We start from the raw sequence: 55,191 nt of genomic DNA, 5'->3' as shown, positions 1-55,191 counted from the left end.
AGCGTACAGAACGCAAGGGAAACAAAGTAGACACTTAGTCATGGCATCAGCGTTGCGACCCGGTCGCCGCGCAATGACAAGAACCGATGACGGCGCCACGCGCCAGTGCCTGCAAGGGCAAGGCAGTCGCCGTCATCCACACATTACTCTCGGAGGACACATCATGCTGTATACAATCGCCGTCGTACTCATCATTCTTTGGCTGCTGGGCCTGGTAACTTCCTATACCATTGGCGGCTTCATCCACATACTGCTGGTGGTCGCCGTGATCATGGTGCTGCTGCGCCTGATCAGCGGGCGCGGTTTATAGAGGCCAATTTAGTGGCCAGACGGGGCGGCGCGCGTGCGAACGGGCGCCGCCCTTTTGCCTGTAGTGCGCGCACACTGGCACGCCGCGCCATTTTGCAGTAACGTGTGCAGGTAATTCCTGGGTATGTCCCAATAACAAAACAAGGAGAAAATCCATGAAAGAAGCATTCAAAAAAGGCCCTGGCGCCAAATCCCTGATCGGCATGCTGGTGATCGCATTGGCCGCCAGTGGCTGCGCGGACATGTCCGCCACGCAACGTGGCACGGCCACGGGCGCCGGCGTCGGCGCGGGCCTGGGCGCCTTGATCGGTGGCACCACCGGTGGCGGCAGCAGCGGCCGCACGGCCGGCGGCGCCCTGATCGGCGCGGCGGCAGGCGCCGTGATCGGCAATATCTGGTCGAACCGCATGGAAAACCAGAAGCGCGCGATGGAACAAGCGACACAGGGTACTGGTGTGCAAGTGACGCAAACGGCCGATAACCGCCTGAAAATGGAAATCCCCAGCGATATTTCCTTCGACACCAACCGCGCCGACATCAAGGGCAATTTCCGCCCCATCCTCGACCGCTTTGCCGCCACCCTGAACGAAAACCCGAACACCACGGTCAGCATCATCGGCCATACGGACAGCACGGGCAGCGCTTCCATCAACGAACCGCTGTCGGTGGAACGCGCGGCCCACACGCGCGACTACCTGTCCATGCGCGGCGTCTCGCCGACCCGCGTCGTCACGGAAGGCCGCGGCGCCCGCGAGCCGATCGCCTCGAATGCGGATGCATCGGGACGCGCACGCAATCGCCGCGTGGAAATCTACGTAGCAGAGCTCGCTCCCCGCTAAGGTCGGGAAATCGCCATAAAAAAAGCCCGCTGGCAAATAACTTGCCAGCGGGCTTTTTTATTTAAAACAGCTTACTTCGACGTCGTCGCCTTGGCGCCGCTTTCACCCTCTTTCGCCACCTTGGCAAAGTCGCCGGCCACCACCACCGAGACGGCCGATGGCTTCAGGTACTCGCGCAGGCCCTGGCTCACTTGCGCCAGGGTCAAGGCAGCCACTTTCGCTTCCAGGTCCTTGTCGTAAGCCATGGTACGCTCTTCGGCAAGGTAGCCGGCCAGTTCGCGCGCCAGGCCGCTGTCCTGCGTGCGGCCCACTTCCTGCGATTGCAGCCAGCCTTTCTTCGCTTCGGCCAATTCCTCTTGCGTGAAGCCGTCGGCCAGCGCCTTGGCGATTTCTTCGCGCAGGGCCGCTTCCACCTTGACCGTGTTTTGCGGCGCGCTGATGGCATACGCCATCCAGTAGCCGGCCGGTTCGCGCGACGGGATGCTTACTTGCGAACCGACGCCGTACGACAGGCCTTCCTTCTGGCGGATGCGGTCGGCCAAACGGCTGCGCAAGGCGCCGCCACCGAGCATGTGATTGGCGATCAGCAAGGCGGGATAGTTGGCGGCGTCATCCTTGAGGGGAATCGGCTGGATGGCGAACAGCACGCTGTTCGCCTTGTCCGGCGTTTCCAGGGTGACTTTTTCGCCGCTGACAGGCTTGACGGCATCAAGTATGCGCGCGTACGGCTGCTGCGCTTTCCAGCTGCCGTACAGGCTGGCCACTTGCGCCTTCAGCGCGGCCGGGTCGAAGTCGCCCACGGCAGCGAAAGTCGCGTTCGCCGCGCCATAGTAGGCGCCATGGAAGGCTTTCACATCGGCTACCTTGATGGCTTTCCATTGCACCAGTTCGGCCGGCAAGGTGGCCACGTGGCGCACATGGCCTTCCGGCGTGGCGTCGAGCAGGCGGCGGAAGGCATTCACGGCCAGCGGCTGCGGCTCAGGCAACTCCTGCTCCGCGCGGCCGACGCGCTCGCGCTGCAATTCCAGGAATTCCGTTTCGCTCAAGGCCGGCTTTTGCAGCACTTGCGCCAGCAGGTCCATGGCGGCCGGCAAGTTCTCGCGCTTGCCAGTCAGCATGGCGGTGACGCCCTCGGCGCCGCCCGTGATGGCGACCTGCATGCCCAGCTGGTCGAACTTGTCCTTCACTTCCTGGCGCGACAGTTTATCCGTGCCGCGCGACAGCAGATTGGCCGTGTAGCTGCCAACAAACGACTTGCCGCGCAAGCTCTCTTCGCTGCCGATCTGCAATTTCAACACGATGCTGACCGTGCTGCCCTTGGTTTTCTTCGGCAGCAAGGCGCCCTTCAAGCCATTCGGCAAGGTGAAACGCTGGGTGCGCGCTTCGATATTGTCGGGGCTCGGGTCGAACGCTTCGCCCTGCGCCACCACGGCGCGGCCCGTGTAGCCGGCCAGTTGCGGCGCCACGTCGGCATAGGCCGGCACGACGGTGCGGTCCGGCGCATCGGTCGGAATGAAGCGGCCCAGGGTGCGGTTCGAGCTCTTCAGGTATTTCTCGGCCGCCGCCTGCACCTGCGCCGTCGTCAGCTTGTCGAGCTGGTCGCGCTGCAGGAAAAACAGACGCCAGTCGCCAGCCGCCAGGGACTCCGTCAGGGCGATCGTCATGCGCGCCGTGTTCGAGGTGATCAGTTCCACCTGCTTGTTCAGCTGCTGTTTCACGCGCGCCACTTCCGCATCCGTGACCGGCTGCGATTTCAAGTCTTCCAGCACCTTCAGCATGGCCGTCTGCGCCGCATCGAGGTTGCCATCGAGCGGCACCAGCGCGCCGAACAGGTTGTAACCCGGCTCCAGGTTGCTCACGGAGTTGTATTCGATCTTGCTGGCCAGCTTGGTTTCCACCAGCGCCTTGTGCAGGCGGCCGGCCGGCGCGTCCGTCAGCACGTGACCGAGCACCTCGATGGCGACGGCGTCCGGGTTGCCGGACGGCGCCACGTGGTAGCCGGCGCCGACGAATTGCGTGCCGCCGCTGCGGCGCACCGTCACGGCGCGCTCGCCATCCTGCACGGGTTCGGCCGTGTAGGTCGGCTCGATCACGCGCGTCGGTTTCGGAATCTTGCCGAACAGATCATTGATCTGTTTCAAGACCTTGGCTTCATCGAAGCGGCCCGCCACCATCAGCACGGCATTATCGGGCTGATAATATTTATGGTAAAACGCGCGCAGACGGGGAATGTTCACCTGCTCGATGTCGGAACGGGCGCCGATGGTCGACTTGCCATAGTTGTGCCAGTCGTAGGCGATGGCCTGGATGCGCTCGCTCGTCACGCCGATCGGGTCGCTTTCGCCCATCTCGAACTCGTTGCGCACGACGGTCATTTCGCCCTTCTGCGTCTTCGGGTTCCACAGGTCATTCTGGTCGATGGCCGCGTTGACCATGCGGTCCGCTTCCATGGCCAGCATCTGGCGCAGGTTGTCGTCGTTGGCGGGGAAGGTGGCGTAGTAATTGGTACGGTCGTACCACGTGGTGCCGTTGAAATCAGCGCCCGTCGAGTTCAATATCTCGACGGGGGTCTTGCTGCCCTTCTTGATGCCGAAGTTGGCGCTGGGCTTGAACAGCAAGTGCTCGAGCAAGTGGGCCATGCCCGTTTCGCCATAGTTTTCATGGCGCGAACCGACCAGGTAGACGATGTTGGTGGTCAGGGTCGGCTTGCTGGCATCCGGGAACAGCAGCACGCGCAAGCCATTGGCCAGGCGGTATTCGGTGATGCCTTCGACGGACGTGACTTTGACGGCGGCGGCACGGTTGGGTGCAGCCTTGCCGGCTTTCTGGGTCGGCGCCGCTTCCACGGGGGTGGCGGCAAGGATGAACGATGGCGAGAGGATGCCGGCGGCAAGCAGGAGGGCGGTAATGGGTTTCAAGGCAGAGTCCTGGTAACACTACGTTATAGACGTGCGCAAGCAAACGGCGCAGGCGCAATGTGATACGAACGCAAGAATAGTCACGGGGCCCGCGCTGCGTCTTCGCCGCCACGTGAAATTATTGCTATTTCATAATTTACGGCATACGTATCACTATTGCAAGCCTCTGTCATCAGGCTGCCATACAGGCGTGTTATACTCGACCGTTCCAGAACTATCTGCCTGTATATGAGACGAGCTCTCGTCCTGCTCTGCCTTTTTGTTTTCATCGCGTTACCCCAGGCGTTTGCCAGCATGGCTTACGCCAGCCCTTCCCCATTCCAGCATGCAATCGCGGCCGGCGCTAGCGCCACGCCCGCCTTCGGCATCGAAGGTGCCGGCGCTAGCCTCCATGCGGGCCTGCCTGGCGACAGCTGCGATAGCTGCAGTAGCGAAGAATGCGACAACGACCCCATCACGCTGTACCCGAGCTCGCGCCAGGCCGTGCCGTTTTACGCCATCATTTGGCAAGCGGGACCGGGCGCACTTGCCGAAGCGGACGTGCGGCTGGCCACCCGGCCGCCGCGCGTCCGCCCCTGAAGACATGCATGCAGCACCCACGCGCCCGGGGCTTTAGCCGCCAGGCACGCTTTACACTGATCGACTTTACAAGGTTACACACATGGAATGGTTATTTGACCCGACAATCTGGGTCGGCCTGCTGACGCTGGTCGTACTGGAAATCGTACTGGGTATCGACAACCTGATTTTCATCGCCATCCTGGCCGAGAAACTGCCGCCGCACCAGCGCGACAAGGCTAGAGTGCTGGGCCTGACCCTGGCCCTCGTCATGCGCCTGGGCCTGCTTTCCCTGATTTCCTGGCTGGTCACCCTGACCACGCCATTGTTTTCCATATGGACATTCTCGTTTTCAGGGCGTGACCTGATCCTGCTCCTCGGCGGCCTGTTCCTGCTGTTCAAGGCAACCAGCGAGCTGCACGAGCGCCTCGAAGGCATCACGCACGCCCAGACGGGCCCGAAGGTCTATGCCGGCTTCGGCCTGGTGGTGGCGCAGATCGTCGTGCTCGACGCCGTCTTTTCGCTCGACGCCGTCATCACGGCCGTCGGCATGGTGGAAAACCTGTATGTGATGATGGCCGCCGTCGTCATTTCCATCGTCGTCATGATGCTGGCGTCGAAGGTGCTGACGCGCTTCGTCAACGCCCACCCCACCGTCGTGGTGCTGTGCCTGAGCTTCCTGCTGATGATCGGCCTCTCCCTGGTGGCCGAGGGCCTGGGCTTCCACATTCCGAAAGGATATCTGTACGCCGCTATCGGTTTCTCGATCGTCATCGAATTCTTCAATCAATTGGCGCGCCGCAACTTCCTCAAGCTGCAGTCGAATGCCCCCCTGCGCGACCGCACGGCGCAAGCCGTGCTGAGCCTGCTGGGCGGACGCAAGGGCCGCGAAGCCGTGGAAGAGCACGAAGTCAAGGAAATGCCCGATGTCTCCGCCTTCGGCGTGGAAGAGCGCAACATGGTCAGCGGCGTGCTGACCCTGGCCGAACGCTCGATCCGCTCCGTCATGACGCCGCGCGGCAACGTGTCGTGGGTCAACCTGAACGACAGCAGCGAGAAGATGCTGCAACTGCTGCGCGACACGCCGCACAGCATGATTCCTGTCTGCAATGATGACCTCGACAATGTGGTCGGCATCGCGCGCAGCAAGGACCTCATCGAGGATCTGGTCTCGCGTGGCAAGATCGACCCGGACAGCATGCGCGAAGCCGTCGTCGTGCCGGAAGCGGCCGGCGTGCTGAAAGCCATGGAAACGTTAAAGCGCTCGCGCGGCCAGCTGGTGCTGGTGGTCGACGAGTTCGGCACCGTGCAGGGCGTGCTGACGCCGATCGACATCCTGGAAGCCATCGCCGGCGAATTTCCCGACGAGGACGAGCAGCCCGACGTGGAAGTGCTGGGCCCCGGCCACTGGCGCATCGACGGCGCGACGGACCTGCATTATCTGGAGCAAGTGTTCGAAACGGAAACCCTGGTCAGCGAAGACGGCGAATACAACTCGCTGGCCGGCTTCCTGCTGGCGCATTTCGAAAACATGCCGGCCGTGGGCGAAGTACTGGAGCTCGATGACTTGCGCTATGAAATCATCGAGGCCGACGAGCGCCGCATCGCCTGCGTGGACGTGCGCCGCATCGAGCCCGATCACAGTTTGTAACACAATGGCAAGCGTGCCCCGCTTGCCATGCCGTATGCTGGGGTCTGCCCATACCGGAGACCCCACGATGAAAAAATCCCTGCTACGCCTGACCCTGCTGGCTTGCGCCGCCCTCGGCGCCCACGCCAATGCCATGGCCGCCTCGCAGTCCGCCACCATCAAGCCGGGCCTGTGGCAAGTCGACAGCAAGATGGCGTCGCCGGACGCCGCCACCGACAACGCCATGTCCATGGTGCTGCAGCAACTGGGCAACCTTCCTCCCGATCAACGCAAGCAGCTGGAAAGCATGGCGGCCAGCCGCGGCATGGCCATGCCCACCGTGGGCGCCGATGGCGCCGTGCGCGTGACGGCATGCGTGACGCCGGACATGGCGGCGCGCAAGCAGATTCCCACGGGCCAGCCCGGTGACTGCAAATCGAAAAACACGGATATCGCGGGCGGCATGAATGTCTCGTTCACTTGCGCCAATCCGAAATCGAGCGGCGAAGGCAAGGTACTGTTTACGGGCGACCAGGCGTTCAGCATGCAACTGGCGGTGACCACCAGCGCGCGCGGCACGCCGGAACAGGTGAATGTGACGAGCAACGGCAAATGGCTGGGCGCAAGCTGCCCTGCCCCATCGGCGAGCGCAGCTCAGAAACCGTGACGGAAGCCGAGATTAAACGCCGCATCGCCACGCCCCGCATCGCTGGCATTGCCCACCGTGTAGCGAGCGCCGTTCTTGTTGTGGATCTTCGCGTAGGACGCATAGAAATCGCTGCGCTTTGACAGCGAGTACGTGAGGCCGACGGCCATCTGGCTGGCGTCGCGGTTGGCCAGGTCGCGGTCATCCTTGCGCACGTACGAAGCCAGCAGCTTGAAGCCGCCTGCGGGCACCGATACGCCCAGCAAGGTGTCGCGGCTGTCCGACGACGACATCGACAGGGCCAGCGCGCTGTAGGCATTGTTCGGGTCCCATGGCGAGCTGCCATAGCCCTTGTTGATGCCCACGGCGGCAAAGGCGGTGGCCACTTTCAGGTCGATATTCGCCGCGATCAGGGTGTTGCGGGCTGACATGTCGATGGCGGGCAAGGTGCCGGAAGCGAGGATGAGGTTATTCTTGCGCTGGTGCGACACGCTGACATTCACGGCGCCGGCCGAATAGCCGAGGGTGGCGCCATACGCGCGGTTGTTGGCGTTGCTGTACGGCGACTCGCCAAAGCTGTAGATGGCGCTGGCAGTCACGCCGCGCAAGGCGGGCGTCACGTATTTGACGGTATTGTCGTAGCGTTTCACGCTGTAGCCGGCCAGGTTGCTGGCGCTGCCGGCCATGCCGCCCTTGAACGGGTCGGCCACATCAGTCAGGGTCAGGTATTGCAGGTTGTACTGGCGCCCCAGGGTCAGCGCGCCCAGGCGGCTGTCGAGGCCCACGTAGGCCTGGCGGCCGAACAAACGGCCCTCTTCCGACTGGCCCGTGTCGTTCTGGATGCCCGCTTCCAGGGTAAACACGGCCGTGACATCATTACCCAGCGCCTCGCGGCCCTGCACGCCCAGACGCGAACCGGACGCGACGCCGCCCGACACCTTGGCGCCGGCGCAATTGGCGGCACAGCCCCGCTCGGCCACCATACCCGCGTCGAGCACGCCGTACACGGCAATGTTACTGGATGCGGCACTGCCTGCGCCATCGGCAGCCTGGGCCGTCGCGCCCAGCGCGAAAGGCCCCATCCCTATCACAGCAAGCGCAAAATACGAGGTCTTCATGATAAATATCTCGGTAACGTGAATTGAAACTTCCCGGTATTGATCAGGACATGCGCTGTGTGTCTGATCTCAGTGTTACCTTATCCCCGCTTTTTGTCCAGCGTCCGTGCGTTGTACAACAGAAACTTCAGCTTAGCCCAGGAAAAGAGTCGCACACTGACAACACGCAATATTGACCATGATTCAGCTAATTTGCGGCAAAATGGCGTTAAATGCAGGCCCTGCCGTAAAGCAATGTTCGGTGGCGAACGTTGCGCGATTTGACGCAGGCGGTACACTACTGGTTTTACCGACAGCGGCTCGCCCGTTTTTTCTGCATGCTAGCTATCCTCGAACGCATTGACCCCAACTCCAGCAATATCGACTTGCTGGTGGAATTATTCAACTCACTGCGTCCCAAGCGCCCCCACGACAGCGCTACCGCGATTGCCAACGTGCGCACCCTGCGCCAGCTTCTCAAAGGTAACCCCGCGCAAGCGCGCGCCCTGCACGAATACGTGCTGCGCGTGCTGGCCGCGCGCCGCCACGCCAGCCTGTACACCGACATCGGCGTGCTGTCGAACAGCGGTTTCTTCACGGAATTGAAACGCCGCATCGCCTACCGCATGCTGCCACCCGCCCTCGGCGACGAATATCTGAACGACGCGCTCGACCAGGTGCTGTACCTGAAAACCGATTATTTGTGGATCAGCAACGTGCCCGCCACGGACTGGCTGGAACTGTTCGACGTGCTCACCAGCGACGAGGTCGAACTGGCCGTCGGCGATGGCAATATCATGCTGCCGGGCATGCTCGACGCCATCCGCACCCTGTCCTACCGGGTCTGCGCCATGGGCCTGGAGCCGGAACTGACGCGTTTCCACAGCGAAATCGAAGTGTTCCAGTCGCCGTTCATGGTGCAGAACACGGAAGTGAACGCCTACCTGGATGCCTACACGAATCTGCTGCACGGCGATCTCGAGCACATCGAGGATGCGCGCCATTTGCTGGTGATGCTGGACCAGTGCGATGCCGTCATCGCCAAGATCCGCAAGAAGGCGCTGTACCAGGGCACCAGCATTCCCCTCACGTATTTATTGGTGGCCTTGGCGCAAAGCATCGAGCGCCTGCGCAAGCTGCTGTTCCTCGTCGACACGAGCGGCGAGCTGCCTGCCTCCAACAACGTGGACATCGCCGCCATCACGGTCGATGCCACGCAAGACTTGCTGTACCCGCAGCCCGTCAGCCGCCGCCGCGCGGGCGCCGTCGGATTGGCGCTGGAACTGATACGCGCGCACAACCACAAGTACAAGGTCAGCGACCTGTTTTCCGACAATATCAACTTGCTGGCGCGCAATGTGACGGAAAACGCCAGCCGCACGGGCGAGCACTACATCGCGGAAAACCGCCGCGAAATGGGCGCCATGTTCCTCTCGTCCGCGGGCGCGGGCGTGATCATCGGCTTCATGGCCCTGTTCAAGATATTGATGTCCTACCTGCGCTCGGCGCCGCTGGTCGAAGCCTTCATGTTCAGCATGAATTACTCGATCGGCTTCATGTTCATCCACTTGCTGCATTTCACGGTGGCCACCAAGCAGCCGGCCATGACGGCGTCGCGCATCGCCGCCGGCCTGCACAGCAAGGATGGCAGGAATATCGACCTCGACAGCATGGCGGAACTGATCAACAAGGTCTTCCGCACGCAAAACATGGCCGTGCTGGGCAACCTGGCGACCGCGATTCCCACGGCCTGGCTGATCGCGCTCGGCTACAAGGCGATTACGGGACACAACCTGGTGACGCCCGAGAAGGCCATGCATTTGCTGCACGATATCGACCCCATCGGCAGCCCCGCCATCTTCTACGCCATGATCGCCGGCGTATGCCTGTTCGTGGCCGGCCTGATTTCCGGCTACTATGACAACCAGGCCCTGTACACGCGCTGGGCGCAGCGCATCGCGCAATTGCGCGGCCTGGGCCGCGTGATCGGCCAGGAACGCCTGCAACGGCTGGGTTTGTATCTGGAAAATAACCTGGGCGGACTGATGGGTAACTTCTATTTCGGTATCCTGCTCGGCTCCATCGGCACCCTGGGCTTTTTGATCGGCTTGCCCATCGATATCCGCCACATCACCTTCTCGGCCGCCAACTTCGCCACGGCCCTGGTGGGCCTGGACCACAACATGAGCTGGCAACTGGCCGTCAAGTCGCTGTCGGGCATCTTCGCCATCGGCACGGCCAACCTGCTGGTCAGCTTCGGCCTGGCCCTGTGGGTGGCCCTGCGTTCGCGCCAGGTACGCTTCAAGCACGGCATGCAGTTGTTGAAGATACTGGGCAAGCGCTTCCTGAGGTCGCCCATCGTCTTCTTCTTCGGTTCAAAAAACCCGCCGCCACTGGCACTGGCCGATGATTCGGCAAACCTGTCACCCACCACCAAGGCTCAAAAATGACCGCTCGGCGCATGCAACCCTGCCTCACCGCCCTACTGCTGTGCTGGACCCTGGCTGCATGCGCCTCGCTGCCCAATGTCAAGAACCTCAACACCACCCTGGAGCCGGTGGCCAAGCCCAAGGTGATCACGGGCAAGGGCGCCGTGCTGAACGTCAACAGCCGCGCCGCCCTGCTCAACAAGCGCTGGGCCAAGTCCGGCATGGACTTGAAAACCCAGGCGGCGCTGGAAGAGGCGGCCACGGGCGTGCCTTTGATCAAGGGCAACAAGGTGACCCTGCTGTTTGACGGCCCGCAAACCATGGCCGCCATGTTCCAGGCCATCAGCGAAGCGAAGAACAGCATCAACCTGGAAACATATATCTTCGACCAGGATCCGCTGGGCCTCAAATTTGCCGACATGCTGATCGAAAAGCAGCAATCGGGCGTGACGGTCAACGTCATCTACGACAGCGTGGGCACCCTCGGCGTGCCGCAAGCGTTCTTTGACCGCATGCGCGCGGCCGGCGTGCACCTGGTGGCCTTCAACCCCGTCAATCCCGCCAAGCTCAAGGGCGACGACTGGAAGATCAATAACCGCGACCACCGCAAGGTGCTGATCGTCGACGGCAAGATGGCATTTACGGGCGGCATCAATATCAGCGATACCTATGCGAAAAGCTCGCTGTTCCGCTCGAAATCGAAACCCACCGACAAGAAGGACGTGGGCTGGCGCGATACCCATGTGAAGGTCGAAGGCCCGGCCGTGGCCGCCTTCCAGTGGCTGTTCATCCGCACCTGGGCTCAGCAAGACCAGGCCGACTTGCCGGACGCCAATTATTTCCCGACCTTGTCGGAAGTGGGCGACAAGCTGGTGCGCGTGGTGGCCAGCGAGCCGGAGGGCGGCTTCGAGATCTACAAGGCGTATATCCTGGCCATCCAGGAAGCCAAGAAATCCATCCACATCACGTCCGCCTATTTCGTGCCCGACCAGCAGACGGTCGACGCCCTGATCGCGGCCGCGAAACGGGGCGTGGATGTCACCGTCGTGCTACCGGGCGTGTCTGACAGCGGCCTCGTATTCCATGCGGGACACGCGCTGTACGACCAGCTGCTGGCCGGCGGCATCCGCATCTTCCACTTGAAACTGGCCGTGCTGCACGCCAAGACGGCCGTCATCGACGGCGCCTGGTCGACAGTGGGCTCGACCAACATCGACATGCGCAGCTTCCTGCATAACAGCGAGCTGAACGTGATCGTGCTGGGCGACAGCTTCGGCAGGGAGATGGAAAACGCCTTCCAGGAAGACTTGCGCGACTCGGAAGAAATCACCAGAGCGAAATGGGAAACGCGGCCGATTGCCGACCGCATGAAGGAGTGGGCGGCCCGCTTCATGAACTACTGGCTGTAGCGGAGTAGCCATCAAAAAGTCCAGGGCGTTGTTGCATTGCCTCGCCGTACTATTCGTACTGTCTTCGGCAACGCGCCTAGCCCTGGCCATTTTGCCGGCCACTCGACGACAGGTGCAGGTCGGCGTAGGTCGGATTAGCGCAGCGTAATCCGACATCAGCACAGCTATTACCAAAGCCAACAATAGCGTCCGATTACGCGGGGCCTTGCCCCGCTCATCCGACCTACAGCGGCCGCAAGCTGGCCCACACCCCGCCCTGGCACTCGAACGCTTCCGTGCTGACCTTTTCAAAGTCGGCGCTGTCCTCATTCCAGCTGTAGCGCTCGACGCGAATACAACTATTTTCCACGCGCAGCACGTTGAAGGAGTTCGACTCGCCCCGGCTCCGCGTGGACGTGGCCGTGCCCGCCTGCACCATCAGGGCAGCGTAGCCGGCGATCTTGTAGCGCTCAGCCGTGTTGCCCGCCACACTGGCGTGCAAGTGCCCGGCCAGCAGCAAATCCACGCCGCATTCGGAAAACATTTGCAGCGCCTGCGGGGCGCGGTCCACCAGGTCATCCTCGTCGAAGTGCTCGGGCAAGTCAAATGGATGGTGCGTGACGATGATGCGCGTCAAACCGGGCGGCAAACTGCCCAGGCGTTCACGCAGGAAATCGATCTGCTCGTGGCTGATGCGGCCATCCTTGAACGTCATCGAGCGGGCCGTATTGATGCCCAGCACGGCGATTTCCTCATCCACATATTCGGGCGACAAATCGTCCGTCACATGGCGCCGGTACTTCACCAGCGGCGTCAGGAAGCGGGAAACGACGTTGTAGAGTGGCACGTCATGGTTGCCCGGCACGACGATCTGCGGCCCCGGCAAGCTGTCGAGAAAATGCCGTGCTTCCTGGAACTGGGCGCTGCGGGCGCGCTGCGTGAGGTCGCCCGAGACCACCACCACGTCCGGTTCCAGGCGCTCGACGAGCGCGCGCAGGGGCGCCAGCAGGTCAGCATCGACCCTGCCAAAATGCAAGTCGGACAAATGCACGATGGTACGCATGGCGTTCTCCTAGCTGGCTGCGGGTACGGGCGCCGGCACGATCACATCGAGCGCGGCCGTGCGGATGCGGTAATGCAGCGGCGTATTCATGACGGTCACTTCGCCATCGGTGGCCACGCGCAGGCGGCGGTGTTGCGTGGCAATCTCCAGGTCAGTGGCCGTCAACACGTCGAAATCCTTGGCTTGCGACAACTTGCCAAACAGCGCGTGCAAGGCCAGCTTCAGCAAGCCCAGGCGGCCCGGACGCTGCGCCACGTACAAGCTCAGCTGGCCGCCATCGAGCCGTTCGCGCTCGCCGATATTCAAGCCTTCCATCAGGTATTCATTATTGCCGATGAAGACGAAAGGCGTGCGCCGCGCATGCACGGCGTCGTTGAGTTTCAATTGCACGCTGAGGAATGGGTAGCGGCGCAGCGCGGCCACCAGCGCCCAGCTGAAGGCCAGCCACTTGCCCCGTCCCAGCCGGCGCTGCTGCTTTTCGCGGTCGCGCACGATATCGGGATACAGGCCCAGGCTGGAATTGTTCAGGAAGATGCGGCCATTGACTTCGCCCACGTCGACCTGGTGCCGCACGCCCTGCGCTACATTGGCAATGGCCGCATCAAGGTCGAGCGGGATATTCAAATCCTTGGCGAAATGGTTCAGCGTGCCCAGCGGCAAGACACCAAACGGCGTGCCGCTGCCGACAACGACGGATGCGACGGCATTGATGGTGCCGTCGCCGCCACCGGCCACGACGATGGGCGCGCCATCGCGCAGGGCTTGCTCGGCCGTGGCGATCATGTCGGCGCCGCTTTGCGCCAGGGTGATGGCGGCGTCGAGTCCCACGGCGGCAAAAGCCGCTTCGAGCTGCTGCGCCCAGTCGGGCGCATAGCCGCAACCGGCGCCCGCATTGATGATGACTGCAATCTTGCTCAGGATCGTACCCCTTATTTGGTTTGCCGGATATGCCGGCGGCGGCGCAGGGTCGACACGCCGGCGATGCAGATGGCCAGCCAGCCATAGCTTTCCGCCATGGCCGCCAGCACATCGCTCAGGTAATGCGCGCCCAGGTAAATGCGGCTGAAGCCCACGAGTGACGCCATCAGGAAAGCACCCAGCGCAATGGCGATGCGCTTGCCCCACGCGCCCGGTGCCGTCTGGCAAATCAGGTAGGCGGCCAGCAAGCCGTACAGGGCCGTCGAGGTGGCCGTATGGCCACTGGGAAAGCTGTACGTGCTCAGGGCCGTCTGCAAGATGGGCTCGTCAAAGCTGGGCCGCGCGCGGACAAAAATGTACTTTAGCAGCAGGTTCAAAAACATGACGCCCGGCATGGTGATGACCAGGGTAAACAGCCAGTAATCGGCGCCCTTGCGGTGCAGATACCATCCCAGCAAGACGGCCAGGGTGATGGCGCCGATCACGCCATGCATGTGCGTGACGACCAGCAGGCAGCTGGTGATCCACGGCACGGCATGCTGGTTGAACCAGTGCGCCACCTGCAAGTCGATCACCGTGATCCGGGCCATGCCCATGACGGCTTCGGCGATTTCGTGAAACACCACGATGGCCACCAGCATCAGCGCCACGCCCACCGTCATATGCAGGCCCAGCTCGCCTTCGGGCGACAGGCGCGCCTCGACGAAGCGGCGCAGTTTCGTGGTCCAGCCCGTGGTCATGCCCATGTCATTTTTCTCTTGCAAACTCATCTCTCTTTCATGTTCCTGGTACTGATCAAAAAAACCACACCAGTAAAAAAATACTGTTTATTCATACAGTAGCTGTGTATTCATACAGTACTTATGCTATTCTGATGACTCGTTCAACACATCTCCCTCAAAGGAATTGTCATGGCAACATTGAATAGCGGTTTTGGCTCACGGTTCGGCCTGGAATACGCCCCAAGCTCTTTCCTCGTCCGCATGGGCAAGCGCGAAATCCTCGTCTGCCGCGACTTCCGCAAGCGCTACTACACCGTCAATCCCTTGATCGAGTGCGGTACGGGCATCGAGCCGGGCTATGTTGAAGTGCTGCTGATGCGCCGTTGGTTGCTTATTCTATCCAAGGCACATTAAGAATGACTTTAAAACAAGGTGTTCGCACCCTGTTATCAAGTCAGCTCCGTCCGGCCACGCCGGGAACGCCTCAGTACCGGCCAGCGGCACGCTGACCGACCCCTCACTACTGTGTGCGTTCCGGCGCGGCCGGGCTGGCAGGTGTTTCGGCAGCTGTACCGGCCAGTGCGTCGGCACCTGCGTCGGCAGCTATGCTGGAAGGCATGTTGGCAGGCGGTACGTGGTCAGTCGCATTCGCTTCGTACCACAGTGTAACGAACAGCACCATCACGACGGGACCGATGAACAGGCCCACGAGACCCAGGGTTTCCACGCCGCCCAGGATGCCGAACAGCACGGCCAGGAAGGGCAAGCGGGTGGCGTTGCCGATCATGCCGGGGCGCACGAAGTGGTCGGCAACGAACAGCACGATGGTGCCCCACACGGCCACGCCGATGGCGGCGCCCACATTGCCCTGGAAGACCAGCAAGGCGGCCGCGCACAGGTAAGCGAGCGGCGCGCCGAACGGGATGATGGCCAGGATGCCCGTGGCAAAAGCCCACAGGGCAGGCGACGGCAAGCCGGCAACCGCATAGGCGATGCCGATCAGCACGCCTTCGGCCAGGCCCACCAGTACCAGGCCGTTGACGGTGGCGCGGATGGCCGTGGGGATCTTTTGCGCATACCGGCCCCACCGTTCGGGACGCAAAAAATGGCTGCCGACGGCCGTGATCTGGCGCGTCAGCGCTTCGCCATCCTTGTAAAAGAAAAACAGGCATAAAAACGCCAGGCCGAAGTCGACCAGGCGATGGAACACGTCCGCCCCCAGCACCTTGAGCATGTCGCGCGCGGAATGAAAGCCGCCCACGGCGCTGCCCGCAAAGAAGTGGCCCAGGCCGTGCGGCTGGCTCAGGGTGGCCAGCCACCAGTCGCCGATGGCGCTGCCGGCCAGCGGAATATGCGCCACCCAGTGCGGCACGGGCAAGCCGTCGGCATTCGCATGCACGATGAAATTGGCCAGCACGGGTACTTCGCGCGCCGCCTGCGCCACGCCGAACAGCACGGGAATGATGAAGATGCAGGCAAATGCCAGGGTCAGCACGGCTGCCGCGACGATGGTGCGCTGGCCCAGCGCCGCGCGCACGCGCAGGTACAAGGGCCAGGTAGCCACGCACAGGATGCCGGCCCACACGAGCGGCAAAAAGAAACGCTGCATGACGAAGGCCGTCGCGGCGATCAAGGCCAGGGAAAAGCCTGCGCTGACAATATCGCGCTGGGTATCGTTCATGCCACTCCATTCGTGCCCGGCGCCACAAGCCGCCGGTTTTCGCTACGCGCCAGTTGCGCAGGCGTAGCGTAACACGGTGGCATTCCGATTTACACGAGCCCCAGCTCCGCCGGTTTCACGCCGGCAAACACGTGATCGAGCTGCGCCGAGGTCAAGCTGAAGGTGCGGCGCAGCAAGCCGCCCAGCACGGCCCGGTATTCATTCAGCACGGGCATGTCGCGGTTCTGGAACAACGTCGCCTGCGCAAGCGCCACTTGCTCGCCCGCCACCTGCTTGCCTTTGATGCCGCCGCCCAGCACCCAGAACACGCTGCCGTGGCCATGATCCGTGCCGCGGTTGCCGTTTTCGCGGAAGGTGCGGCCAAATTCGCTGACCACCACCACCACGGTATGGCGCCAAGCGCTGCCCATTTCCTGCGAAAACGCTGATAACCCCCGTCCCAGCTCATCGAAGCGCCCCGCCAGGTAGCCGCTGGCGCCGCCCTGCCCCACGTGCGTATCCCAGCCGCCCACATCGACGAAGCCGATGTTGTATTTATCCTTCATCAAACGGGCGATGCGCTGCGCCTCCAGTTCAAAGCCCTTGGTACTGATGGCGTTGCGGTTGGCCGCCTGCATCTCCCCCGTCAACTCCTTCGTCACGTCGTCGCGCACGACAAAGCCCGCGCTGACGGGTTGCTGCAGGGGCGTGCCCCGGTACATGGCGGCGATGATCTGGCTTTGACGCGCATCAATGCCCGACTTGCCCACGGAACGCAGCGCCATGTTCGGCACTTGCACGCCGCCCTGGAAGATCAGCGGCAGCTGGTCCGTGAAGGCGATGGCGGGATTGAGCGGATTGGCCTTGCTGCCATTCAAGGTCTGTACCAGGCGGTTCAGGAAACCCGAACGGAAGTCGCGGCGCGTGTTGATCTCTTGCCCCAGCTCGATCGTGTCCTGCGTTTCAAAATGGCTGCGCGTCAAATCCGTCGTGCCCGCAAACGGGATGAAGGCCGCCTCGCCGCCCGTGAACATGGGATAGATGGTCTCGCGCAAGGCTGGATGCAAGGCCCAGTCAGCGTTCAAGGCCAGCGCGCCGTTTTCCTCGCCCGGTTTCGCAATGGCGATATTCGGCCGCGCCGCATAGTAAAAATCGCTGCCGACCGGCACCAGCAAGTTGTTCGCATCATAGCCGCCGCGCAAAAAGACGAACAGCAGCTTCGCATCCGTGGCCGGTGCGGCCAGCAGACTGCCCGCATGAGTCAACAAGGGTGCGGCGGCCAGGGCTTTTAACAAGTCACGACGATTCATGGCAATCCTCCGGTTTCAACTTAGCGGTGCATCATTTCGGGTGACGAGAGCAGGAAGGTATTCCACTCCTGCGGCGAGGCGGCCTGTTCCAGGGCCAGCCGCGTGGCGGGACTCAAGGCTGGCTGCAGCGACTGGTAATACAGGGCGCTGGCCAGTTGCGGGAAGGCCACTTTTTCTTGCGGCTGCGGGCCATCCGTCTTGAATAGGCCGGCGCTGCCCGAGCCGATGGTGCGGGCGATATCGAAACGCGTCGTCATCTGGCCGGGGCTGGCCCAGGAGGCGTCCGCCAGCGGATAGCCGTCCGGCGTCTGGCGTCCGTACAGGAGCTGGCCCATGCGCAAGAGCCAGCTTAGCATGGGGCCCGCGTTCAGGATGGGCTTGTCGTCATAGCTGAGGCGCACGGCCGACACCACATAATGCATGGGGTCCTTGAATTTCTTGCCCAGCGACTGCTTGAACTCCGGGCTGCTGAACATGGTTTGCAACACGTCGGCGATCATGCCATCGCTCTGCTGGAAGGTGGCGGCCATGCGCGCCACCAGCGGTGCGGGCGGATTGTCGCCGACGAAATACTGGGCCAGCTTGCCGCTGATGAAATGCGCGGTGGCCGGACTGCGGCTGAGGCGGTCCAGCGCTTCATCGAGCTCGGCCAATCCCCTGCCCTTCACCGTTTGCCCCAGGAATTGCTTATCGCCGTAATCGTGGCGGTTCGGATTGAATTCAAACAAGCCCCGGCGCACGTATTGCGATTGCAGCGCCGGTTTCACCTTCGGCGTGTCCGCGCCCAAATTCACGCCAACGCCCGTCAGGATGCGCGCCAGTTCCTGCACATCCGCCTGGCTGTAGCCGCCGTTGACGCCCAGGGTGTGCAGCTCCATCAGCTCGCGCGCATAGTTTTCATTGATGCGCTTGGCGGCGTTGGCTTCATTGTCCAGGTAGCGCAGCATGGCCGGATGGTGGACGGTGGCGCCCAGCAAGTCGCGAAATTTCCCCAGCGCGTGCGGCGCGATGGCGTTCGCCTCGTAATCGCCGACCATGGCGCGCAAGTTGTGCTTGCCCTGGTGCACGCTGAAATGGTTGAGCCAAAACCAGCTCAGCTGCTGCTGCAACTGGTTCGGCGAATACACGTCCAGCAACAGGGAGCGCGTGGCCGCTTCGCGCGCCAGGCGGTTCAGTTCCTGCTGGTACTCCTTTTGCGTCTGCTGCTTCGCCATGTCATCCATGACGCCGGCCGACTCCTTGCGCTTTTGCTCGATAGAAAACACCAATTGATCGAGCGGCACCTGGCTGATGGTCATGGCGTCGATTTGCGCGGCGATGGCCGGCGGCAAGGCCGCTTTTCCTGGATGCAACTGCGCCTGCAAGTAGGCGTTCCAGCCTTGCACCTGCACCTGGCGCACGCTGCCCCCGTTCACGCCCCAGCTGACCCGTTCCAGCATGGCGATGTCCTGCGCGGAACTGGTTTGCGCGCGATGACCGGCCGGGACGGCAGGTTCGGTTGCGGCGCAGCCGGCCAGCAACAGCAGGGAAATCAAGGTCGTCGGCAACAGTCGGTTCGGAGTCATGGCAGTCCTTCAAGCGGTTTCATGCAGAATGCCTGAGGGTACGCCCAGGTTGACCTGCGCATGATTGCCATTTGCAACGAGTTGTAATCCAGCGCGATAGTTTTCCGGCCAACCTTTCGCAGGCAAGAGTGCCGCGGGTACCATTACGAATGAATAATCTCGGATAAAATATTATCGGGAGAATGGCGTATTGCAATGGCAGCTGCGTTTTCTCTCGAACCAGACATTATCCATACAAAAATCATATTAAAAAATAGATGAAAATATTGTTTATCGCTGCATTCGGAATGTTATCGCTGATTCAAACACCATCCTCCTTCGCGGAAAATCTCAACGGGAAAACGCTGTATGTACAGAGATGCGCCGTGTGCCATGGAGCAGAGATCAAGGGAACCGGGCCATTGGCGAATAAAAGCAATCCTCCCACGCCGGACCTGACCACCGCCGCTTTCAAAAAACGCCTGAAAGATTATCCGGGCGTGATTGTATCGTCGGTCATACTGCGTCCGAATGGCGATTTGATTCCAAAGACCTTGAAAGAGAATGGCGTCAAGATCGCACCATATGCCTGGCGGGTGAAGGATTTTCGCGATTTGAATCAATACATGAGTGACGTGATTCTAAAAAATCGATGAAATCAGGCTGAGCGGCGGGAACATCGCAAATGAGCAATCCACCGTCAATCATGCTGTTTCAATAGCTCAGCACATTGGTCGCGCAGGAAATCGCGCAGCTGCAGCACCAGCGGCGTCACCTGCGCCCGGTGCGTGCAGACCAGGTGCAAGGGCGTGGCTTCGCCCGCCACGCCGGGCAACAGCGCTTGCAGGCGGCCGGCGGCCAGGTCTCCCGCCACGTCGAGCCGCGATTTGTAGGCGATGCCCAGCCCCGCCACGGCCCAGCGCCGCACCAGGTCGGCGTCGTCGGCGCTGCGGTTGCCGCTCACGGACACCGTCACTTGCTCGCGCTGGGGCAGGCGGTAAAAGGTCCAGCGGTCGTGCAAGCCGTCTTCCAGCGCAAAGCGCAGGCAATTGCGTTGCGCCAAATCTTCCAGCGCCAGCAGAGGGCCATGTTCGCGCAGGTAGGCGGGCGACGCCACCAGCACCCGGTCGTTGGCGGGCGCGATCGGCATGGCGACCATGCTCGAATCGTCTTGCTGGCCATAGCGGATGGCCACGTCGACTTGCTGGCGCACCATGTCGGCCACCCGGTCGCTGACGCTGAGCTGATAGTGCAGTTTCGGATGGCGCGACTGGAATTCGTCCAGCCAGCCCAGCATCAGGTTGCGGCCCAGGTCGGAGGGCATGGCAATTTTCAAGGTTCCACCGAAACTGTCCTTGCCGGCCAGCAGCGCATCGTGGCCTGCGCGCAGCAGGCGCAAGGCTTCCCGCGCGTGTTCCAGGTATTGCGTGCCTTCCGCCGTCAGGCTCAGCGAACGCGTCGTGCGGGCCAGCAAACGCAAGCCCAGCTCCCCTTCCAGGCGCTTGACGGCGGCGCTGGCCAGCGCGGGCGAAATGCCGATCTCGCGCGCGGCCGCCGACAAACTGCCCCGGTCGGCCGTGCGCACAAATACCTGCAAGTCATCGAGTCGCAGCAATTTTCAGCATTCCTTTGAAAGTGTTTCGGTACGCGCCCTCTTTTTCCCTGGCGAGAAAATGGCCATGATACGTCATCAAGCCTGTATGGCGTAGGTCGGATTAGGTCCGAAGGACCGTAATCCGACAACATTGTTGGCGTGGCCGATGGTGGTGTCGGATTACGCGCGGTACAGCCACGCTAATCCGACCTACCCGACTCCATCACTGTTTTACCAAAGGAAGAATATGAAAGCCATCGCCTACCACCACAGCCTGCCCATCACGGATGCCGACGCCCTGCTCGACATCGAGCTGCCCGTGCCCGTCGCCACGGGGCGCGACCTGCTCGTCGCCGTGCACGCCATCTCCGTCAATCCCGTCGACACCAAGGTGCGCAAGAACCGCGCCCCGAAAGAGGGCCAGCCGGAAGTGCTGGGCTGGGATGCGGCCGGCGTCGTCACCGCCGTCGGCCCCGACGTGACCCTGTTCCAGGTGGGAGATAAAGTCTGGTACGCGGGCGCCATCAACCGCCCCGGCAGCAACAGCGAATTCCAGCTGGTCGACGAGCGCATCGTCGGCCACATGCCCGCCAGCCTGGACTTCGCCCCGGCCGCCGCCTTGCCGCTCACGGCCATTACGGCCTGGGAATTGCTGTTCGACCGCTTGCAGCTCAGCCGCGACAAGAGTCTGACAGGCAAGTCCCTGCTGGTGATCGGCGCGGCCGGCGGCGTCGGCTCCGTGCTGGTGCAGCTGGCGCGGCAATTGACGAATGTCACCATCATCGGCACGGCCTCGCGCGCGGAAACGGCGGACTGGGTGAAGGAATTGGGCGCCCACCACGTGATCGACCACAGCCTGCCGCTGGCACAGGAGATCACACGCCTGGGCTTGCCGCCCGTCGATTATGTGATCAGCCTGAACCAGACCGACAAGCATTTCGAGCAGATCGTGGAACTGATCGCGCCGCAGGGCAAGTTCGCCCTGATCGACGACCCCGAGCACATCGACGTGCGCAAGTTCAAGGGCAAGAGCGTGTCCCTGCACTGGGAACTGATGTTTACCCGATCGCTGTTCCAGACGGCCGACATGCTCAAGCAACATGAGCTGCTCGAGGATCTGGCGCAGCTGGTCGACGCGGGCACCATCAAGACGACGCTGGCCGAGCGCTTCGGCACGATCAACGCGCAAAACCTGAAACGCGCGCATGCCTTGCTGGAAAGCAATACGGCGAAAGGAAAAATCGTGCTGGAAAACTTTAACTAATCAGGTAATCAGAATGGCCCGGAAATCATTGACGTTCGTCAATGTCGGGCCCGTGATCACGGCGTCTCCCAGCGCCTGGAAGAAGCCGTGGCCATCGTTGTCGTCCAGGCTGTCGCGCGGTTTGATGCCCTGGGCCCAGGCCCGTTGCAGGGTGTCGGGCGCCAGAACAGCGCCGGCGATGTCTTCCTGGCCGTCGACGCCATCCGTGTCGCCGGCCAGCGCGTGGATGCCTTCATGCCCATCGAGCGCGATGCCCAGCGCCAGCAGGAATTCCACGTTGCGCCCGCCGCGCCCGTTGCCGCGCACGGTGACGGTCGTTTCGCCGCCCGACAGCAGCACGCACGGGGCGGGAAACGGCTGGCCCCGTGCGGCCGTTTGCAGCGCGATGCCGGCCATCACCTTGCCCACGTCGCGCGCCTCGCCTTCCAGGCTGTCGCCCAATATATACGGCGTGACGCCGGCCGCGCGCGCCACGGCGGCTGCCGCTTCGAGCGCCATCTGCGGCGTGGCGATCAGGGTGGTGTGCGTGCGCGCCAGACGGGGATCGTCGGGTTTCACGGATTCGCCGCGCCCGCTTTCCAGCGTTTTGCGTATGCTTTCCGGCAAGTCCATGCCATAGCGGCGCACGATGGCCAGCGCGTCCTCGCACGTGGTGGCGTCGCCCACCGTGGGGCCGGAAGCGATGTCGCCCAGCTTGTCGCCAGGCACGTCGGAAATGGCTAGGGTGACGACTTGGGCCGGATGGCAGGCGGCCGCCAGCCGCCCTCCCTTGATGGCGGACAAATGGCGGCGCACGCAATTCATTTCGCCGATGGTGGCACCCGAGGACAGCAGCGCGCGGTTCAGCGCCTGCTTGTCTTCCAGGCTGATGCCATCCAAAGGCAAGGCCAGCAGGGACGAGCCGCCGCCCGAGATCAGGCACAGCACCGTGTCATCAAGCTGCAAATTGGCGACCAGCGCGAGCATGCGCCGCGCCGCGTCCATGCCGGGCGCATCCGGCACGGGGTGCGACGCTTCGACGATCTCGATGCGCTCGCACGGCACGGCATAGCCATAGCGCGTGACGACGAGGCCCGACAGCGGCCCCGGCCAGTGCTGTTCCACGGCTTGCGCCATGGCGGCCGACGCCTTGCCGGCGCCGATGACGATCAGCCGCCCCTTGGGCGCGGGCGGCAGATGGGGCGGTATGCAGTGCGATGGCTGGGCCGCTTCGATGGCGGCCTGGAACATGGCTTGCAGCAAGGCGCGTGGCACTGGGGTGGTCGTCATTTTGTTTCCTCCGGGATCCGGTCCCGATCATAGCAGGGCCGGCAGCCTGGCAGCTACAATGGCTGCTTGACGGTAAAAACAGGAATGCAATGAACGATGCAATTGAATGGACTGGACTGGCCCGCACCTTCGGGCTGTTTACCGTCACGGCCGTGGCCGAACTGCTGGGCTGCTACCTGCCCATGCTATGGCTGAGCAACAAGGGCAGCGCCTGGCTGCTGTTGCCGGCCGCCGTCAGCCTCTTGATCTTCGTCTGGCTGCTGACCTTGCACCCGGCCGCCAGCGGCAGGGTGTATGCCACGTATGGCGCCATCTATATCGCCACGGCGCTGGGATGGCTGTGGCTGGTGGACGGCGTCACGCCGGCCTGGACGGACATCGCCGGCGTGGGCCTGGCCCTGGCCGGCGCCGCCGTCATTGCGATGGGACACAAGACGGCTTGATGTGCATCACGCGGCATGCGCGCGGAAGTTCGTTTCCGCCGACCATGCCGCGCTGGCGCGGGCCAGCAAGACGGCTTCGCCATCGGCCAGCCAATCGTCCGCATCGGCGATCTTCCACATGGCTTGCAACAGCTTGCGGCGCAAGTCCGGGTCATCGATTTCATCGAGCAGGCTGTCGATCACGCCATTGGCCAGCTGCACGGCGCCATGCACGGTCGACGTCAGCATGTCGTCGCACAAGTCTTGCAGCAGTTGCTGGAAGGCGGCCGGCGCCAGGTCGATATGCTCGAGGATCTTGCTGCGGTGCATGGCTTGCAGCTCGGCGCTGGCCAGGTTGCCGTCGACCACCATCATCAGGGCCAGGATACGTCCCGCTGCCTGGGGACTGTTTACTTCATACGTACGCATAATCTCTTTTCCATTGTGAGGTTAAAAAGCGCGCCACCGCCACGCGGGGCGCGCCATATCGTTGTTAAATTCGCTGTTTACTTCTTGTCGCTGCGGGTGATGAACACGCTGGCCACGCAGCTCGACACGATCAGGACTGCCACCACCAGCAACGATGCTTCCACCGGCACGTGGTACCACGGCATGATCAGCATCTTTGCGCCGATGAACACCAGCACCATCGCCAGGCCGTACTTGAGCATATGGAAGCGGTCAGCCACGTCCACCAGCAGGAAGTACAGGGCCCGCAATCCCATGATGGCGAACAGGTTCGACGTGAAGACGATGAACGGGTCCGTCGTGATGGCGAAGATCGCCGGAATCGAGTCAACCGCGAATACCAGGTCCGTCACCTCGATCAGGATCAGCACCAGGAACAGCGGCGTGACATAACGCAAGCCACCCTTTGCCACGAAGAAACGCTCGCCGTGGTCGCCATCGGCCACCCGCAAGTGGCGGCGGGCAAAGCGCAGCACCGGGTTGTTCGCCACGTCCGGTTCCGCATCGGCCGCCACCAGCATGCGCATGCCTGTAATCAACAGGAAGGCGCCGAACAGGTACAGCACCCAGCTGAACTCGCTCACCACCCATGCACCAGCCATGATCATCACGGCGCGCATGACGATCGCGCCCAGCACGCCATAGATCAGCACGCGGCGCTGGTACTGGATCGGCACCTGGAAGGCGCTGAAGATCAGCAGGAAGACGAACACGTTATCGACCGACAGCGCTTTCTCGATCAGGTAGCCGGAGAAAAATTCCAGCGCCTTCTGGTTGGCGATCTCGGGACCGGCCGTGCCGTTCAGATACCACCACAGTCCGCCGTTGAACAGCAGGGCCAGGCTGACCCACACGAGCGACCATGTCGCCGCTTCCTTGACACTGACCTTGTGCGCCTTGTTGCCGCCAAAGACGAACAAGTCCAGCGCCAGCATCACCAGGACAAAGGCGATGAAGCCGGCCCACATGGGGGCCGTTGCAATACTTTCCAGGCCGTTCATCGGCGGCCTCCGCAATGCTCTGTTTGTATCCTGAAGTCCATGGCACTCTCCTTGCATGAATTGAGCAGCCATCATAGTCCGAATATAAACATCGAACAAATCGAATATAATTTAAGAATACATCGAAAAACTCGATGCATTAATCTACCGGGAAATACCATGTCGACACTCAACTTCAAGCACTTGCGCTATTTCTGGATGGTGGCCAAGACGGGCAGCATCGCCCGCGCGGCCGAGCAGCTGCACCTGACGCCGCAATCGATTTCCGGCCAGCTCAGCGAGTTTGCCGACACCCTGGGCGTGGAACTGTTCCGCCGCAGCGGGCGCCAGCTGGAATTGACGGACACGGGCCGGCGCATCCTCAGCCATGCCGAAAGCATCTTCAGCACGGGCGATGAATTGCTGGAAATCGTGCGCGACCAGTCGCGCACCACGACGACGACCTTCCGCGTCGGCTGCGCCGATTCCGTCTCAAAACTGATCGCCTGCCGCCTCGTCGCGCCGGCGCTGGGACTGGCCGAACCGTTGCGCATCATTTGCCGCGAAGGCCGGCTGGCCAGCCTGCTGGCGGACCTGGCCGTGCACCGGCTCGACCTGATCATGGCGGACCGTCCCATGCCGGCCCACTTGAGCGTGCGCGGCTTTAACCATTTGCTGGGCGAAAGCGGCATGACCCTGTTCGGCACGCCAGCGCTGGCCGCCACCCTGACGGGGAGCTTCCCGCAATGCCTCGATGGCGCGCCGCTGCTGCTGCCCGGAGAAGACTTCGCCATTTACGGACGCTTGCTGCAGTGGCTGGGCGACAACAACCTGCACCCGCGCATCGTCGGCGAGTTCGACGACAGCGCCATGATGAAGGCCTTCGGCCAGTCCGGCGCCGGCCTGTTCTTTGCGCCCACCGTGATCGCGCCCCAGGTCTGCGAACAGTACGCCGTGGTGGCGCTGGGCCGGGTCGACAGCCTCGTCGAGCAAGTCTACGCGATCACCACGGAACGGCGCCTGAGCCACCCGGCCACCATCGCCATCAGCCAGAGCGCGCGGCACGAGCTATTCGTGTAAGCCGGTTCAATCGCTGACGACGATCTTGCCCGGCTGCCCGCCCCGCTCCAGCAGCGCATGCGCGCGCAACACGGTGGCCGCATCCATCGGCGACAAACGCTGCTGCAGCGTATGGCGCAGCGCGCCCTCATCCAGCAACCGCGCCACCCGCTGCAAAATCCGGTGTTGCTCGATCATGTTGGCCGAATTTTCCCAACGGCACCCTGCCATCGCCCTCGAGCTGGATTTTTCCGATGCGCTGGCCGACGTCGTCATCCGCATCGGTAAGCCCCGCGATTCGCGCCTGGCCGCGCGCAAGCTGGGGCAGTTCCGCTCCTGCCTCGTGGCCTCGCCCGCCTATCTGGCGCGCCACGGCACGCCCAGCCGTCCTCTTGATCTGCAACACCATACCTGCCTGCACTACCGCTTCCGCCACAGCGGCAAGGTCGAACAATGGCAACTGCACCAGGAAGCCGAAGCGCCGCTACCGGACTTGCCTTTGTCGATGGTGTGCAACAACGTGGAAGCACGCCTGCACTTCGCCCGACAAGGCCTGGGCATCGCCTGGCTGCCCGACTTTCATGTGCGCAGCGCCATCGATGACGGCAGCCTGGTCGAAGTGCTGAGGGACTACGCGATCGCCGGCCATCCAGCCCACAGCTGCTGGCTGCTGTGGCCGTCCGGACCGCACCTGGCGCCGAAAGTACGGGTCCTCGTCGATTTCCTGGCCGAGGCGAAGCTGTTGTCGCCTCTTGCCCACAAATAAGGCACAGGAAATACATTTGAACAAATACATCTATATAATGGCAAGTCACCCCGACGCCCTGCGCGCCCCTTCCTGGACTTGCCGCAATGAAGCACTTGCACGATATTCCCTCTGCCTTCAAGCATGAATTTGCCAACCCGCGCCTATGGTGGTCGCGCGCCGTCGTTGTCGGCATGGCCGCCATCGCGGGCCTCGTCGTCGTGGGCTTTACGTGGCTGGCGGAAGAAGCGCTGGACTTGTTTCTGTTCTTTAACGGCAAGGCCTGGTGGTTCGCCCTGCTGTGGACGCCGGCCTGCGCCGCCCTGCTGGTCTGGCTGACGCGCCGCTACGCGATGGGCGCGGCCGGTTCCGGCATCCCGCAGGTGATGGCGACCCTGGACCCTGCCGTGGCGCCGGAACAGCGCTCCTTGTTTGTCTCGTTGAAACTCAGTGCCGCGAAAATCTGCCTGACGGCCGGCGGCTTGCTGGGGGGATTGTCCCTGGGGCGCGAAGGGCCGTCCGTGCAGATCGCCGCCGGCGTGATGCTGGCCGCGCGCCGCTGGCTGCCCCGCCACTCGCAGGTGAGCGCCCATTCCCTGCTGGTGGCCGGTGGCGCGGCCGGCATCGCGGCCGCCTTCAACACGCCGCTGGCCGGCGTCATGTTTGCCATCGAGGAACTGTCGCGCTCGCCGGAACAGCGCAACAGCGGCCTGATCGTCGCCGGCATCGTGCTGGCCGGCATGATGGCCGTGTCGATCCACGGCAACGCCACCCATTTCGGCATCATCCACCCCGGCCCCATCGGCCTGGCGCTGGCCTTGCCGGGCTTGCTCGTGACCCTGGTCGCGGGCGTGGCGGGCGGCCTGTTCGCCCGGCTGCTGCTGGCCTCCGCCCGGGGCAATCCACTGGGAAAATTGTCTGCGTGGAGAAAGGGCCGGCCCGTGCTGTTCGCCGCCGTCTGCGGCGTGCTGGTGGCGGCCATCGGCATCGCCAGCCACGGCGCCACGTTCGGCAGCGGCACCGTGGCCACGCGCGCCATGCTGGAAGGCGCCAGTGACGCCTCCCCCGCCTTTGTTGCCTTCAAGTATGTGGCGACGTGGCTGACCGTCTGGTCGGGCGTGCCTGCCGGCATCTTCGCGCCGTCCCTGGCCATCGGCGCCGGCATTGGCCACGATATCGCCGTGCTGCTGCACTACCCGCACGCGCCGGCCCTGATCGCGCTGGGCATGGTGGGCTTCCTGGCCGCCGCCACGCAGGCGCCGCTGACAGCCTTCATCATTGTCATGGAAATGGTCGATGGTCACGGCATGGTGCTGAGCCTGATGGCCTGCGCCGTCGTCGCCAGCACCGTCTCGCGCGTACTCAGCGAACCGCTGTACGGAGCGCTGGCGCAGCTGCAATTGCAACGCTTGCCAGCGGCAACAAGCTAGAAATTGCGGCAGGCACGCAGCAAGCGGCCATCCTGCCACTCGCAGATGGTGCGCGTGCCGTCGCCGGCCCAGGCCCGTTCCAGGCCCTGCTTGCGCCCGTGCACGTAATCCACGGCATGGCGGGGCGAGCCGTCCGCATGCCACTCCCGCCAGGCGCCATGCGGCACGTCATCATGGTAGGAAGCGAGCCGGGCAAGCTTGCCGTTCGCATGCCATTGCCTGTCCTCGCCCTGCGCGCGGCCCTGCTCATCCTGCTGGCGCTGGCGCAGCGGCGTGCCATCGTCGCGCCAGCTTTGCGTGCTCAGCATGACGCCATCCTCGAACAGGTTTTTCTGGTCCAGCTGGCCATTCGCGAAATACAGCAGCGACCAGCCCTGCGGCTTGCCATGCAGGAAATTGAGGCGCGACATTTCACGGCCGTCCGGCCACCAGGCCTGGTGCAGGCCGTTGCGCTGGCCGTCCAGATACGGTCCCCGCTCGGCCAGCCTGCCATCCGGATGAAACGCCGTCACTTCACCGGTCAGCACGCCATCGACGAAATGCGCGCGGTTGCTGACCTGGCCATGCTCGTCAAAGCTCAGGAATTCGCCATCGGCGGGCTGGCCCGCGTGATACAGCAATGCATGCCTCAGCTGGCCATTCGCATGATAGTGGCTATGCAAGCCTTCGTACTCGCCTGCGCGGTAAGCCTTGCGGCTTTTCACCGTGCCGTCCGCATAGTACGCGACGGTCACGCCATCGAAGTCTCCCTCCCCATTGCGCTCTTCCAGCAAGCCCAGCTGGCCATCGGCGAAATACACGCTGCGCTGGTAGACGTAACCGGGCGACGCCAGGTCCGTGCTGCGCAGCCAGGCATCCATGTGCAGCCTGCCTGGCGGCTGCGCGAAATGCAGCTGCCAATGCCAGGCCTGGCGGGCTGCATCGTGGCGCAACGGTGCGCGCTGCTCGTACATGGCCGCAGCGGGCGCAGCGGGCTGGTAATCCGCGTCGAAATAGAGGGAGGCCGGCGATTGCCCGGAAGGCAAAGCCGGGATGACCAACTCATTGGCCATGCAAATGGTGGAAGAACCGGCCAGGACGGTGGCCAGCAAAACGGATGTGAATATCTTCAATGCGTGCTTTCATCAACGGTGCGACAGCGCCGATGATAATGGCAAGCGCGGCGGTCCAGCCGCACGCTTGCCAGTGATTACATGGTGAACGGAAATGGTTGCATGCCCGCCTGCCTGTCATCGGGAGCGACGACGGCCAGCAAGGCGCTCAAGCCCTGGTTCAGGTGCGCCAGGCTGTCTGCATCGAGCTGGCTCAGCGCGCTGGGCAGCAAGCCGCGCGCCGGCTGCGGCGCGCCGGCGATCACTGCCTGCCCTTCCGCCGTCAGGGTCAGGGTCACCACGCGCTGGTCGGGCTGGTCGCGCGCCTTGCGCACATAGGTTTTCTTGACCAGCGCCTCGACCAGGTTGCTGGCCGTCGTCTGGTGGATCGACATCTTGCTGGCCAGCTCGCCCATGCGCAGGCCCGGCCGCTCCAGCAATTCCTGCATCACCCACAATTGCGCGCCCGATACGCCGCATTGCTTCTCGATCTGCGCCGAGTGGCGCTGCGCCGCGCGCATCACGACGCGCATGTTTTGCAAGGCCATGCCTTGCGCCCTGGCCATCGCCGATACTTCCGCTTCCACCACCATTGCCTCCAGTTATCCCGCCGGCTTCACGCCTGCTGGCGGGCCGGAATCCCTGCATGATACCTGCAAAGGCGGACGACTCCTAGCGCATGGAAACTGGCTCTCCGGCTTGCCACGCCTGCTCCAGCACCAGCTTGCCGGCCTTGTCCCAGTGGCGCTCGATGCCGTGCTTCTTGCCGTGTTCGTACGGCACGATCTGGCGCAGGCTGCCGTCGTCGTACCACGTCTGCAGCAAGCCGTGGCGCTGGCCTTCGACAAACGGGGTCACGCTGGCGCGCGCGCCGTTGGCATGCCAATCCGTCGTGTCGCCGTGGTCGCGCCCCTGCGCGTCTTTCTGCCAGGCAAACACGGGCCGGCCATTCGGGGCCCACGTTTGCAAGCTGAGCACGGCACCCTTCTGGTACAGCGTCTTGTTCGACACGACGCCATTGCCATGGCTTTCAAACGACCAGCCGTCGGGTTGGCCGTGCACCCAGACGGTCCGGGCCAGCACCTTGCCATCCTGCGCGTACATGACGAACTCGCCCTCGCGCTGGCCATCGACGTACCGCCCCTTCCGGAACAGCTTGCCATCGGCATAAAACGATTCCTCCACACCATCCATCTGGCCATGGCGTCGATACGAGCGGTTGCTGACGGCCCCGTTCGCGCCATACGACACTTGCTCACCATCGGCCATCTCGTCGCCGTGATACAGCGTGCGGCTCATCAGCTGGCCATTCTGGTGATACCTTTCCGATATGCTGTCGCGCCCGTTCGGCAAGGCGATCACCCGCTGCTGGACCTGGCCATTCTCGAAGTACACACTGCCGCCGAGCAGCTCCTCGCCCTGGGCATTGAAATAGGTTTCGCGCAGCAGCTGGCCATTCTCGTAGTAATACTTGCGAAAACGCACAAATCTGACCTGGCTCAGGTCCAGGTCCGTGGCATAGGTTTCAAAGGCGAGCACGCCCGGCGTGTCGGGAAATTCAAGCCGCACATGCCAGGCGCCCAGCACCTCGTCGCGCACGGGCGGCGTGCGCAGCGCATACACGGCGCGGCGCTGGTTGCTCGGCATGAAATTTTCATCCAGATACATGGTCCTGTCCTCTTCTTGCGCGTGATGGGAAGCCGTTGCCGGCGTATCTTCCTGTGCCGCCAGCGGCAAGGCCGTACTCATACCCAGCGCGGCGGCCAGCAGCCAGCGCATTGTCTGTTGATTCTTCATGTTGCTCCATTGTTCATGTTGCTTTGCGGCTGCCATCATAAAGGCAAGCGCCGGTCGCCGCAGGCACGATTGCCGCCCCATGAAAAAAGGCCGGGACGGACCTGCTGGTCCGGCTCCGGCCTGGCGCATGGGCAGGCGCAGGATGGGCCAGGCGTCAGCCCAGGGCATCCTTGACGGGCGACAACTGGCTCGCATGCAGGCGCGCATACGCGCCGCCCTGCTGCAGCAAGTCCGCATGGCTGCCCGATTCCACCAGGCGCCCGCCCTGCATGACGACGATGCGGTCGGCGCTTTCGATGGTCGACAGCCTGTGGGCGATGACGATGGTGGTGCGGTTGCGCATCAGCACTTCCAGCGCGGCCTGCACGGAGCGCTCCGACTCCGTGTCCAGCGCGCTGGTCGCTTCGTCGAGCAGCAAAATCGGCGCATCCTTGTACAGGGCGCGGGCGATGGCCAGGCGCTGGCGTTGTCCGCCCGACAGGCGCGAACCGTTCTGCCCCGCCTGGGTGTCGTAGCCTTGCGGCAACTGCATGATGAAGTCGTGGGCATACGCGGCACGCGCCGATGCTTCGATGCGGTCCTGGTCCGGGGCCGGGTCGCCATACGCGATATTCGCCGCCATCGTGTCGTTGAACAGGATCACATCCTGGCTGACGAGGGCAAACTGGCGCCGCAGGGCCAGCAAGGCGTAGTCGCGCACGTCGACGCCGTCGAGCAGGATCTGGCCGCCGCTGACGTCATAGAAGCGCGGCAGCAAGCCCAGCAAGGTTGTCTTGCCGCCGCCGGAACCGCCCACCAGAGCCACAGTCTCACCGGCGCGGATATCGAGCGTGATATCGCTCAAGGCCGTGGGTGCATCGGGATCGTCGCTGTTGTAGCGGAAATGCACGTTCTGCAAGGACAAATTACCCTGCACCGCGGCCGGGGCCACTGTGCCCGGGTCCGGTTCCAGCGGCGTGTCGATCAAACCAAAAACGGACTCGGCCGCAGCCAGACCCCGCTGCAGCGGCTCATTGATCTTCGTCAAATTCTTGATCGGCGACTGCATGGCCATCAGCGCGCCCATGAACGCGACGAAGGCGCCCGGCGTGATGGCGCCGCTTTGCGCGCGCAGCATGGCGAAGTAAATCACGGATGACAGGGTAATGCCGACGAGCATCATGATGAAGCCGGAATTCATGGCCGAGGTAGCCGCGTGCTTGACGGCCAGCTGGCGGTTGCGCTTGACCACGTCGACGAAGCGCGCCTGTTCATAATCCTGGCCGCCAAAGATTTTCACGACGCGCTGGCCGGCTATGCTTTCGTCCAGCACGGACGTCAGCTCGCCCACGGCTTGCTGCGAACTCTTGCTCAGGTGGCGCATGCGGCGTCCCGCCAGGGTCACGACGATGGCGACGATGGGCATCGAGGCCATGCAGAACAGGGCCAGTTTCACGTCGATGCTGAACAATAAAATCAAGTAGCCGACGGTGGCGACGGAATCGCGCACCATCACGTTGAGCACGTTCAAGCCCGCCTGCGACACCTGGCTGGCGTCGAAGGCCACGCGCGACTGCGTCAAGCTGGTGGTGGTGGTATCGAAAAAGCGGCTGGGCAGCCGCATGATGGTGGCGAACATCTTTTCGCGCAGGTCGGCCTGTACCCGGCTCGATAGCCAGACGGAACCATAATCGCCGGCAAAGCTCGACACCATGCGCAGCACGGCCAGGCCCAGGATAGTGGCGGGAATCACCCACAGGTCCACCTGCCCCGCCTGTGCCGGCAAGAAACGGTCGACCCAGCCCTGCAACATGCCCATCACGCCGGACACGGGCGCGACCTGCGTGCTGGCCGTCGCGCGCATGGCGTCGACGACGTTTTGCAACTGGCGGATTAACAACACATCGGTGGCGGACGCCACGCCCACGGCCAGCAAGGTGGCGGCAACGATGGCGCCATAGCGGCGAAACTGGCCGGCCAGGCGGAAAAACAGGAGGCGACTTTGCTGCATGCAGGTGAGAAAAGTGAGGGTAAAGCGTGATTCTAACCGCTGCAACACTTACTTATGAGAAAGTCGCACCTTGCCGGTGCAGAACCGGCAAGGGAAATGCACGGGCAATCAGCTCTTCGCCACTTTCCACGCGGCCGTGCCGGCCTTGCAGACCTTCAGCTTGAGGGTCTGTTCCTGGCCCTTGGCGTTCAAGGCAACCTGCACCTTGCGGCATGTTTGCGCATCCGTCTTTTCCGTGTCGCTGGCCGTGATCTCGGCGGCGATGCGCACGGAATTGCGCAAGCCTTCATTGCTCCATTGCACGGTTTCGCCATCCTTCTTGTCATTGAGCACGTCGGTGACGGCCTTCACGAAGACGGGCTTGTCGTTCTTGTTCAGGTAAGCCATGGGCGTATCGGCCAGGAAACCCAGGCCGACGGCGGAAGCGGAAGCGCTGAAGACGACGCTGCCGAAGATCAGGGCGGACAGCAATGTGGCGGGACGAATACGCATGGAAAACTCCTTTAAAGTAAAAATAGGGACCGCCGGGACGGCCCTCAGCCGGGATCCGCCGGCGAAATACCCACGGCCAGCAAGGCATCGATGCTGGGCACAAAATAGATCGCCGACGACAGCGCCGTGGAAAAATCCAGCAGCCGGTCCGTCTGGGTGACGCCATCATAGCCTACGCCGTACATTTGCCGCAGCATGCCCATGGTCACCGTGATGTCCTTGCAGAAACCGACAAACATGACCCCCGCCTCGCCGGCATTGGCGTAATTGGCATTGCGGCGCACGATATCGACTTCCTCGCCATCGCGGATGAACTGGTTACGGCCCACATGGGAATCGACGGGCAGCGGCGACAATTCATGGCTGCCGGCCTTGGTGCGGCCCCACACCTGCTCCGCCGCGTGCACGGGCAAGGCGCGCAGGCGTTCCACATCCATACGCCATTTTTGCAGCAGCACGGTGGAGCCGCCCGCGCCCGCTTCACCGTCCGGAATGATGGCCACGCCGTTGGCGCGAAACGGATTCGGGTTGGCGACGCCGTCGGCAAAGCCGTCAAACGTCACGTTATTGTGATACGGAAAACACACCTGCTCGCTGGCCAGCTCGGCGAAAGGACTCAGCAAAGTGAGCGTCGTGCGCATGCTGTCGTACAGGGTGGCCGCGTTCGACTGCGTGATCCAGACCCAGAAATCGTGCTGGGTGGCCGGCGCCGTCTTGCCGTTGGCGCCCACCAGGTCTTGCCCGAACGACGCCATATTGTCCGGCACGCAACCCGGGCAAGCGGCGCGCCACAGCTCGGGCTTGAATCCCAGTACCACGTTGGCCGTGCCGCCCGTCAACTGATGGTGGCGATTCAGGGTGGGATCCAGAATGCCCGTGACCTCGGACTCCCACAGCTTGCCCAGCACCCTGAACAGCTGCTCCGGTTCAACGCCGGCCTTCACATTGAACTGCAAATGCACTTCGTCGCGCGCGACGACAGACAGCATGCTTTGTGGAATTGCCATGACCAATATTCCTTTTTTCGTTTTCTATGTGGATGGTAAACCAGAAGTATGGGATGACAGTTTCATTTCGACAACATGCGCTCATTGCAAGCATACCTCGCTCATGAATTGGAAGATAATGCAATGACGTAGAGCAAGAATCAAAGAATGGATACCATTGCATGAAATTGTATGAAAAGCTCGTCAGCGACATCGAGCAACTGGTGGCCAAGGGCGTGCTCTTGCCAGGCGAACGCATTCCCTCCGTGCGCCAGACCAGCCAGCAGCACAAGCTGAGCATCACCACGGTGCTGCGCGCCTACGTCAAGCTGGAAAGCATGGGCGTGATAGAAAGCCGGCCCCAGTCCGGCTACTTCGTGCGCCCGCGCGCCAGCGACACGGCCGCGCCCGCCATGTGCATGCAGGCGTCGCATCCCAGCCCCGTGCCGGCGGAAGTGCACGTCAGCCGCCTGGTGCTGTCGACCCTGCGCTCGATCGGCTTGCACGACGCCATCCCGCTGGGCTCGCCCTACCCCGACCCTTCGCTGTTTCCCTGGGAACGCATCAACCAGTATGCGGGCGCCGTGGCGCGCCGCAACCGCGTGTGGAACATGACGGACGACCTGCCGCCGGGCAACCCGCAGCTGATCCGCGAAATCGCCCGCCGCTACATGGAGAACGGCCTGGCCGTCGATCCCGACGAAATCATCGTCACCGTGGGCGCCACGGAAGCCATCAACCTGTGCCTGCAAGCCGTGGCCAAGCCGGGCGACACCATCGCCGTCGAGTCGCCCACCTTCTATGCCATGCTGATGGCCGTCGAACGGCTGGGCATGAAGGTGGTGGAAGTGTCCACCGATCCGTACGACGGCATCAGCATCGAGGCGCTGGCCGACATCATGGCCCGCCAGCCCATCGCCGCCGTCATGGTGATGCCGAACTTCCAGAATCCGCTGGGCTTTCAGATGTCCGACCAGCGCAAGCGTGCCCTGGTCCAGCTGCTGGAGCAGCACGACGTGCCCGCCATCGAAAACGGCGTCTACAACGAACTGTATTACGGCGATACCCATCCGTCCTCGCTCAAATCGTACGACCGCAAGGGCCTGGTGCTGCACTGCTCCTCGTTTTCCAAGAGCCTCAGTTCGGCGCAGCGCGTGGGCTGGGCCCTGGCCGGACGCTACCGGGGCAAGGTGGAAGAGCTCAAATTCCTCAATACCCTGGCCACGTCCTCGTTTCCGCAGCTGGCCATCGCCGAATACCTGCAAAACGACGGCTACGAACAGCATCTGCGCCGCACCCGCAAGGCGTATGCCCAGCAAGCGCGCATCATGGCGGCCGCCGTGCTGCGCTTCTTTCCTGCCGGCACGAAAATCTCGCACCCGCAGGGCGGCTACGTGCTGTGGGTGGAGCTGCCCGGCAATATAGATTCCATGCAGTTGTACCGGCGCGCGCTGGAATGCAAGATCACGGTGGGTCCGGGCCGCATGTTTTCCGTCAGCCAGGCCTACAAGCATTGCATCCGCCTCAACTACAGTTATCCGTGGAGCGTGGGTGTGGAACAGGCAATCATCCTGCTCGGTAAACTGATCACCGAATTCCTGTAGGCATTTTACGCAGTCCCGTCACCCGCCCACCAGCGACATGCGCACGGTGGGATACTGCTTGCGCCCGCCAAGCTGGGCCAGTGCGCCGCGCACTTCCGAGTAGCGGTCGCCACGTCGCTGCCAGTGCTGGCGCAGCAGGGCTTCCAGGCCTTGCTCGGAGTCAAGCTGGGGCCGCAGGTCGAGGCCGTCGTGGGCAAACAGGCAGGTAAACAACTTGCCGTCCGACGACACGCGCACGCGGCTGCAGTCGCCGCAGAACGGTTGCGACACGCTGGAAATGAAGCCCACTTCGCCGCCGCCATCGAGATAGCGGTAGCGGCTGGCCGTTTCGTGCGAGACAGGCTTGCCTTCGCCCAGCGACACGAGGGGAAATTCGGCGGCGATCAGCGCGCGCGCCGCCTCGGACGTGACGACGTGCGTGCGTGACCAGGCGCCGATGCCGCCCACGTCCATGAATTCGATCAGGCGCAGGATCACGCCCGTGTGGCGGAAGTGGCGCGCCAGCGGCACGATCTGGCTGTCGTTGACACCTTTCTGCACCACCATGTTGACCTTCACGGGGTTCAAGCCCACGGCTTGCGCTACCTCAATCCCGTGCAGCACTTTCTCGACGGGAAAGTCGACGCCATTCATGCGCTGGAAAATACCGTTGTCAAGACTGTCGAGGCTGACGGTGACCCGCTCCAGGCCCGCATCCTTCAGCGAGCGCGCCTTGGCCGCCAGCAAGCTGCCATTCGTCGTCAGCGCAATGCTCACGGCGCGCCCGTCCGGCGTAGTGAGGCGCGCCAGCATCTCGATCAGCCGTTCGAGGTTCTTGCGCAGCAGCGGCTCGCCGCCCGTGATGCGGATTTTATCGACGCCGAGGCGCACGAAGGCGCGCGCCATCGTTTCGATCTGCGCGAAGGACAGGCGCTCGCTGGAGGGAAGAAACGGGTAATCGCTGGGGTACAGTTCGGCCGGCATGCAATAGGTGCAGCGGAAATTGCACTGGTCGATGACGGAAATGCGCAAGTCCGTCAGGGGGCGGCCCAGCATGTCCACGCATGGCTCACTATAGTCTGGCTGCCAGAGCGCTGGCTGCGGATACATGATGGTGTTCATTGTGCTTCCCCCTTGATGTGCATTCGTCTGTGTCCAGCATAGGACGAATGGGAGCAGGCAAAGAGGTACAGTCCGGCGCCAGCCGATAGAGTACAGACGCGATCTATTCCGCTGGCGGTGCAGTAAAGACGCTGGCGCACAGTTCCGCGCCCGCCGCGCTGAGTAGCGCGCTGCCGCCGCCGCTCTCCGCCGTGGTCACCAGCACCAGTCCCGCGCTGGACAGCGCATTGAGCTGGCGCAGCAAAGTGCTCATCTGTACTCCTGCCCGCTTGGCCAGCTTGGCCAGCGACCATGGTCTCACCGGCGCCTCCTGGCGCGCTTCCCACAGCAGCGCCAGCAGCGCGATCAGCGCCGCATCGATTCCTTCTTCCTTTTGCATGTTCTTTTCTCCTTGTCCACATCATAGATCACGGCCGGCGCCGGCGCGACCGGCATCGTCGTCTTGCCATCTGTACTCTGTTTTTTTACCCGGAACTGTGCGCCTAAGGGGCAGTCCGCCGCCCCTACCATGTGATTGTCCCATCGCACATCACCAGGAGAGTCATCATGAGCAAGCCAAAGTCCGACGCGCGCATCGCGCCCTACACCCATGCCGCGGCCGGTTGGGGTGCCCTCAAGTATGTGGCCATCAATCTGTTCAAGGAAAAAGTCAGCGCGGGCAATTACCGCTCCCTGTTCGAGCAAAACCAGCCCGACGGTTTCGACTGCCCCGGCTGCGCCTGGCCCGACCGCGAACACGCGTCGACGTTTGAATTCTGCGAAAACGGCGTCAAGGCCGTGGCCGCCGAATCGACGAGCAAGCGCGTGCGCCCGGAATTTTTCGAAGAGCACACGGTCACCGCATTGATGGAACAGTCGGACTATGATCTGGAACAACATGGCCGCCTGACGGACCCCATGGTGTACGACGCCGCCAGCGACAAATACCAGGCCATTGCCTGGGACGACGCATTCGCCCTCGTGGCGCACCACCTGCATGCGCTGGACGACCCGAACCAGGCCGCCTTCTACACGTCGGGCCGCGCCAGCAACGAAGCGGCCTTCCTGTATCAACTGTTCGTGCGCGCCTACGGCACCAACAATTTTCCCGATTGCTCCAACCTGTGCCACGAAGCAACGAGCCGTGGCTTGCCGGAAACGGTCGGCATCGGCAAGGGCACGGTGCTGCTCGACGACTTCGAGCACGCGGACACCCTGTTGCTGTTCGGCCAGAATCCGGCTACCAACCACCCGCGCATGCTGGGCGAATTGCGCGAAGCGTCGCGCCGCGGCGCCACCATCGTTTCCATCAACCCATTGCACGAACGGGGCCTGGAGCGCTTCACCAGCCCGCAGCATCCGCTGGAAATGCTGACGGGCGGCAGCACGAACATCTGCTCGCTGTTCATCTGCCCGACATTGGGCGGCGACTTCGCACTGATCAAGGCCATGGCCAAGCGCGTCGTCGAACTCGATGACGAGGCCATCGCCCACGGCCAGGAGCGCGTGCTCGACTGCGATTTCATCGCCGAACACACGACGGGCTTCGACGCCTTCGCGGCCGACCTGCGCGCGGAAAGCTGGGACTTGCTGCTGGCCGAATCGGGCGTGGCGCGCGACAAGATCGAAGAATTGACGCAGATCTATGTGAAGGGCAAGGCCGTCATCGCCACCTGGGGCATGGGCGTGACGCAGCACAAGAATTCGCTGGCCACCGTGCAAATCCTGTCGAACTTGATGATGATGCGTGGCAATATCGGCAAGCGCGGCGCGGGCCTGTGCCCCGTGCGCGGCCACTCGAACGTGCAGGGCGACCGCACCATGGGCATCGAGGAACAGCCGACCAAGGAATTCCTCGACCGCCTGGGCCTGGTCTTCAACTTCGAGCCGCCGCGCCACCACGGCTACGATGCCGTCGGCACCATCGCAGCGATGCTGGAGAAGAAGGTGAAAGTGTTCGTCGCGCTCGGCGGCAATTTCTCGATGGCCACGCCGGACACGCCGCGCACGTGGGACGCGCTGCGTTCGTGCGACCTGACCGTGCATATCGCCACCAAGCTCAACCGCAGCCATCTGGTGCACGGCAAGGATGCGCTGATCCTGCCCACCCTGGGGCGCACGGAGATCGACGTGCAGCAAGGCGTGGCGCAAGGCGTGACGGTGGAAGATTCGATGAGCATGGTGCACATCTCGTTCGGCATGAACCAGCCCGCCTCGCCCAATTTGCGCTCGGAAATCGCCATCGTGGCCGGCATGGCGCAGGCGACCCTCGGCAGCGAAAAGATCGACTGGCTGCGCTTTTCCGGCAACTATGCGTTGCTGCGCGATTCCATCGAACAAGTGTTCGACGACTTTTTCGACTACAACTTGCGCGTGGCCAAGCCGGGCGGTTTCCACTTGGAAATCGCCTCGCGCGAACGCGTGTGGAAGACGGAAAGCGGCAAGGCGCAATTCCTCGTCAACGCCATCGAACTCGACACACCGATCCACCGCGCGCGCCAGCAATATGGCGAGCGTCTGATGGTGCTGATGACCACGCGTTCGCACGACCAGTACAACACGACGATCTACGCCATGGACGACCGCTACCGCGGCGTGTTCGGCCAGCGCCGGGTCGTCTTCATCAACAAGGACGACCTGGCCATGCTGGGCTTTGCGGCCGGCGACTGGGTCGACCTGATCGGCGTGTGGCATGACGGCATCGAACGCCGCGCCGACCGCTTCCTGCTGGTCGAGTACGACATTCCGCGCGGCTGCATCGGCGCCTACTACCCGGAAACCAATCCGCTGGTGCCGCTCGACAGCGTTGGCGAAGGCTCGCGCACGCCGACCTTCAAATCCATCCCCGTGCTGCTGGCGCCTTCGGCCGCCCTCAGCTGAACAGGAGAACGCCATGTTCGGTTTCGATACCCTGGACCTGTCGCGCGCGCAATTTGCGATGACGGCCATCTTCCACATCCTGTGGCCCATATTGACGATCAGCCTGTCGCTGTTCCTGTTTGTTGTCGAGGCGCTGTGGCTGCGCACCAGCGACCCCGTCTACTACCGCCACGCGCGCTTCTGGAGCAAGCTGCTGGTGCTCAACTTCGCCGTCGGCGTCGTCAGCGGGATTCCCCTGGAATTCCAGTTCGGCACCAACTGGGCGCCGTTCTCGCACCATTCCGGCCAGTTCATCGGCAACATCCTCGGCTTCGAGGGTGCCATGGCCTTCATGCTGGAAGCGGGCTTCATCGGCATCATGATGTTCGGCTGGGGCCGCGTACCGAAGGGCGTGCACCTGTTTGCCACCGGCATGGTGGCGCTCGGTTCCAGCATTTCCTCGTTCTGGATCATGGTCGCCAATTCCTGGATGCAGACGCCGGCCGGCGTGCGCGTGGTCGACGGCAAGATCATCGTCACCGATTACGTGGCCGCCATCTTCAATCCCGACATGGCCTGGGCCGTGGGCCACATGTGGGTGGCCGCCGTGGAAACGGGCTTGTTCGTCATCGCCGGCATTTCCGCCTGGTACATGTTCAAGCGCCGCGAACCGGCCTTCTTCGCCCGCTCGTTCAAGCTGGCGCTGATGTTGCTGCTGGTCATTGCGCCGTTGCAAGTCTGGCTCGGCGATTCGAGCGGCGTCGACGTCTTCAAGACCCAGCCAGCCAAGGGCGCGGCCATCGAAGGCCACTGGCACACGAATCCTGATGGCGAAGGGGCGGCCTGGTCCCTGCTGGCCTGGCCTAACCAGGCGGAGCAAAAGAATGACTGGTCCATCGAAGTGCCCGGCATGCTCAGCGTGATCGCCACGCATAGCGCGACGGGCAAGATCACGGGCCTGGCCGACATCGCCCGCGAAGACCAGCCGCCCATGCTGCCGCTGCTGTACTACGCCTTCCGCGCCATGGCCGGCATCGGCATGTGGTTCGTGCTGCTGTCGTTCTGGACCTTCGTGGCCTGGCGCAAGGTCGGCGGACGGGTGGAAGAGTTCGTGCGCAAGCGCAAGCTGCTGCTGGCCTGGGTGCTGACGATACCGCTGCCGTATATCGCCGTTGAGTGCGGCTGGATCGTGCGCGAAGTCGGTCGCCAGCCGTGGGTCGTGTACGGCCTGCTGCGCACGCGCGACGCCGTCTCCGACGTGGCGGCACACGCCGTGGCCGGCAGCATGCTGATGTTCTTCGTGTTTTACATCGTGCTGTTTGTCACTTTCTTTGTGTTTGCCAAGAAATGGCTGCAACAAGGCCCGGACGTGGCCCTGCCGCTGCCGGACGCTGCCCATGCCGTGGGGTACTGAAGTGCGCCGCTATCTGACTAGGAGTGTGTAATGGATATGAATTCGCATGCCATGCTGGGCAATGCCTGGTTCGGCTTGATCGGCCTGATGCTGATCTTTTACGTGGTCACGGACGGCTTCGACCTAGGCGTGGGCATCCTCAGCCTGTTCACCCGCCGCGAGCAGGAACGCAACCTGATCTTCCAATCGATCGCCCATGTGTGGGACGCCAACGAAACCTGGCTGGTAGTGGTGGGCGGCGCCCTGTTCGGCGCCTTTCCCAGCGCCTATGCCACCTTGCTGGAACAGCTGTACATTCCCATCATGCTGCTGATCGCCAGTCTGATCATGCGCGGCGCGTCGATCGAGTTCCGCCATGCGGCCAGCAACAAACGCCTGTGGGATGTGATCTTCGGCGTGGGCAGCCTGCTGGCCGCCGTGGCGCAAGGCGTGGTGCTGGGCGAGGTCATCACGGGCTTGCAGCCGGGCTGGCTGAGCGGTATTTTCACGGCTTGCACGGCGCTGGGTGTGGTGGCCGGTTATTGCCTGCTGGGCAGCACTTACCTGATCAAGAAGACGGGCGGCCAGCTGGAAGCGGCGGCGCGCCGCTATGCCACGGCCAGCGTGCTGGCGACTGTCGCGGCCGCCATCGTGCTGTCGGCCGGCACCATGGTCTTCAGCGCCATCGGCCACGACCGCTGGGCGCAGCCGGGCGTGTTCGGCGTGCTGCTGGCCCTGGCCGCCATCGCCGCCAGCGCCTTCATCTACATCCTGTGGGCCGTGCATGTGAACGGCGTGCGCGGACCGTTCCGCGGCGCCATCGTGCTATTCCTGGCCTCGTTCGCGGGCCTGGCCATCAGCTTCTTCCCCGACCTCGTGCCGGGCAAGCTGAGCATCGCGGCGGCCGCATCCGATGAGCCGACCCTGATCTTCATGCTGATCGGCATGGGTTCCATGCTGCCGATCATGATCGGCTACAACCTGTTCCAATACTACGTCTTCGAGGGCAAAGTCGTGCCCCGGAAACATTAACCGGCATCACGGCATGCGCATTCCATCATGATTATCCGCCCCACCACCAACTGGTTTCGCATGCTGTTCGTTTGGGATGGCTCGGTGCTGCAAGCCATCATCCCGCAATTGCTGCTGATGCTGGTCGTCAGTTCGCTGGCGCTGCTGACGGATGGCCGTATCTTCGGCGTCAAGATTCCGCTCGATACGGCGCCGTTTCCCATGGTTGGCATCAGCCTGGCGATCTTCCTCGGCTTTCGCAACAACGCCAGCTATGCGCGCTTCGTCGAGGCGCGGCATATCTGGGGGCAATTGCTGATCGCCGCGCGGGCCCTCGCTTCGCAAGCGATCACGTATCTGCCACGGGAGACGAGCGGGCTCGACCATGAGTTGCTGATGAACCGGCTGATCGCCTTCGTCTACGCGCTCAAGCACCAGTTGCGCCAGACGGACCCGCAGGAAGACCTGGCGCGCTACCTGCCGGCCGAAGAAGTGCAGCGCTTGCAGGGACTGAACTTCAAGCCCGTCGCCGTGCTGCACACGGTGCGGGCCATGCTGCATGACGCCGTGCAGCGCCAGCCGGGCCAGGCGCAGCTGCTGTGGATGCTAGACACCCAGCTCAACGACCTGGCCGCCACCGTGGCCGGTTGCGAGCGCATCAAGAACACGCCGATACCGTATCCGTACGGCGTGCTGGTGCACCGCACCGTCTACATGTACTGTTTTTTACTGCCGCTGGGCCTGGTGGACGCCATCGGCGTGGCCACGCCCCTCATTTCCGTCTTTGTCGCCTACACCCTGTTTGCGCTGGAAGCCATCGCGCAGCAGATCGCCGAACCGTTCGGCCTGGCGCCCAACTGCCTGGCCCTGAACGCCATGACGCGGGAAACGGAACGCTCGCTGCTGGAATTGAATGGCGCCCCGCTGCCGCCCTCGATACGGCCCTGCCCGCGCTATCAGATCGATTAACCGGAGGAAAAAATCATGGAATGCGATATCGGCATCACCACCATCGAGCGCGACGGCTACCTGGACGTCCCCATGGTGCGCCACCAGGGGGGCGTGGCCACGGCGGGCCGCGACATGGTGGCCGAGGAGTATCCCGTGGCCCTCGTCTACAACGGCATCGCCCACGCGGTGATGATGGCCACGCCGCGCGACCTGGAGGAATTCGCCGTCGGCTTTACCTTGACCGAAGGTATCGTCGGCAGCGTGCGCGACATCTACGACCTCGATGTGTGTTGCGGCGAGGATAGCGCGGAAGTGCGGCTGACCATCGCGCAGCCGGATTTGATCAAGCTCAAGGCCCGCCGCCGCGCGCTGACCGGGCGCACCGGTTGCGGCGTGTGTGGCATCGAAAGCCTGGCCCTGCTGGACCTGGTGCCGGAAAAGATCACGCGTCCCCTGCCGCCGCTGGTCGCCAGCAGCGCCATCCTCGGCCGCGCCGCGCGCGAACTGCTGCCGTACCAGGAATTGATGCACAAGACGGGCGGCGTGCATGCGGCCGCCTGGTGCACGGCCGAAGGCGCCATCGTGAAAGTGTTCGAGGATGTGGGCCGGCATAACGGCCTGGACAAGCTGATCGGCTACCTGGCCCTGCACCGCATCGCCATGCACGACGGCTTCGTCTTCCTCTCCAGCCGCGCCAGCTATGAACTGGTGCGCAAGTCGGCGCGCATGCATATCGGGCTCGTCGCCACCATCTCGGCACCCACCTCGCTGGCCATCCGCATCGCGCGCCAGGCCGGCATGCAGCTGGCCAGCTTTTGCCGCCGCGACGGCTTTGTCGATTACACGGCCGGCGACGGGGAAGATAGCGGCCAGCATGCACCTTAGCATGTACCTTTAACGGCAGATGCTGCATTCTTTGCTGTAAAGCAAGTGCACGCTTGACTTGCCGACGCTGCGGGCTTTCAATGGGAATAGTTTCCTATTATTAACTTTGCCTGCGGCCACTCTCCTGGCGCGGCAGCGATGAAAGGATGGCGGCGATGGCACTGGCACAGGAGCAGCATCTGATGGATACATGGCAAACGGGCGGCTTGAAACCGCGCGCCTGCGACTGCGGCGGCACCGTCTTCACCATCCTGCACCAGCGGGTGATGGCGGACATGCGGCGCCGGCAGTTTCTCGGCGGCGCGGCCGCCATGCTGGCACCCTTCGTCGGCCTCGGCCTGTCCACCGGCAACGCCATCGCCCAGCAGCCGCAAACGCCCCAGCGCCCCCTGCTGCTGACCAATCTGCGCCTGTTCGACGGCACGGGCAAGGCGCCCCGCTCCGGCATCCACGTGCTGGTGACGGGCCCGACCATTACCGCCCTGTTGCCGGCCGGCGAAAAGGTGGACGGCGCGCAAGTGATCGATTGCCAGGGCAAGCTGGTGATGCCGGGCCTGATCGACGCCCACTGGCACACCATGCTCGCCGCCATCAACCAGGTGACGGCCATGACGTCCGACGTCGGCTATCTATACCTGGTGGCGGCGCAGGAAGCGCAGCGCACCCTGCTGCGGGGCTTTACGTCCGTGCGCGATCCTGGCGGCCCCGCCTTTGCATTGAAACGCGCCATCGATGAAGGCATCGTCGACGGCCCCCGCATCTTTCCGTCGGGCGCCATGATTTCGCAAACCTCGGGCCATGGCGACTTCCGTTTGCGCTCGGACATCCCGCGCGCTGCCAATGCACCGCTGGGCATGGCGGAAACGGCGGGCATGGCCATGATCGCCGATGGCGAGGCGGAAGTGCTGCGCCGCGTGCGCGAACAATTGATGCTGGGCGCGACGCAAATCAAGATGATGGCGGGCGGCGGCGTCGCTTCGATGTACGACCCGCTCGACAGCACGCAATATTCGGAACGCGAACTGCGCGCCGGCGTGGAAGCGGCCACCGACTGGGGCACGTATGTGATGACCCACGTCTACACGCCGAAAGGCATACAGCGGGCCATCCGCGCAGGCGTGCGCAGCATCGAGCATGGCCAGCTGGCCGACGACGAATCCGTGCGCATGATGCGCGACACGGGCACGTGGTGGAGCCTGCAGCCTTTCCTGCAAGACGCGGATGCGAATGTCTATCCCGATGCGGCGCGCAAGGCCAGCCAGGCTATTGTCTCGGAGGGCACGGTGAAGGCATATGCGCTGGCGCAAAAGTACGGCATCAGGACGGGCTGGGGAACGGACATCCTGTTCAACGCGAAAAACACGCCCACGCAGGGCCGCCAGTTGGCGAAACTCACGCGCTTTTACGATCCCCTGACCTTGCTGGCGCAGGCGACGGGGCAAAATGGCGAACTGCTGGCCCTGTCCGGCCAGCGCTCGCCCTACCCGGGCACTTTGGGCCGCCTGGCCGCGGGCGCGCTGGCCGACTTGCTGGTGGCCGATGGCGACCCTGCGAAGAATCTCGATTTCCTCGCCCGGCCGGAAGAAAACCTGCTGCTGATCATGAAGAACGGGCGCATCTACAAGGACAAATTGAGCGCGCCATTGGCAGGCTGAAGGCGGGCGCGTTGGTAACGGCGGTGGCTTGCCGCATAATGCGCCCATGTTCAAACTGACTTTTCTCGGCACGTCTTCCGGCGTGCCCACGCGCCACCGCAACGTCACGTCGCTGGCCCTGCAAACCACGCACAACCGCGACTGGTGGATGATCGATTGCGGCGAAGCCACGCAGCACCGGCTGCAGCGCCTGCCCCTGTCCGTGCACGACCTGGTGGGCATTTGCATCACCCACGTACATGGCGACCACAGCTACGGGCTGCCGGGCTTGCTGGCCAGCGCCTCGATGACGGGGCGCAAGAAGCCCTTGCTGCTGATCGCCCCGGCCGCCATCAAGGCCTGGATCGACGCGACACTGCTGCACACGGAACTGTTCCTGACGTATCCGCTGATCCACATCGACGTGGACAGCGCGCCAGTGGTCTACGAGGAAGCGGGCTTGACCGTCTCGCGCCATGCGCTGTCGCACCGCGCGCCGAGCGTCGGTTATCGTTTCGCGCTGGAAACGAGCAGGTGGAAGCTGGACAAGGCGGCCCTGCAGGCAGCGGGCGTGCCGCCCGGCCCCGCCTGGGGACTCTTGCAAGCTGGCCAGGAGGCGCTGCTCGACGACGGCACGGTCTTGAACGCCGCCGCTTTCCGCCAGGTGGAAACGCAGCGCGCCACGGTGGTGATAGGCGGCGACAACGACACGCCGGCCTTGCTGGCGGAGGCTTGCGCGGATGCGCAATTGCTCGTGCATGAAGCCACCTACACGGAAGCGATGCTGCAGAAAGTGGGGCCCGGCCCCACGCACAGTTCCGTGCAGCGCGTGGCGCAGTTTGCCGAAGCGGTGCGCTTGCCGAACCTGATCCTCACCCACTTCAGCGCCCGCTATCACAATGCGGACGGCATGGCCGAGCTGGAAGCGGAAGCCCGGCTGCATTATTCGGGCGAACTGTTCCTGGCGCGCGATTTCGACAGCTATGAACTCGACGCGGCGGGTGCGCTCAGCAAGCAGCCGGGGAAATCGTCGTTCAGTGGGGATTGACGCCATACTGCGCCGCATACTCGGCAGCCAGCGCGCGCGCCGCCTGCTGCTGTGACGGCGTGAGGATTTCCAGCAACTGGTCGCGGTTCTTGATCGATTGCACGCTGCCTGCCTCGGCCGGCATGGCGATCCACGCATACGCCTGCACGTAGTCGAGCTCCACGCCCTGCCCTTGCGCGTACAGCAAGCCATATTCATTCTGCGCCGACAGGGAGCCGGCTTCGGCCGCCTGCTTGTACCAGAACGCCGCTTCGGCAAAGTCTTGCGGTACGCCATCGCCCTTGCGGTAAGCCTGCGCCAGGTTGAATTGCGACTGGCCATCGCCCGCCTCGGCCGCCTGGCGGCCGTACGCGAGCGATTGCGCCATGTCTTGCGCGACGCCATCGCCGCTCGCATACATCAGGGCCAGATTGGCCAGCGCTGGCGGAAAACCCGCCTGCGCGGCCGCCGTAAACAATTCCACCGCTTTCGGCAAATCTTGCGTCACGCCATGGCCCTGGTAATACAGGCTGGCCAATAAATGCTGGCCGGCCGGATCGCCGGTGCGCGCGGCCGCATCGAATTGCTTGAATGCCTCGGCGTAATTGCCGTCGTTATAAGCGAGAATACCCGCTTCATTAAAAGATTCAGGAGAGGATGTCATGGAATTCCTTGTTCGGGGATTTTCGGGCATTGTACACAGCACCGTTCCGCGCAGAATGCACGATAGGGAATGGTGTGGCGCACTGCCCAAATCCTGCAGTATGATCACTCTCCGCCTGATGCAATCGGGGCATTTGCCCCAACGCCCGTCCACGAATATCGCCATGAAACTGATTGCTCTGCTTTTATCCCTGATTTCCACCTCGGTTTATGCTGGCACCTTGCATCTGGATAAAGCAGTGACAGGCAAAGTGTGGCAAGCGGCCAATATCCGTTATGCGAATCACGATGAAAAACAGACGTATCAGCTGAAAATCGGGAAGCAGTGGCTCAATGGCCGTTGCAGCAGCAGCGGCACGGGCAATTTGCACGCGCTGCTGCTGGACATGAATTTCGACGGCCATGCCGACCTGTGGGTCACCGGCTATACGGATAGCCAAGGGCGCATCCGCTGTTCCGATGTATGGCTATGGGATGCGCCGGCGAAACAATACAGTTTCAACAAGCCATTATCGGCCATTCCAAATCTGGATATCGGCATGAACGATCAAAGAATCGAAGGCGGCATCGCCAATTGCGGCTGCGCGGCGCAATGCTTTTATGAAGACAGCTATGCGTGGCGGGCCAGCAAATTAATCACCACCGCGCGGCGCGAACAGGATTGCGAGCGCTATCGGGAATATCGCTTGAATGACAAAAACGACATGATCATCGTCAAGGATGAAATCATCGAGAGCAGCAACCCCGGCCAGCAGGCCATCGAGAATACAAAACTAGTTGACTGGCAGCGTCACGCGAAAATCATGCGCAAACCCTGGGAATGATTTTTATCCTGCCCTGCCCGCCATTCATCCCACACCATCGAGCAAATACATGACGACACACCCAACATCGATTACTTTCCATTCCGCCAAGGCGGAAGACACGCCAGCCTTCATCGACTTGCGCGGCAAGACGCGGCAAAACGCCATTCCCGCGGAACGCCTGGCGGAAGTGGGCATCACGGCCGACTCCTGGGCCGAGATGATGCACTCGGGCAGCCTGCCTGGCCAGGTCTGCCATCACGACGGCCAGCTGGTCGGCTACTGCTTTGGCGAGCGCGACACGGGCGAAATCATCGTCCTGGCCCTGCTGCCGGAATTCGAAGGCTTAGGTATCGGCAAGACCTTGCTGGAATTGGTGATGACGGAACTGCGCGCGCAAGGCCACCAACGGCTGTTCCTCGGCTGCTCCAACGACCCCGCCTCGCGCTCCTACGGTTTTTACCGCTACCTGGGCTGGACCGCGACGGGCGAGACGGACAAGTATGGCGACGATGTGCTGGAGTTCCGCTTTACGGCCTAGGCTGCCAAGCGGTTGGCATCCCACACGCGCATGATTTGCGTGATGGCAGAGTCAAACACGGCGTAGCCCACGCCATCGCGGGCCTGGATAGCCACGCCCGACAGAAAGCTGTCGAAGACGGACGCCAGCGCCACGGCATCCATATCACCAGGCAAGTCGCCGCTGGCCATGCCCCGCTCGACGCAGCGCACGAAGCCGGCGCGCGTGCGGGCGCGCGATTGCGTGAGGGGCGCGGCCACGGCCGCGTGTTCGGCCGTCGGCGCGCTCATGCAGCCGAGCGCCACCATGCAGCCGGGCGGATGTCCCGGCTCGGACTGCATGCTGGCCGACTGGCGCAAGGCCAGCTCGATGGCCGCGCGCGGCGCCAGGCTATCATCCCACAGGCACTCCGTCACGCGGGCAAACGTGTCCAGATAGCATTGTGCCGCTTCGCGGAACAGCGCTTCCTTCGAACCGAACGCCGCATAAAAACTGGGCGCGGAAATGCCGCCGCCCAGGCTCGCCTTGAGCTGGCTCAAGGACGTCGATTCATATCCCTGCTGCCAGAATAAAAACATGGCCTGCTCGACCGCTGCCTGCCGGTCGAACGTGCGCGGCCGTCCCATTTGCGCCATCCTTCGCTCCTCCTCATTTACTTACATACTACTCGATACAGAAGTCATTGACAACGCGGCACGTCATCACCTATATTTATACCGATCGATACATATGTACCGCAACGACGGTCAGGGGCGCTCCTGCGCCTGATCTCTTTACAAGGATGTTTGCCGTGAATCTCGCCACTATCACCACCGGAGCCAGCCCCGCGCTGGCTGACCGCCTCCCCGTCGCCGGCCTGCTGGCCCTGGCCATGACGGGTTTTATCTGCATCGTCACAGAAACCTTGCCCGCCGGCTTGCTGCCGCAGATCAGCTCTGGACTCGGCATCAGCGCCGCGCTGGCCGGGCAAATGGTTACGGCCTATGCCCTCGGCTCCCTGCTGGCAGCCATTCCGCTCACCATCGCCACGCGCGGCTGGCGCCGCCGCAACGTGCTGCTGCTGACCATCATCGGCTTTCTCGTGTTCAATACCGTCACGGCCCTGTCGTCACATTACTGGCTGACCCTGGCGGCCCGCTTCTTTGCCGGCATGGCGGCCGGACTGGCGTGGAGCTTGCTGGCCGGCTATGCGCGGCGCATGGTGGCGCCCCACCAGCAAGGCCGCGCCTTGGCGCTGGCCATGGTGGGCGCACCCGTCGCCTTGTCCTTGGGCGTGCCGCTGGGCACCTTGCTCGGTTCGCTCGTCGGCTGGCGCGCCGCGTTCTGGATCATTTCAGCACTGACATTGATCCTCATCGCCTGGGTGCTGGCCAAGGTGCCGGATTACCCGGGCCAATCCGTCCATGAGCGCCTGCCCTTGCGCCGCGTCTTCACGACGCCGGGCGTGCGCCCCGTGCTGGCCGTCGTCATCGCCTGGATGTTGGCACACAATATTCTCTACACCTACATCGCCCCATTCGTGGCGCCGGCCGGATTGACGGAGCGAGTCGATCTGGTGCTGCTCGTCTTCGGCGCCGCCGCCATGGCTGGCATCTGGATCACGGGCAAGCTGGTCGAGCGCCACCTGCGCGCCACCGTGCTGGCCAGCCTGGCCGTGTTCGCCGCGACGGCCTTCGTGCTGGGCGTCGCATCGCACATTCCCGCTGTGATCTACCTGGGCATGGCCGTCTGGGGCTTGTCCTTTGGCGGCGCGGCAACACTGTTGCAGACGGCGCTGGCCGACACGGCAGGCAGTGGCGCCGACGTGGCCTTGTCGATGAACGTAGTGGCGTGGAATGGCGCGATTGCGGCCGCGGGCGTGGTCGGCGGCGCCCTTCTGGAAACGTGGGGCGCGGACGCCTTCCCGTGGGCAATGGTCAGCTTGCTGGTGCTGGCGCTCCTCGTCGCCTGGTCGGCCCGCGCGCACGGTTTCCGGCCGGGACGGCGCAGCGGCGGCGCGTCCGTGGCCGGGCATTGATACAACGCGTTTAATCAGCCGCCGGCACGCTCAGAATGCGGGGTACGTGTCCAGTATGGGCGAGGAAATCGACCAGGGTGGCATGCGACAGCGCCACCGTGGCCGTATTGCGCAAGGGATGGGCTTGCACAGAACCAGCTTCCCATACGGCCTGGTCCAGCACCAGTTCCACCGCCTGCGCGCTGTCGTGGATCAGCGCAAACAGGCTGACGGACCCCGGCGTGATGCCCAGATGCTGGAGCAAGCGTTCAGGCGAAGCCATGCTCAGCTTACTGGCCGGCAACAGCCGCCCCAGCGCCGCCAAGTCGATGCGCTTGTCGAAAGGCACGATGACGAGAAAATGCCGCCGACCCTTTTCATCGCGCACGAACAGGTTCTTTACCATCAGGCCAGGCATGGCTGGCACGTGGATCAGCGCCTCATCGATGGTGTGTACGGCCGGGTGTTCGGCCAGGGTGTAATCGCCGGCGCTGCTTGCCAGCCAGCGGGACAGGGTTTCTTGCATGGAGACTCCTCAGCTCGGACGCGATGAAGAGATTGTAGCGGCGCGCCGCGTGCTGCGCTTGCCGTCAGGGCGGGTTCTCGTCCTTGTCGGCCTTGTCGGCCGCCGCCAGCCCCCAGTCATTCCAGCCCTCGCCAAACAGCTCGATCGGATGCTGCGTGCGCTCGGAACCATTGCCGCAGCGCATGGCGTCCGGCGGACAATACTTGTCGCAGCCCCAGCAGATGCGTTCGGGATTCTTGGGGTTCAAGGGAAAAGGCTTGGCCATGGTGTGGGCGCCGGGGTCGGTTGGGTCTTGTTGATGACTCTAGACCTGGCGCGGTGGGCGGTCAAACCAATTTCAGCTAAAAACTTGTCCAATATCAAGCTTATGCAGATAGTGGAGCATCTGCATGGCACCGTCCCCTACTCTTTATCTTTTCTGACGGAGATGGCCACTTCCAGCACGATACGCGCCACATTGACACCGCCGTCGGCGGCTGGCTGTGCCTTGAGCTCATCCAGCGCGTAGACCATCGTCAGCATGGCGCCAGGCACGAACAGCTTGATGTCCTGTTTGTCGTTCATGTAGATGCTCTCGTCCACTGTCGAGCCATCCGCCAGGCGCAAGATAACGCTGTTGACTTGATCGCCACGGCGGCTGTCCTGGCCCGCGAAATACGTTCGCTCGATGCTACCAGACAAGGTTGGCGTCTGGAGGCGCCTGACCTCGATGCTTTTCCACCAGGCTTCGGAAGCGAACAGGCCCTCGCTGCCTTTCAGGCCCATGTGGGGTCTGGAACTGTCGAGGGTGAGGGATTGGATTTTGGCGACGCGGCTGGGGTCTTTTGCCAGGGCTTCGGCAAGGGTATACACGCATTTCATTGAGCTGTATTTTTCCGAGGACGAGAATTGGCGTAGCTTATGGAAGGTTGAAAATATCGGCCGCATGAATGGCGCTCCGGGTATGCCAGCACTTTATAATATTGCCAAGTATAACAAGCACTCATATCGACCAACTCCCTTCACTGATCAAATAACCATGTCTTCAAAAATATTGGCTGGCCTGCTCTTACGTTCGAAAACCTTTCGCGCACTGGCACTGCTTTCCTTCACCCTCGCCTGCGCCGCAGTATCGGCGGAAGGCTTTCAAAACATCACCGCCGGACAGACCCTGGGCAGTATCAAGGCACAATTTCCTGCTGCAACCATTGAATCCGTGGAAGCTGCATGGGTAACGGAGTCAGATGGTTTCTATCGGCTTTCAGGTCCGGGGTTTCCAGGCAAGCTATATCTGGTATTTTCCGACATGCGCCCTTTTCAACGAAAAATGCTTGAGAAGATAAGTGAGAAAATCGAAGCTTCCCCCGAAGGCACGATCACGAGAAAGGATGTATTCACTTTCGAGTACTGGACAAAACTGGCCAATGAAACCACCGATAACAGTTTAAAAATAAGCAACATGCGCTGGGTACCGGACGCATCCATCCCGCTGCAGCGCTATATTGCCAAGTATGGCAAACCCGACGCATCGGGTTTCAGCGACGCTGACATGAAGCCCTATGCCGAGTGGAAAAAACGCGGCATTTATCTCAATTTATCGGATGATCAAAAACAGGTGCAATCCGTTGAATTTTCTTTCACAAAAGAAGAAGAACGCGTCGAGTGCCGCAAGAAGTATCAAAAAGCCGATTGGGCCAAGGAGTGCGCTTAAGACAGCACGCGCGCGCCGGATGAAGCTAGTATACGCTTGGACGGAGCGTCGTTCGCCGTGAAAGCTGGCTCATCATAAGCAAGCGGCGAGATTCAAGTCCCGTGGCGCAGCCATCGCATGGAAGCTTGCGTCTTAATGTTTGCGCCGAATGACGTAGGCATTGCCGGCAGGCTCAAAACCGAGCGTCGGATAGTAAGACATCGCATCCGGGGCGGAGAGCAGTATCAACGACACTTCCTCGCCGATGATGGCCTGGGTGCGCTTGACAAGTTCCTTGCCAATTCCCAAGCCCTGATAATCCTTGTTGACGGCCAGATCCGACAGATAGCAGCAATAGGCATAGTCGGTCAACGACCGGGCCAATCCTACCAGCTCCCCATCCACCCAAGCCGACAGCAAGAGGCAAGGCGCGGCGAACATGCGCGCGATTCTCGGGAGATTGTCGGTGGGGCGCTTGATTCCAGACTGATCGAAAACACGGACGACATCGACCGGATCAAGGGGAAAATTGTGACGATATTCTACGGTGATGTTTTTCATGGTTTCAAAGGTGGAGGTAAGCGCGCTTGGGCGTGCTATACCCATGATATGGCCGCAGCCTGTTTCGACAAGCATCGCTCATGTCGGCGTATTCATAGTATGGCAGTTGCGGGGGATAAGGGCTGTTCCCGTCTCCGCCACGCACCTGTAACTCAGTCAATTGCCCGGAACTTTAAAAAACATTGGCCCTCATACTCCACTTCGCAATCCAATGCGAAGCCGATTCTTGCAAGCCCCTTGACGCGAGTGCGGCTGGGCGGCAGCAGGATAGTGACCGGGCCAATACCCAGTTCCAGCCGGCGGTGCATGAACCGGCGAACCAGCGCAGGACCATGTCCCCAGAACGCGGGGAGCAATACCAGTGCCAGGTCAGCTTCGCGCCCTTCCTTCTGAAAACCGCCCCAGCCGGCAAACGCGCCATCAATCCGGATAGCCCACGGCCCATAGCCATTTGCTTGCCACTGCGCATCCTTGCCTTTCGCCCATTCCATCACAGTGTGCTCATCCCAGCTTTCGGTGGCGAGCGGCATGTGGCGGATGACGTCCTGGTGATTCAACAGAACGAGCCATTCTTCATTGGCAATATCGGAGAGCGGGTGAAAAGTAAAAGCCATGTGCGTCTTGTCAGTTTAATGAGAAGCCGATGAACCTCTCATCGTGCCACGAAAACTACACACTCACCAGTGGAGAACAAAAACGCTGGAGCCGGGATTGTTGACTGTAGACGGGGCAGTTCCATTCTTCCTGCATTCGCAAGGGTGTGAAGGCAGAGTCAACATGCGTGAGGCAATCCTGCCAGCAAACGAGCAAGCTGTCAGCAGCCTGTGTGACAATGCTCACACTGGAAATGTGGAAGCTTCCATATCTCTATCTGATATCGAACAGACTTGGCAAGGATTGTAAATATGTTGGCACCGTTACGTTTGAATAGACGCATGTACGCTTCCTTTGTCGCCGCCGTTTTTCTTGTTGCTGGCGTCTCATCGGCGCGCGCGACCACGCTTGACGAGGACAGGACACGCGGTGACATACATGGCTTATTTGAGATCAGGGATGCTGCAGTAAAGTTCATGGCAGCAGAGAATTCCAAAAACGGCACACGGTGGCGGGTCTTGGAGCCTAACCGGAAGATTCTGGTGACGAAATGCGCGGTATCTTTGCGTGTGGAATGGGTTCCGAAGAGCCGTGGCCTGCCTGGATCAAATGTTGCGGTGAGCTGCGCCAAGACTGTAAAGCCCACGATACAACATAAATGGGAAGTGTTTGTGCCAATCGCCAAGGGTCCACAACGCGCCACAGTTATTCCAGGAAACTCCTGAGTGACACCGCTTATTTTGAGCCGCGGACGAAACTGCCGACACAAATATTTCAATTTAGCAATGTCGATTTGC

Annotated in this window: 55 protein-coding genes; 27 read left to right on the top strand and 28 right to left on the bottom strand. The window is 62.6% G+C overall.

All coding sequences use genetic code 11. From position 1 onward, the window contains the following. Positions 1-163 precede the first annotated feature (163 nt). Both U0004_RS09610 and U0004_RS09605 read left to right on the top strand, forming a co-directional pair. Positions 164-310, top strand: a complete 147-nt coding sequence (locus U0004_RS09610) for a lmo0937 family membrane protein (protein ID WP_010396376.1) — start codon at positions 164-166, stop codon at positions 308-310. A gap of 202 nt (positions 311-512) precedes the next feature. Beyond that, the gene (locus tag U0004_RS09605; protein ID WP_034786394.1) at positions 513-1,148 is read left to right on the top strand and encodes an OmpA family protein; all 636 of its coding nucleotides are present in this window, start codon (positions 513-515) and stop codon (positions 1,146-1,148) included. 71 nt (positions 1,149-1,219) lie between these two features. On the opposite strand, the gene U0004_RS09600 is transcribed toward U0004_RS09605, so the two are convergent. Further along, positions 1,220-4,066, bottom strand: coding sequence for a M16 family metallopeptidase (locus U0004_RS09600; protein WP_070255112.1), 2,847 nt, complete (start codon positions 4,064-4,066; stop codon positions 1,220-1,222). Positions 4,067-4,360: 294 nt separating this feature from the next. On the opposite strand from U0004_RS09600, the gene U0004_RS09595 reads away from it, so the two are divergent. From U0004_RS09595 to U0004_RS09585, 3 genes are all read left to right on the top strand, one after another. Further along, complete coding sequence (locus U0004_RS09595; RefSeq protein ID WP_070255115.1) at positions 4,361-4,645, top strand: hypothetical protein; 285 nt, start codon at positions 4,361-4,363, stop codon at positions 4,643-4,645. An 82-nt stretch (positions 4,646-4,727) separates the two neighbouring features. Next, complete coding sequence (locus tag U0004_RS09590) at positions 4,728-6,275, top strand: TerC family protein (protein ID WP_070255118.1); 1,548 nt, start codon at positions 4,728-4,730, stop codon at positions 6,273-6,275. 67 nt (positions 6,276-6,342) lie between these two features. Further along, the gene (locus U0004_RS09585; RefSeq protein ID WP_070255122.1) at positions 6,343-6,921 is read left to right on the top strand and encodes a DUF3617 domain-containing protein; all 579 of its coding nucleotides are present in this window, start codon (positions 6,343-6,345) and stop codon (positions 6,919-6,921) included. Here U0004_RS09585 and U0004_RS09580 read toward each other — a convergent pair. Then, a complete protein-coding gene (locus U0004_RS09580) occupies positions 6,909-8,018 on the bottom strand; it encodes a porin (RefSeq protein WP_070255125.1) in 1,110 nt (369 codons plus the stop codon). The genes U0004_RS09585 and U0004_RS09580 overlap by 13 nt on opposite strands. Before the next feature lie 317 nt (positions 8,019-8,335). Here U0004_RS09580 and U0004_RS09575 point away from each other — a divergent pair, with 317 nt between their 5' ends. Both U0004_RS09575 and cls read left to right on the top strand, forming a co-directional pair. Beyond that, positions 8,336-10,447 carry a site-specific recombinase gene (locus tag U0004_RS09575; protein WP_070255302.1) on the top strand — a complete coding sequence of 704 codons (2,112 nt, stop codon included), beginning with the start codon at positions 8,336-8,338 and terminating at the stop codon, positions 10,445-10,447. A gap of 11 nt (positions 10,448-10,458) precedes the next feature. Beyond that, complete coding sequence (gene cls / locus U0004_RS09570) at positions 10,459-11,835, top strand: cardiolipin synthase (RefSeq protein ID WP_370385374.1); 1,377 nt, start codon at positions 10,459-10,461, stop codon at positions 11,833-11,835. 223 nt (positions 11,836-12,058) lie between these two features. On the opposite strand, the gene U0004_RS09565 is transcribed toward cls, so the two are convergent. The 3 genes from U0004_RS09565 to U0004_RS09555 are packed head-to-tail and all read right to left on the bottom strand — an operon-like array spanning position 12,059 to position 14,565. Further along, positions 12,059-12,877, bottom strand: a complete 819-nt coding sequence (locus U0004_RS09565; protein ID WP_070255131.1) for a metallophosphoesterase family protein — start codon at positions 12,875-12,877, stop codon at positions 12,059-12,061. 9 nt (positions 12,878-12,886) lie between these two features. After that, positions 12,887-13,795 carry a diacylglycerol/lipid kinase family protein gene (locus tag U0004_RS09560; protein WP_092612656.1) on the bottom strand — a complete coding sequence of 303 codons (909 nt, stop codon included), beginning with the start codon at positions 13,793-13,795 and terminating at the stop codon, positions 12,887-12,889. Between the two features lie 11 nt (positions 13,796-13,806). Continuing rightward, positions 13,807-14,565, bottom strand: a complete 759-nt coding sequence (locus tag U0004_RS09555) for a phosphatase PAP2 family protein (protein WP_230522637.1) — start codon at positions 14,563-14,565, stop codon at positions 13,807-13,809. A gap of 141 nt (positions 14,566-14,706) precedes the next feature. Here U0004_RS09555 and U0004_RS09550 point away from each other — a divergent pair, with 141 nt between their 5' ends. Continuing rightward, on the top strand, positions 14,707-14,931 hold the full coding sequence (locus tag U0004_RS09550; RefSeq protein ID WP_010396348.1) for a hypothetical protein: 225 nt from the start codon (positions 14,707-14,709) through the stop codon (positions 14,929-14,931). A 106-nt stretch (positions 14,932-15,037) separates the two neighbouring features. Here U0004_RS09550 and U0004_RS09545 read toward each other — a convergent pair whose 3' ends face one another. From U0004_RS09545 to U0004_RS09535, 3 genes are all read right to left on the bottom strand, one after another. Continuing rightward, positions 15,038-16,198 carry an AI-2E family transporter gene (locus U0004_RS09545; RefSeq protein WP_081345561.1) on the bottom strand — a complete coding sequence of 387 codons (1,161 nt, stop codon included), beginning with the start codon at positions 16,196-16,198 and terminating at the stop codon, positions 15,038-15,040. Between the two features lie 89 nt (positions 16,199-16,287). Then, a complete protein-coding gene (locus U0004_RS09540) occupies positions 16,288-17,487 on the bottom strand; it encodes a DUF1501 domain-containing protein (protein ID WP_070255134.1) in 1,200 nt (399 codons plus the stop codon). Between the two features lie 20 nt (positions 17,488-17,507). Continuing rightward, positions 17,508-19,052, bottom strand: coding sequence for a DUF1800 domain-containing protein (locus U0004_RS09535; protein WP_070255137.1), 1,545 nt, complete (start codon positions 19,050-19,052; stop codon positions 17,508-17,510). A 257-nt stretch (positions 19,053-19,309) separates the two neighbouring features. Between U0004_RS09535 and U0004_RS09530 the strand changes: the two genes are divergently transcribed. Next, positions 19,310-19,687 (top strand): c-type cytochrome, encoded by a 378-nt coding sequence (locus U0004_RS09530; protein WP_070255140.1) that lies wholly within the window; start codon positions 19,310-19,312, stop codon positions 19,685-19,687. Between the two features lie 44 nt (positions 19,688-19,731). Here U0004_RS09530 and U0004_RS09525 read toward each other — a convergent pair whose 3' ends face one another. After that, positions 19,732-20,646, bottom strand: coding sequence for a LysR family transcriptional regulator (locus U0004_RS09525; RefSeq protein WP_070255143.1), 915 nt, complete (start codon positions 20,644-20,646; stop codon positions 19,732-19,734). A gap of 226 nt (positions 20,647-20,872) precedes the next feature. On the opposite strand from U0004_RS09525, the gene U0004_RS09520 reads away from it, so the two are divergent. Further along, positions 20,873-21,889 (top strand): zinc-binding alcohol dehydrogenase family protein, encoded by a 1,017-nt coding sequence (locus tag U0004_RS09520; protein ID WP_070255146.1) that lies wholly within the window; start codon positions 20,873-20,875, stop codon positions 21,887-21,889. Here the strand turns inward: U0004_RS09520 and U0004_RS09515 are convergent, their stop codons facing one another. Beyond that, positions 21,890-23,158: a glycerate kinase type-2 family protein gene (locus tag U0004_RS09515; protein ID WP_070255149.1), complete on the bottom strand. Its 1,269-nt coding sequence runs from the start codon at positions 23,156-23,158 to the stop codon at positions 21,890-21,892. It abuts the gene before it with no gap. A gap of 89 nt (positions 23,159-23,247) precedes the next feature. On the opposite strand from U0004_RS09515, the gene U0004_RS09510 reads away from it, so the two are divergent. After that, positions 23,248-23,601: a YnfA family protein gene (locus U0004_RS09510; protein WP_034786368.1), complete on the top strand. Its 354-nt coding sequence runs from the start codon at positions 23,248-23,250 to the stop codon at positions 23,599-23,601. 6 nt (positions 23,602-23,607) lie between these two features. On the opposite strand, the gene U0004_RS09505 is transcribed toward U0004_RS09510, so the two are convergent. Both U0004_RS09505 and U0004_RS09500 read right to left on the bottom strand, forming a co-directional pair. Next, entirely contained in the window at positions 23,608-24,009 is a 402-nt protein-coding gene (locus U0004_RS09505) for a tellurite resistance TerB family protein (RefSeq protein WP_034786369.1), read from the bottom strand. Positions 24,010-24,086: 77 nt separating this feature from the next. After that, positions 24,087-25,049 carry a TerC family protein gene (locus U0004_RS09500; RefSeq protein WP_035826186.1) on the bottom strand — a complete coding sequence of 321 codons (963 nt, stop codon included), beginning with the start codon at positions 25,047-25,049 and terminating at the stop codon, positions 24,087-24,089. 159 nt (positions 25,050-25,208) lie between these two features. Here U0004_RS09500 and nhaR point away from each other — a divergent pair, with 159 nt between their 5' ends. After that, positions 25,209-26,108, top strand: a complete 900-nt coding sequence (gene nhaR / locus U0004_RS09495; RefSeq protein WP_034786371.1) for a transcriptional activator NhaR — start codon at positions 25,209-25,211, stop codon at positions 26,106-26,108. Positions 26,109-26,114: 6 nt separating this feature from the next. Here the strand turns inward: nhaR and U0004_RS09490 are convergent, their stop codons facing one another. Continuing rightward, on the bottom strand, positions 26,115-26,285 hold the full coding sequence (locus U0004_RS09490; RefSeq protein ID WP_231958605.1) for a zinc-binding dehydrogenase: 171 nt from the start codon (positions 26,283-26,285) through the stop codon (positions 26,115-26,117). Here U0004_RS09490 and U0004_RS09485 point away from each other — a divergent pair. Next, complete coding sequence (locus tag U0004_RS09485; protein ID WP_070255152.1) at positions 26,284-26,853, top strand: LysR substrate-binding domain-containing protein; 570 nt, start codon at positions 26,284-26,286, stop codon at positions 26,851-26,853. The two genes, U0004_RS09490 and U0004_RS09485, sit on opposite strands and share 2 nt — an antisense overlap. Before the next feature lie 86 nt (positions 26,854-26,939). Then, the gene (locus U0004_RS09480; protein ID WP_070255155.1) at positions 26,940-28,262 is read left to right on the top strand and encodes a chloride channel protein; all 1,323 of its coding nucleotides are present in this window, start codon (positions 26,940-26,942) and stop codon (positions 28,260-28,262) included. On the opposite strand, the gene U0004_RS09475 is transcribed toward U0004_RS09480, so the two are convergent. The 6 genes from U0004_RS09475 to U0004_RS09450 all read right to left on the bottom strand — a co-directional run bounded on the left by U0004_RS09475 (position 28,259) and on the right by U0004_RS09450 (position 34,639). After that, on the bottom strand, positions 28,259-29,374 hold the full coding sequence (locus tag U0004_RS09475) for a toxin-antitoxin system YwqK family antitoxin (protein ID WP_139144121.1): 1,116 nt from the start codon (positions 29,372-29,374) through the stop codon (positions 28,259-28,261). The two genes, U0004_RS09480 and U0004_RS09475, sit on opposite strands and share 4 nt — an antisense overlap. A 77-nt stretch (positions 29,375-29,451) precedes the next feature. Beyond that, positions 29,452-29,946: a MarR family winged helix-turn-helix transcriptional regulator gene (locus U0004_RS09470; RefSeq protein WP_070255161.1), complete on the bottom strand. Its 495-nt coding sequence runs from the start codon at positions 29,944-29,946 to the stop codon at positions 29,452-29,454. A 79-nt stretch (positions 29,947-30,025) separates the two neighbouring features. Then, complete coding sequence (locus U0004_RS09465; protein ID WP_167468644.1) at positions 30,026-31,150, bottom strand: toxin-antitoxin system YwqK family antitoxin; 1,125 nt, start codon at positions 31,148-31,150, stop codon at positions 30,026-30,028. 154 nt (positions 31,151-31,304) lie between these two features. Further along, the gene (msbA, locus tag U0004_RS09460) at positions 31,305-33,140 is read right to left on the bottom strand and encodes a lipid A export permease/ATP-binding protein MsbA (protein WP_070255168.1); all 1,836 of its coding nucleotides are present in this window, start codon (positions 33,138-33,140) and stop codon (positions 31,305-31,307) included. A 108-nt stretch (positions 33,141-33,248) separates the two neighbouring features. Continuing rightward, the gene (locus U0004_RS09455; protein ID WP_070255181.1) at positions 33,249-33,632 is read right to left on the bottom strand and encodes a hypothetical protein; all 384 of its coding nucleotides are present in this window, start codon (positions 33,630-33,632) and stop codon (positions 33,249-33,251) included. Between the two features lie 44 nt (positions 33,633-33,676). Further along, a complete protein-coding gene (locus tag U0004_RS09450; RefSeq protein ID WP_081345564.1) occupies positions 33,677-34,639 on the bottom strand; it encodes a Dyp-type peroxidase in 963 nt (320 codons plus the stop codon). Positions 34,640-34,800: 161 nt separating this feature from the next. Between U0004_RS09450 and U0004_RS09445 the strand changes: the two genes are divergently transcribed. After that, positions 34,801-36,222, top strand: a complete 1,422-nt coding sequence (locus U0004_RS09445) for an aminotransferase-like domain-containing protein (RefSeq protein ID WP_070255185.1) — start codon at positions 34,801-34,803, stop codon at positions 36,220-36,222. 18 nt (positions 36,223-36,240) lie between these two features. Here the strand turns inward: U0004_RS09445 and moaA are convergent, their stop codons facing one another. Continuing rightward, positions 36,241-37,311 (bottom strand): GTP 3',8-cyclase MoaA, encoded by a 1,071-nt coding sequence (moaA, locus tag U0004_RS09440; RefSeq protein ID WP_070255308.1) that lies wholly within the window; start codon positions 37,309-37,311, stop codon positions 36,241-36,243. 115 nt (positions 37,312-37,426) lie between these two features. Further along, a complete protein-coding gene (locus U0004_RS09435) occupies positions 37,427-37,702 on the bottom strand; it encodes an Rrf2 family transcriptional regulator (protein ID WP_070255187.1) in 276 nt (91 codons plus the stop codon). Between the two features lie 167 nt (positions 37,703-37,869). On the opposite strand from U0004_RS09435, the gene U0004_RS09430 reads away from it, so the two are divergent. From U0004_RS09430 to U0004_RS09400, 7 genes are all read left to right on the top strand, one after another. After that, complete coding sequence (locus tag U0004_RS09430) at positions 37,870-40,182, top strand: FdhF/YdeP family oxidoreductase (protein WP_070255189.1); 2,313 nt, start codon at positions 37,870-37,872, stop codon at positions 40,180-40,182. A gap of 13 nt (positions 40,183-40,195) precedes the next feature. Next, positions 40,196-41,575, top strand: a complete 1,380-nt coding sequence (locus tag U0004_RS09425; RefSeq protein ID WP_070255191.1) for a cytochrome ubiquinol oxidase subunit I — start codon at positions 40,196-40,198, stop codon at positions 41,573-41,575. Positions 41,576-41,605: 30 nt separating this feature from the next. Then, positions 41,606-42,586: a cytochrome d ubiquinol oxidase subunit II gene (locus U0004_RS09420; RefSeq protein ID WP_070255194.1), complete on the top strand. Its 981-nt coding sequence runs from the start codon at positions 41,606-41,608 to the stop codon at positions 42,584-42,586. 27 nt (positions 42,587-42,613) lie between these two features. Then, entirely contained in the window at positions 42,614-43,534 is a 921-nt protein-coding gene (locus U0004_RS09415; RefSeq protein ID WP_070255197.1) for a bestrophin family protein, read from the top strand. A 15-nt stretch (positions 43,535-43,549) separates the two neighbouring features. Continuing rightward, positions 43,550-44,401 carry a formate dehydrogenase accessory sulfurtransferase FdhD gene (gene fdhD, locus U0004_RS09410; RefSeq protein ID WP_070255202.1) on the top strand — a complete coding sequence of 284 codons (852 nt, stop codon included), beginning with the start codon at positions 43,550-43,552 and terminating at the stop codon, positions 44,399-44,401. Between the two features lie 182 nt (positions 44,402-44,583). Continuing rightward, positions 44,584-46,056 carry a metal-dependent hydrolase family protein gene (locus tag U0004_RS09405; protein ID WP_217495231.1) on the top strand — a complete coding sequence of 491 codons (1,473 nt, stop codon included), beginning with the start codon at positions 44,584-44,586 and terminating at the stop codon, positions 46,054-46,056. A 46-nt stretch (positions 46,057-46,102) separates the two neighbouring features. Further along, positions 46,103-47,083 (top strand): ribonuclease Z, encoded by a 981-nt coding sequence (locus U0004_RS09400; protein WP_070255208.1) that lies wholly within the window; start codon positions 46,103-46,105, stop codon positions 47,081-47,083. Here the strand turns inward: U0004_RS09400 and U0004_RS09395 are convergent. After that, a complete protein-coding gene (locus U0004_RS09395; protein WP_167468643.1) occupies positions 47,070-47,726 on the bottom strand; it encodes a tetratricopeptide repeat protein in 657 nt (218 codons plus the stop codon). The genes U0004_RS09400 and U0004_RS09395 overlap by 14 nt on opposite strands. Here U0004_RS09395 and U0004_RS09390 point away from each other — a divergent pair. Next, the gene (locus U0004_RS09390) at positions 47,725-48,549 is read left to right on the top strand and encodes an XAC2610-related protein (protein ID WP_167468642.1); all 825 of its coding nucleotides are present in this window, start codon (positions 47,725-47,727) and stop codon (positions 48,547-48,549) included. The two genes, U0004_RS09395 and U0004_RS09390, sit on opposite strands and share 2 nt — an antisense overlap. 49 nt (positions 48,550-48,598) lie before the next feature. Beyond that, entirely contained in the window at positions 48,599-49,069 is a 471-nt protein-coding gene (locus tag U0004_RS09385) for a GNAT family N-acetyltransferase (RefSeq protein ID WP_070255217.1), read from the top strand. Here the strand turns inward: U0004_RS09385 and U0004_RS09380 are convergent. Beyond that, positions 49,066-49,683: a TetR/AcrR family transcriptional regulator gene (locus tag U0004_RS09380; protein ID WP_070255220.1), complete on the bottom strand. Its 618-nt coding sequence runs from the start codon at positions 49,681-49,683 to the stop codon at positions 49,066-49,068. The genes U0004_RS09385 and U0004_RS09380 overlap by 4 nt on opposite strands. A gap of 236 nt (positions 49,684-49,919) precedes the next feature. Here U0004_RS09380 and U0004_RS09375 point away from each other — a divergent pair, with 236 nt between their 5' ends. Further along, positions 49,920-51,065, top strand: a complete 1,146-nt coding sequence (locus U0004_RS09375; RefSeq protein ID WP_217495235.1) for an MFS transporter — start codon at positions 49,920-49,922, stop codon at positions 51,063-51,065. Between the two features lie 10 nt (positions 51,066-51,075). Here U0004_RS09375 and U0004_RS09370 read toward each other — a convergent pair whose 3' ends face one another. The 3 genes from U0004_RS09370 to U0004_RS09360 form a co-directional block, all read right to left on the bottom strand. Then, complete coding sequence (locus U0004_RS09370) at positions 51,076-51,570, bottom strand: prolyl-tRNA synthetase associated domain-containing protein (RefSeq protein WP_070255226.1); 495 nt, start codon at positions 51,568-51,570, stop codon at positions 51,076-51,078. Positions 51,571-51,634: 64 nt separating this feature from the next. After that, positions 51,635-51,835: a DUF3079 domain-containing protein gene (locus tag U0004_RS09365; protein WP_070255230.1), complete on the bottom strand. Its 201-nt coding sequence runs from the start codon at positions 51,833-51,835 to the stop codon at positions 51,635-51,637. A gap of 137 nt (positions 51,836-51,972) precedes the next feature. Then, the gene (locus tag U0004_RS09360; protein ID WP_217495232.1) at positions 51,973-52,335 is read right to left on the bottom strand and encodes a hypothetical protein; all 363 of its coding nucleotides are present in this window, start codon (positions 52,333-52,335) and stop codon (positions 51,973-51,975) included. Here U0004_RS09360 and U0004_RS09355 point away from each other — a divergent pair. Next, a complete protein-coding gene (locus U0004_RS09355; RefSeq protein ID WP_167468612.1) occupies positions 52,334-53,260 on the top strand; it encodes a hypothetical protein in 927 nt (308 codons plus the stop codon). The two genes, U0004_RS09360 and U0004_RS09355, sit on opposite strands and share 2 nt — an antisense overlap. A gap of 132 nt (positions 53,261-53,392) precedes the next feature. Here the strand turns inward: U0004_RS09355 and U0004_RS09350 are convergent, their stop codons facing one another. Both U0004_RS09350 and U0004_RS09345 read right to left on the bottom strand, forming a co-directional pair. Continuing rightward, complete coding sequence (locus U0004_RS09350; protein WP_070255311.1) at positions 53,393-53,800, bottom strand: GNAT family N-acetyltransferase; 408 nt, start codon at positions 53,798-53,800, stop codon at positions 53,393-53,395. Between the two features lie 152 nt (positions 53,801-53,952). After that, positions 53,953-54,414: a GNAT family N-acetyltransferase gene (locus tag U0004_RS09345; RefSeq protein WP_070255240.1), complete on the bottom strand. Its 462-nt coding sequence runs from the start codon at positions 54,412-54,414 to the stop codon at positions 53,953-53,955. A gap of 321 nt (positions 54,415-54,735) precedes the next feature. On the opposite strand from U0004_RS09345, the gene U0004_RS09340 reads away from it, so the two are divergent. After that, entirely contained in the window at positions 54,736-55,119 is a 384-nt protein-coding gene (locus tag U0004_RS09340) for a hypothetical protein (protein WP_071653663.1), read from the top strand. Positions 55,120-55,191: the final 72 nt, after the last annotated feature.

It is taken from the genome of Janthinobacterium lividum, assembly GCF_034424625.1.
GTDB lineage: Bacteria > Pseudomonadota > Gammaproteobacteria > Burkholderiales > Burkholderiaceae_D > Janthinobacterium > Janthinobacterium lividum.
The sequence above is the reverse complement of the archived record's forward strand: the minus strand, read 5'-3'. Positions and strand labels throughout refer to the sequence as shown.

What these genes read in the sequence shown, in the direction of transcription:
- moaA (WP_070255308.1), bottom strand. Translation starts at nt 37,311, where the DNA reads ATGTATCCGCAGCCAGCGCTCTGGCAGCCAGACTATAGTGAGCCATGC.
- U0004_RS09465 (WP_167468644.1), bottom strand. Translation starts at nt 31,150, where the DNA reads ATGAAGAATCAACAGACAATGCGCTGGCTGCTGGCCGCCGCGCTGGGT.
- U0004_RS09455 (WP_070255181.1), bottom strand. Translation starts at nt 33,632, where the DNA reads ATGCGTATTCGTCCCGCCACATTGCTGTCCGCCCTGATCTTCGGCAGC.
- U0004_RS09425 (WP_070255191.1), top strand. Translation starts at nt 40,196, where the DNA reads ATGTTCGGTTTCGATACCCTGGACCTGTCGCGCGCGCAATTTGCGATG.
- U0004_RS09580 (WP_070255125.1), bottom strand. Translation starts at nt 8,018, where the DNA reads ATGAAGACCTCGTATTTTGCGCTTGCTGTGATAGGGATGGGGCCTTTC.
- U0004_RS09345 (WP_070255240.1), bottom strand. Translation starts at nt 54,414, where the DNA reads ATGGCTTTTACTTTTCACCCGCTCTCCGATATTGCCAATGAAGAATGG.
- U0004_RS09535 (WP_070255137.1), bottom strand. Translation starts at nt 19,052, where the DNA reads ATGACTCCGAACCGACTGTTGCCGACGACCTTGATTTCCCTGCTGTTG.
- U0004_RS09545 (WP_081345561.1), bottom strand. Translation starts at nt 16,198, where the DNA reads ATGAACGATACCCAGCGCGATATTGTCAGCGCAGGCTTTTCCCTGGCC.
- U0004_RS09370 (WP_070255226.1), bottom strand. Translation starts at nt 51,570, where the DNA reads ATGCAAGAAACCCTGTCCCGCTGGCTGGCAAGCAGCGCCGGCGATTAC.
- U0004_RS09490 (WP_231958605.1), bottom strand. Translation starts at nt 26,285, where the DNA reads ATGATCGAGCAACACCGGATTTTGCAGCGGGTGGCGCGGTTGCTGGAT.
- U0004_RS09400 (WP_070255208.1), top strand. Translation starts at nt 46,103, where the DNA reads ATGTTCAAACTGACTTTTCTCGGCACGTCTTCCGGCGTGCCCACGCGC.
- U0004_RS09505 (WP_034786369.1), bottom strand. Translation starts at nt 24,009, where the DNA reads ATGCGTACGTATGAAGTAAACAGTCCCCAGGCAGCGGGACGTATCCTG.
- U0004_RS09430 (WP_070255189.1), top strand. Translation starts at nt 37,870, where the DNA reads ATGAGCAAGCCAAAGTCCGACGCGCGCATCGCGCCCTACACCCATGCC.
- U0004_RS09585 (WP_070255122.1), top strand. Translation starts at nt 6,343, where the DNA reads ATGAAAAAATCCCTGCTACGCCTGACCCTGCTGGCTTGCGCCGCCCTC.
- U0004_RS09605 (WP_034786394.1), top strand. Translation starts at nt 513, where the DNA reads ATGCTGGTGATCGCATTGGCCGCCAGTGGCTGCGCGGACATGTCCGCC.
- U0004_RS09375 (WP_217495235.1), top strand. Translation starts at nt 49,920, where the DNA reads ATGACGGGTTTTATCTGCATCGTCACAGAAACCTTGCCCGCCGGCTTG.
- U0004_RS09500 (WP_035826186.1), bottom strand. Translation starts at nt 25,049, where the DNA reads ATGAACGGCCTGGAAAGTATTGCAACGGCCCCCATGTGGGCCGGCTTC.
- U0004_RS09385 (WP_070255217.1), top strand. Translation starts at nt 48,599, where the DNA reads ATGACGACACACCCAACATCGATTACTTTCCATTCCGCCAAGGCGGAA.
- U0004_RS09450 (WP_081345564.1), bottom strand. Translation starts at nt 34,639, where the DNA reads ATGGCAATTCCACAAAGCATGCTGTCTGTCGTCGCGCGCGACGAAGTG.
- U0004_RS09340 (WP_071653663.1), top strand. Translation starts at nt 54,736, where the DNA reads ATGTACGCTTCCTTTGTCGCCGCCGTTTTTCTTGTTGCTGGCGTCTCA.
- U0004_RS09595 (WP_070255115.1), top strand. Translation starts at nt 4,361, where the DNA reads ATGGCTTACGCCAGCCCTTCCCCATTCCAGCATGCAATCGCGGCCGGC.
- fdhD (WP_070255202.1), top strand. Translation starts at nt 43,550, where the DNA reads ATGGAATGCGATATCGGCATCACCACCATCGAGCGCGACGGCTACCTG.
- U0004_RS09435 (WP_070255187.1), bottom strand. Translation starts at nt 37,702, where the DNA reads ATGCAAAAGGAAGAAGGAATCGATGCGGCGCTGATCGCGCTGCTGGCG.
- U0004_RS09445 (WP_070255185.1), top strand. Translation starts at nt 34,801, where the DNA reads ATGAAATTGTATGAAAAGCTCGTCAGCGACATCGAGCAACTGGTGGCC.
- U0004_RS09360 (WP_217495232.1), bottom strand. Translation starts at nt 52,335, where the DNA reads ATGGGCCTGAAAGGCAGCGAGGGCCTGTTCGCTTCCGAAGCCTGGTGG.
- U0004_RS09380 (WP_070255220.1), bottom strand. Translation starts at nt 49,683, where the DNA reads ATGGCGCAAATGGGACGGCCGCGCACGTTCGACCGGCAGGCAGCGGTC.
- U0004_RS09365 (WP_070255230.1), bottom strand. Translation starts at nt 51,835, where the DNA reads ATGGCCAAGCCTTTTCCCTTGAACCCCAAGAATCCCGAACGCATCTGC.
- U0004_RS09555 (WP_230522637.1), bottom strand. Translation starts at nt 14,565, where the DNA reads ATGAGTTTGCAAGAGAAAAATGACATGGGCATGACCACGGGCTGGACC.
- U0004_RS09350 (WP_070255311.1), bottom strand. Translation starts at nt 53,800, where the DNA reads ATGAAAAACATCACCGTAGAATATCGTCACAATTTTCCCCTTGATCCG.
- U0004_RS09510 (WP_034786368.1), top strand. Translation starts at nt 23,248, where the DNA reads ATGAACGATGCAATTGAATGGACTGGACTGGCCCGCACCTTCGGGCTG.
- U0004_RS09395 (WP_167468643.1), bottom strand. Translation starts at nt 47,726, where the DNA reads ATGACATCCTCTCCTGAATCTTTTAATGAAGCGGGTATTCTCGCTTAT.
- U0004_RS09565 (WP_070255131.1), bottom strand. Translation starts at nt 12,877, where the DNA reads ATGCGTACCATCGTGCATTTGTCCGACTTGCATTTTGGCAGGGTCGAT.
- U0004_RS09550 (WP_010396348.1), top strand. Translation starts at nt 14,707, where the DNA reads ATGGCAACATTGAATAGCGGTTTTGGCTCACGGTTCGGCCTGGAATAC.
- nhaR (WP_034786371.1), top strand. Translation starts at nt 25,209, where the DNA reads ATGTCGACACTCAACTTCAAGCACTTGCGCTATTTCTGGATGGTGGCC.
- U0004_RS09415 (WP_070255197.1), top strand. Translation starts at nt 42,614, where the DNA reads ATGATTATCCGCCCCACCACCAACTGGTTTCGCATGCTGTTCGTTTGG.
- U0004_RS09405 (WP_217495231.1), top strand. Translation starts at nt 44,584, where the DNA reads ATGGATACATGGCAAACGGGCGGCTTGAAACCGCGCGCCTGCGACTGC.
- U0004_RS09470 (WP_070255161.1), bottom strand. Translation starts at nt 29,946, where the DNA reads ATGGTGGTGGAAGCGGAAGTATCGGCGATGGCCAGGGCGCAAGGCATG.
- U0004_RS09515 (WP_070255149.1), bottom strand. Translation starts at nt 23,158, where the DNA reads ATGACGACCACCCCAGTGCCACGCGCCTTGCTGCAAGCCATGTTCCAG.
- U0004_RS09485 (WP_070255152.1), top strand. Translation starts at nt 26,284, where the DNA reads ATGTTGGCCGAATTTTCCCAACGGCACCCTGCCATCGCCCTCGAGCTG.
- cls (WP_370385374.1), top strand. Translation starts at nt 10,459, where the DNA reads ATGCAACCCTGCCTCACCGCCCTACTGCTGTGCTGGACCCTGGCTGCA.
- U0004_RS09420 (WP_070255194.1), top strand. Translation starts at nt 41,606, where the DNA reads ATGGATATGAATTCGCATGCCATGCTGGGCAATGCCTGGTTCGGCTTG.
- msbA (WP_070255168.1), bottom strand. Translation starts at nt 33,140, where the DNA reads ATGCAGCAAAGTCGCCTCCTGTTTTTCCGCCTGGCCGGCCAGTTTCGC.
- U0004_RS09390 (WP_167468642.1), top strand. Translation starts at nt 47,725, where the DNA reads ATGGAATTCCTTGTTCGGGGATTTTCGGGCATTGTACACAGCACCGTT.
- U0004_RS09575 (WP_070255302.1), top strand. Translation starts at nt 8,336, where the DNA reads ATGCTAGCTATCCTCGAACGCATTGACCCCAACTCCAGCAATATCGAC.
- U0004_RS09590 (WP_070255118.1), top strand. Translation starts at nt 4,728, where the DNA reads ATGGAATGGTTATTTGACCCGACAATCTGGGTCGGCCTGCTGACGCTG.
- U0004_RS09355 (WP_167468612.1), top strand. Translation starts at nt 52,334, where the DNA reads ATGTGGGGTCTGGAACTGTCGAGGGTGAGGGATTGGATTTTGGCGACG.
- U0004_RS09540 (WP_070255134.1), bottom strand. Translation starts at nt 17,487, where the DNA reads ATGAATCGTCGTGACTTGTTAAAAGCCCTGGCCGCCGCACCCTTGTTG.
- U0004_RS09530 (WP_070255140.1), top strand. Translation starts at nt 19,310, where the DNA reads ATGAAAATATTGTTTATCGCTGCATTCGGAATGTTATCGCTGATTCAA.
- U0004_RS09610 (WP_010396376.1), top strand. Translation starts at nt 164, where the DNA reads ATGCTGTATACAATCGCCGTCGTACTCATCATTCTTTGGCTGCTGGGC.
- U0004_RS09480 (WP_070255155.1), top strand. Translation starts at nt 26,940, where the DNA reads ATGAAGCACTTGCACGATATTCCCTCTGCCTTCAAGCATGAATTTGCC.
- U0004_RS09520 (WP_070255146.1), top strand. Translation starts at nt 20,873, where the DNA reads ATGAAAGCCATCGCCTACCACCACAGCCTGCCCATCACGGATGCCGAC.